This is a genomic window from Martelella sp. FLE1502 (assembly GCF_053484255.1).
The window spans coordinates 1-57,671 of sequence record NZ_JBAKFQ010000026.1 but is presented as its reverse complement, the minus strand read 5'-3'; the positions used below and the strand labels follow the sequence as shown (position 1 = coordinate 57,671).

Genomic DNA, 57,671 nt, shown 5'->3' with positions numbered 1-57,671 from the left:
GATCGCACCGTCATCGAGTGGGACAAGGACGATATCGACGCACTCAACATCCTCAAGGTCGATGTGCTGAGCCTCGGCATGCTGACCTGCCTGAAAAAATGCTTCGATCTCACCGCGCGCCATTACAACCGCCCGCTGACCATCGCCGATGTGCCGCAGGAAGATGAAGCGACCTATGACATGCTGCAAAAGGCCGATGCCATCGGCGTGTTTCAGGTGGAAAGCCGGGCGCAGATGAACTTTCTGCCCCGCATGAAACCGGCAACCTTCTACGATCTCGTCATCGAGGTCGCGATCGTGCGCCCCGGTCCGATCCAGGGCGGCATGGTGCAGCCCTATATCCGGCGACGGCTGGGGCACGAAAAGGTCACCTATCCGAAGGAGGAGTTGCGCGGCGTTCTCGAAAAGACCAAGGGCGTACCGCTGTTTCAGGAACAGGCAATGCTGATTGCCGTGGTCGCCGCCGGGTTTTCGCCGGAAGATGCCGACCGGCTGCGCCGCTCGCTCGCGAGCTTCCGCCAGATGGGCACGATTGGCGAATTCGAGACGCAGTTCGTGAACGGCATGCTGAAAAACGGCTACGAGCTCGATTTCGCCCAGCGCTGCTTCGCCCAGATCAAGGGCTTTGCCGATTACGGCTTTCCCGAAAGCCATGCGGCGGCCTTTGCCATGCTCACCTATGTCTCGGCCTGGCTGAAATGCCATTATCCGGCGGCCTTCGCCTGCGCGCTGCTGAACTCCCAGCCCATGGGCTTTTACGCCCCCGCCCAGATCGTCCGCGATGCCCGCGAGCATCAGGTCGAGGTGCGGCCGATCTCGGTCAATCACAGCGCCTGGGACTGCACGCTGGAGCGCCGCGCCGACGGCGCCTATGCGCTGCGCCTCGGCTTCCGCCAGATCAAGGGGCTGAAAAAGGAAGATGCCGTCTGGCTGGAGAACGCGCGCGGCAATGGCTATCAGACGCCGGAAGACGTGTGGCTCAGGGCCGGGCTGATGCCGGCGGTGCTGGAGCGTCTTGCCGAGGCCGATGCCTTTGCGGACGCCGGGCTGTCGCGCCGCGATGCGCTGTGGCGGGTCAAGGCGATCCGCGCGCCGAAACCGCTGCCGCTCTTTTCCGACCCGATCGACGGCGAGCATATCAGCGAACCGGATGTCATCCTGCCGACGATGAATCTCGGCGAACAGGTGGTGGAGGATTATGTCGCCACCCGCATGAGCCTGCGTGCCCACCCGATGGAGCTGCTCCGCCCGAAAATGCCCGGCCTGACACTGCATTCGGCGCTTGCGACAACGCCGCTGCGGCGCGTCAGCGTCTCAGGCCTCGTCATCACCCGCCAGCGCCCCGGCACGGCCTCCGGCGTCATCTTCCTGACGCTGGAAGACGAAACCGGCGTCTCCAACGTGGTCGTGTGGAAAAAGGTGTACGAGCGCTTCCGCCGCACAGTTATGGGCGGCCGGCTGCTGAAGGTCACCGGCAAGCTGCAGCGCGAAGGCGTGGTCGTCCATGTGATCGCCGAAACCATCGAGGATTGCTCCTGGCGGCTTGCCGAACTCGGCCACCCGATGGACGACGCCATCGGCATCACCGACCCGAAAGCCGACGACACCCCGCGCCGCCCGAAACTCCAGCCCCGCGCCCACCATCCGCGCGAACAGGCCAAGAAACTGTTCCCGAGCCGGGATTTTCATTGAGGTTTCACTCGATATCGCGGCATGAGATGCCATCGACGCAGCCATGAGAGGACGAAAAACTTGAAAACCCTTATCGCTTTCGCGGGCCTGCCCGGCACGGGCAAAAGCACCATCGCCAAGGCGCTTTCGGCCAAGACCGGCGCGGTCTATCTTCGTGTCGATGAAATCGAGACCGTGATGCTGGCGCACGATCCCGAACGGGAAATCGGATCGGAAAGCTACGAGATCCTCGCTGCCCTCGCCGTTTCCAACCTTACGCTCGGCCATGACGTCATCACCGATTGCGTGAACCCCTGGGCGCTTACGAGAGAAATGTTCGCGGGTGCTGCCGCGCGGGCCGATGCCCGCTTTCTGGGGGTCGAGGTCACCTGTTCCGATCCCGCCATGCACCGTCTGCGCGTCGAAGAACGCCCGATCGACATCCCCGGCTGGAAAAAGCCCACATGGCAGGACGTGATCGCGCGCGACTATACGGACTGGTCCATCGCCGATATCCGCATCGACACCGCCGGAAGCAGCGTCGAACAGGCCGTTTCGCAAATTATATCAAAACTTTGAGGCACTCGACCGGAAGCGAAGCCGGACAGGGAGCCTCAATACATCGACTTCCGATACCCCTCCTCCAGCGCATCATCCATCTTCTTCATCTCCTCCGGATCCTCCGGCGCTGCGTCGATCTGGTCGAGGATGATCTTCACCAGCGAGGGCATTTCGCTGCGGTCCTGGCGGCTTTCCGGGTCCCAGAGTTTGGAGCGGCGGAAGGCCTTGGCGCAGTGCAGGAAGACTTCCTCGACATGGACCGCGATTGCGGTCAGCGGCAGGCGGTCCTTGACCGCAAAAAGCGCGAGCAGATCGGGATCGCGGGTAATCACGGCCCGGCCGTTCACCCGCAGCGTATCGTCAAAGCCCGGCACCATGAAGATCAGGCCGACCGAAGGATTGGCGAGGATGTTCGACTGGGTGTCGAGCCGGTTGTTGCCCGGCCGGTCGGGGATCAGCAACGTCTTGTCGTCGAGCACATGCACAAACCCGCGCGGATCGCCGCGCGGACTGACATCCGCCCGCCCATCGGCCGCCTGGGTGCCGATACAGAGAAACGGCGAGCGCGCGATAAAATCGATCGCATGCCTGTCGAGGCGCGTCTGCGCTTTTTTCACCGCAAGGTCATGCGTTGCCGGAAACAGCGAACGCAGCTCCTGCTCGTCCGCAATCAGAAATTCCGGTTTCAATGCGCCCGCCATAGCCTCGTCCTCCATTCACATCGAGATCATGGATGACGGGCGAAGTCCGTTTTGACAAGAAAAAACCGTCCCGGCCGACGAACGGCCGGCGGGGGCGGTCGCCAGCTTTCAAGCCGCGGCGACCTTTGCCAGCGCTTCCAGGGCCTCCACGCAGGCAGCCGCCGCCTCGCGGCCCTTGTTGTGCTCGTCGTCACCCGAGCGTTCGAAGGCCTGGAAGGCGGTGTAGGTGGTGAGGATGCCGAAGGTGACGGGGATTTCGGTTTCAAGCGAGACCTGCATCAGCCCGTGGGCGGCGGCTTCCGAGATATATTCGAAATGCGCCGTCTCCCCCTTGATCACCGCGCCGATGCAGACGACGCCGGCGAATTTGCCCGTTTGAGCGAGCTTCTTAGCGACCAGCGGGATTTCGAAGGCGCCCGGCACGTCGAAGATATCGGCGTCGGCGACCGGCGCGCCGCGCTCAGAGAGTTCGGCCTTTGCGCCGTTCAGAAGGCCGGTGGTGACCTTTTCGTTGAAGCGGGAGATGACGATGGCGATGCGATGGGACACGCTGTTTCCTTTCAGTGTCAAGATGCGCCCGAACAGGCAGCCAGGGTTCAGATCGGCAGAGTGTGCCCGAACTTTTCGCGCTTGGCGGCAAGATAATTTTCGTTGTGAGGATTGGTGGCGATGATCAGCGGCAGGCGCTTTTCAACTGTCAGCCCGCAGCGGGCGAGCGCCTCGGGCTTTTGCGGATTATTGGACAGAAGCTGCAGCCTTGAAACGCCGAGACTCTTGAGAATATGGGCCGCGGTATAATATTGCCTTGCATCGGCGGGCAGGCCGAGCGCCAGATTGGCCGCGTGGGTGTCGAGCCCCTGCTCCTGCAGGCCATAGGCGCGGATCTTGTTGGCAAGTCCGATGCCCCGGCCCTCCTGCCCGCGCAGATAGACCACGACCCCGCCCTTTTCGCCGATCAGCGCCATGCTTTCGGCAAGCTGATCGCCGCAATCGCAGCGCAGCGAACCGAAGACGTCGCCGGTCAGGCATTCCGAATGCACCCGCACCAGCGGGTTCGCCGAAAGCGGCCCCTTGACCAACGCCAGATGCTCGACGCCGTCGATCCTGCTCGTGAAGGCGTGGACCTTGAACGCGCCCTGCGCGACAGGCAGGTTGGCCGACGCCACCTCGTCAACGAGGATTTCGGTGCGCATGCGGTATTCGGCAAGCTCGGCGATCGTCAGGTACGGCATGTCATGCTGTTTGGCGAACGCCATCAGGTCGTCGCGGCGGGCCATCTCGCCATCGTCGCGCATCACCTCGCAGATCACCGCAGCCGGATTGAGGCCGGCGAGCCGGGCGAGATCGACCGCGCCCTCGGTGTGGCCGTCACGGGCAAGGACCCCGCCTTCAACGGCGCGCAGCGGAAACATGTGGCCGGGCGAGACCACATCGCCGGGCTTCGCATCCGGATTGGCGGCGGCGGCAACCGTGTGGGCGCGTTCGGCCGCGGAAATGCCGGTGGTGATCCCCACCGCCGCCTCGATCGACACGGTGAACGCGGTGGTGTGGCGAGCGCGGTTGTCGGACACCATCGGCGGCAGCCCGAGACGGTCGACCTGGGCGCCCGTCAGCGTCAGGCAAATCAGCCCGCGCGCATGCTTGGCCATGAAATTGACGGCGGCGGCATCGGCGAACTCGGCGGCGACCACGACATCGCCCTCGTTTTCGCGGGCCTCGTCATCGACCAGCAGCACCATGCCGCCGGCGCGCATGGCTTCCAGCGCACGCTCCACCGGCTCCATCGAAAAATCGCGTTCCATCTTCATTGGTCTTCTCCAAGGCCCTTCACTGCATCAAATTCGGGATTGGCGTGGGTGATCGCGATATGATCGGGATTCCCCTTGGTGATCAGCACATGCTCATCGGCAAGGCCGGCATTAAGCACGGCGGCGGTAAGCGACGGTCCAGCCTCGACCAGCACTTCCAGCACGCCGCGCGCGCCCAGCATGGCGAGCGTCTCGTCAAGGCCGGCGGGATTGAGCACGGTGAAACCGCGCGCTCGGGCCGCTTCGAGATAGTCCGGCGGCACCTGCCCCCGGCGGTCCAGCACCGCCAGAAACCGGCGCTTTCCGGGAAAATCGGGCACATGGCGCACCGTGAATTCAGGATTGTCGGCCAGCACCGTGCCCGATCCGGTGAGGATCGCATCGGCCCGGCGGCGCAGCCGGTGGGCAAACACCAGCGAGGATTTCGAGGTGAATGTCTTGCGGCCGGCCGGCGGGACCATGCCGCCGGTTTCGTCCACCGCCTGCTTGACGGTGACCCAGGGCCTTCCCGTCCGGGCATGTTTGGCGAAAGGCGCGATCAGTCGCCTGGCGGCAACGCTCTGGCTACGGAGTTCCGGTTCGTCGGCGATGAAGACGACATCGAGCCCCGCCGCCTTCAGCCGCGCGCCGCCGCCGCCCTTAACCGACGGGTTGGGATCGGCCGCGCCGATGACCACGCGCCGCGCTGGCGTCGTAAGGATCGCGTCCGAACAGGGCGGGGTGCGGCCATGGTGGTTGCAGGGTTCGAGCGTGACCACCACGGTATGAATGCGACCGAAAACCCCAAGCGCGCGGGCGCTGGCGATCGCCGCCGCCTCGGCATGCGCCTCGCCGGCCTTCATGTGATAGCCTTCGGCCAGCACCGCGCCGTGCTCGTCCAGCAGCACGCAACCGACCGGCGGATTTGGGGAGGTGGCGCCGGCAAAGCGCGCGGCACCCTCAAGCGCACGCCGCAAGGCGGCATGCTCGGCTGATGATATCGTTATGTCCGGGGCTGTGATCATGCCCTTGGCCTCGTTATTGCAACAAGACGCCAGCAGGGCAAAAAGCGTAATAACAGCGTAAAATACCCTCGCAAAAGGGTAGATTCCGCGCGTCGATACGCTTCGTTCTCTTCCATCCGGACTCTAACCGTCGGCTCCGGAGTTACACCGGATCTGCTGACCCTTCTTCGTTTTGGCGAAAAAGGCGCTCGCGGGCTGATGCTTGATTTGAGCAATTACCGCCGGTGGGGAATTTCACCCCGCCCTGAGAACGTCACCGGCCCAACCGGACCGGCGAGGTAAACTTAGGGGGGCAATCTGAAAATGACAAGCCCGATTCTGTCCTCGAAGGCGGCGAAGGGCGAGACACAGTGTCAACGCGGCGTTTATGCGTCGAGTTCGAACACCGGCACGAAACCGCCAAAGATCATGCGCTTGCCATCGAACGGCATTTTCATCTCGCCCATTTCGGGGTCATCGAACATTTTCTGCCAGGCCGCGTCGCGCACCGCCTTGTCCGGCCAAACCACCCAGGAAAACACGACGACTTCGTTCTCCTCACGTTTCACCGCCATGGGAAAAGAGGTCACCTTGCCCTCCGGAACGTCATCGCCCCAGCATTCGACATAGTCGAGCGCGCCCCATTCCCGGAATTTTTTTGCCGCCTGTGCGCATAAATCCACATAGGCCTTCTTGTTTTCAGCGGGAACAGGGACCAAAAACCCGTCTACATACGCCATGAAATCCTCCGATATCTTGACTTTGTCCGTTGCGGAACATACGTTGATATCAACATAAAGGCACGGATATGCGCGAAAGTCTACCCCTGTCAGTCACCGTTGAAGTACGGGACCGGTGTATCTGCCTTCACCTCCAGCGCGCCGCGCGGGCCGTGGGCCGGTATTTCGACGAGGTGCTGCGACCGCTGGGGCTGACCAACGGTCAGTATTCGCTGCTGGTCTCGCTTAACCGGCCCGAGCCGCCGCGCGTGGCAGAGGTTGCCCATGTGCTGGCGATGGACCGCACCACGCTGACGGCCAGCATCAAGCCGCTGGAGCGCCGCGGCCTGATGACTTCGTTCCAGGACGAAAAGGACAGGCGCGTGCGCCGGTTGAAACTGACGGATGAAGGCCTCAACCTGCTTGAAAAAGCCGTGCCGATCTGGCGGCAGACCCACGACCGGATCGACAAGGTCGTGGGCGCGGATATCGACCGGCTGCGCGAAAACCTTCTGGCGATGACCTTCGCCCTGCCCGAGGCCGACGAGGAGATCAGCGATCCAGAGCCTTGAGGATGCCGCGTAGTTCCGCAAGCCCCTTCAGCCGGCCGATCGCCGGATAGCCGGGCTGGGCCCTGCGCTTCTGATCATCGAGAATGTCGAGGCCGTGATCGGGCCGGAAGGGGATGTTCCAGTCGGCGCGGCCCGCGGCCTTGCGCCGCCGCTCCTCGGCGATCGCCGCCGCCATCAGCGCCACCATATCGGTATCGCCGCCGAGATGTTCGGATTCATAGAATGAGCCTGCAATGTTGGCGCTCTCGCGATGGACATTGCGCAGGTGCAGGAAATGCACCCGGTCACCCAGCCGCCCCATCATCCCCGGCAGGTCATTGTCGGGCCGCACGCCCAGCGAACCGGAGCATAGCGTGATGCCGTTGGCGGGGCTATCGACAGCCTCCATCATCGTCCTGTAATCGGCTTCCGTCGACATCACCCGCGGCAGGCCCAGAAGACCGAAGGGCGGATCGTCGGGGTGGCAGCAAAGCCTGAGCCCAAGCTCTTCCGCAACCGGCGTCACCTCTTCCAGAAAATCGATGAAATGGGCCCTCAGCCCTTCGGCTGAGATCGTTGCATATTCGGCGAGGTGCCGGCGCACATCCTCCAGCGTGAAACTCTCGGCCGCCCCGGGAAGGCCGAAGACGATGTTCTTTGCAAGTTCAGCCTTGCGCGCTTCATCCATTTCGCCGAACCGGCGGCCGGCCTCGGCGCGCACATCCTCGGCAAAGTCCTCTTCGGCGCCGGAGCGCTGCAGGATATGGATATCGAAGGCGGCGAAATCGGCGTAGTCGAAACGCATGCAGGTCGCGCCGGTCTTCAGCCGGTAGGCAAGATCGGTGCGGGTCCAGTCCAGCACCGGCATGAAATTATAGCAGATGGTCTCGATCCCGGCCTCGGCGAGATTTGCCATGCTGATCTTGTAATTGTCGATATGGCGGCGCCAGTCGCCCTTCTGCTTCTTGATATCCTCCGAAACCGGCAGGCTTTCCACCACTTCCCATTTCAGCCCGGACGGCGCGCCGTCGCTCATCAGCGACAGCTCGGTCTGCCGCCGTTCGATTTCGGCCGGCGTCCAGACCTCGCCGGTGGGCAGATGATGCAGCGCGGTGACAACGCCTTCAACGCCAGCCTGCAGCATATCGTCGATCGATACGCGATCCAAAGGTCCAAACCAGCGCCATGTCTGCCGCATACTCTCTCTCCCGAAGCATTCTTCATCTCAATAGAGCATTTCCGATGAAAACCGGATCCCCGGAAATGCCCTATCCATTTGTTTTTACGCGTGTCCGGCCAGCAAACGGTATCCACTTTTCCTGGACGCGCTCTGGCAGCCGGTCCCGGGCGCGCAAACACCCGGATGACCACGCCACAGGCTTAGCATCGAAATGTCCTGTTGACTAGTATGGAAGTATGGTGCAACCTGAAGCCATAGGGAGGAACGCAATGCTGCCAGAGACAGTGCAAACGACAATTGCTCCGGGCGCGCCGGTCGGCGCCCAGCTGCATGGCATTCTGCGTGATCTCATCCTTCACAACGATCTGCCGCCGGGCTCCAGGCTTTCCGAATCGGAGCTTGCTGCCCGCTTTTCCGTCAGCCGCCAGCCGGTGCGCGAAGCCTTCATCAAGCTTTCGGAGGAAGGTCTGCTGGAGGTTCGTCCGCAGCGCGGCACCTTCGTACGCCGGATATCGCAGGCCGCGGTCATGGATGCGCGCTTCGTGCGCGAGGCGATCGAGGCCGATATCGTCAAGCTTCTGGCCGCAAGACCCGACGCCGGGCTGGTGGAGGAATTGCGGCTCCAGTTGCAGGAACAGCGCGAAGCGGCCCGCACCGACGCCACGCGTTTCATCAAGCTCGACGAACTGTTTCACAAGACGCTGGCCGACGCCGCCGGAAAGGCGCGCGCCTGGGCCCTGATCGAGGGGCTGAAGGTGCAGATGGACCGCGTGCGCTATCTCAGCCTGCTGCGCTTCCCGATGGTCAAGCTCACCGACCAGCATGAAGCCATCGTCAACGCGATCGGCGCAGGCGACCAGCAAGCGGCGGAGGCCGCGGCGCGCGGGCACTTGCGCGAAATCCTGAGCGACCTGCCCGCGATATTCGAGGAAAAGCCTGAGTTTTTCGAGGAGCCGGGACGCTAGGCCCCGGACATTGCCACCGGGGCAAAGCCCCGCCGTCTGAATGGGAGGACGATATGAACTACATCGCCAATATCAAAAGCATCGCGCTCGCCGGCCTTGCCGCAAGCCTGATGGCAGGCACAGCGCTTGCCGCCGACTATACGCTCAGCGTCAACACGGCGCTGGCCACCACGGACCCGCTCTACAAGGGCCTTGAGGCCTTCCGCGACAATGTTGCCGAGGCCTCCGATGGCGCGCTCGAAGTGCGCCTGTTCCCGAACTCGCAGCTTGGTCCCGACGAGGATGTGCTGGAACAGGCCCGTGCCGGCGCGCCGGTTGCGGTCGTGGTCGATGGCGGTCGCCTCGCCGTCTTCGTCAACGAATTCGGCGTGCTGGGCGCGCCCTATCTCGCCAATGGCTATGACGGCATCCGCAAGGTCGTCACCTCCGACATGTTCGACGAGTGGGCGACCACGCTTCACGACGAGGCCGGCCTTGACGTTCTGAGCTTCAACTGGTGGCAGGGCGAACGCCATCTCCTGACCAAGAAGCCGATCAACGGACCGGACGACCTTTCCGGCGTGCGTATGCGCACGCCCGGCGCGCCCGTTTGGACCGGCACGATCGAGGCCATGGGCGCAACGCCGACGCCGATGCCCTGGGGCGAGGTCTACTCCGCGATCTCCTCCAATGTCATCGATGGAGCAGAAGCCCAGCTTCCCGCCGTCGTCGGCGCAAAGCTCGACGAGGTCATCACCAACATCACGCTGACCGGCCACATCAACCTGATCACCGGCCTCATCACATCCGCCGCATGGGTGGATTCGCTGCCGGAAAACCTGCAGACGATCCTGCACGAGGAAGCGCTGAAGGCCGGCGACATCGCCTCCTACGGCACCCGCGACGCGCTGGCGAGCCTCGAACAGCAGTTGAAAGACAATGGCGTGACGGTCGAGGAAATCGACGTCACCCCGTTCAAGGAGCGGACCGCCGTGGTCTACGACAATCTCGGCTATGGCGCTCTGCGCGACAAGCTGCAGGCCATCGCCGCGCAGTAAGGCGGCCGGACCCGCTTGAGATAAAGACGGCCGCGCCCTTTCTTCGGGGCGCGGCCGGAAACAGCATTCGGCTTCCACCGCGGAAGCCCGGGAAAAACACACCGGGGAGCTGTCGCTCCTCGCGCCATATCGGGAGGGGCCACCATGCCCGGTTTCCTCGCAAAGATCGAGTATGTTGCAGGCGCGACCCTGCTTGCGGTCATCACCTTTCTTGTGTTCATCGCCGCGACCATGCGTTTCTTCGGCCATCCGTTGATCTGGTCCGTCGATCTCGCGCAGCTTCTGTTCATCTGGCTCTGTTTCATCGGCGCGACGCGGGCCATGCGCGAGCGTGGCCATCTGGGCGTCGATTTCCTGGTCCGCCCGTTCCCGCACCGCTACCGGCTGGCGCTGGAAACGGCGCTTGCAGCGCTGTTCCTGGCCTTTCTCATGCTGCTTGCCTATGAGGGCTACAAGCTCACCATGCTCAACAAGGAACGCCAGTTCGGCGACTCCGGCCTCTCCTATGCCTGGGTGACGATTGCCGTGCCTGCCGGCTGCGTGATGCTGTCGATCTCGATCCTCGGCAATCTCTGGCAGGCCTGGCGCAATGTAAAGGACGGGATGCTGATCTTCACCCGCACGACAGTCCCCGAGCAGCCGGTGGTCCATACCGGTCCGGCGGAGTAAGCCCATGGCCCTGATCGGTATCGTGTTCTTCGCCCTGATGCTGCTTGGCGCGCCCATCGCCTTCGCGATCGGCATTTCGGGCTTCACCTTCTTTTTGACCTCCGACATCATGCCGGTTTCGATCGGCGTGCAGAAAATCGCGACCGTTTCGCAAAGCTTTCCGCTGCTGGCCGTGCCGTTTTTCGTGCTCGCAGGACATCTGATGAACGAAAGCGGCATCACCGACCGGCTGTTCACCTTCTCCAAGGTCGCCGTCGGCTGGATGGCGGGCGGTCTCGCGCAGGTCTCGATCATCCTGTCGACGCTGATGGGCGGCGTATCCGGCTCGGCCGTCGCCGACGCCGCCATGGAAGCGCGCGTGCTCGGGCCGCAAATGATCTCGAACGGCTATTCGAAGGGCTATTCCTCCGCCGTGATCGCGATGTCCTCGCTGATCACCGCGACCATTCCGCCGTCGATCGGCCTGATCCTCTATGGTTATGTCGGCCAGGTCTCGATCGGCCGGCTGTTCATGGCGGGCATCGTGCCTGGCGTGCTGATGATGGCGTTCCTGATGGTCGCCGCCTGGCTCGTCGCCCGCAAGCGCAACTACGTCATGAGCGACATGAGGAAGCCGACCGCCGGCGAACTCGGCCGCGCCGCCTGGGGCGCCAAATGGGCGTTGCTGTTTCCCGTGCTACTGATCGGCTCGATCCGCGGCGGTCTGTTCACGCCATCGGAAGTCGGCGCGTTTGCGGTGGTCTACGCCATCCTCGTCGGCGTCTTCGCCCACCGTGTGATGACCTTTGAAACGATCAAGCGGGCCTTCGGCCATGCGCTGTCGGATATCGGCCTGATCATGCTGATCATCCTGATGTCGGGCATGATCGGGTTCGCGATCATCTTCCTTCAGGTGCCGCAGAGCGTCGCCGGATTCATGCTGGAGAGCCTCGCCAATCCGGTTCTGATCGTCACCGTCATCCTGATCGGCCTGTTCATCGCCGGCCTGTTCTTCGAAAGCACGATCCTGGTGCTGCTACTGACGCCGATCCTCGTTCCGGTTGTGGTCAAGGCGGGGGTCGACCCGGTGCATTTCGGCATCCTGATGATGACCATCGTCACCTTCGGCGGCATGACGCCGCCGGTCGGCGTCGCGATGTTCACGGTCTGCAGCCTGCTGGACACCAAGATCGAGGACTATGTGAAGGAATCCTGGCCGTTCATCGCCGCCATCATGGCGCTGGTGGCGCTGCTTCTGTTCGTGCCGGGCATCGTGCTGTTTCTGCCGAACCTGATGTACGGGTAGCAGCGTCACGCAGGCTTTCATCTCGCGACCCACGCCGGCCAAGGAGCCGTGTTATCAACCGCCGGCTGCGAAAACACTCGCTGCCGAGCTGCTGGGTCCATCCCGCCGCGTAATCGTCCGACGAAAGCGCCGCGCATGCTCGACGCGGCTTACCGTCCGGGCCCAAATGACAACTTGGAGATAGTTGAACTCGCCCCCCTGTTCGGTTTAGTGCAGCACCACCGAAACACACCGAAAAAGCGAACAACGGCATGACGCCGCAGGGGATATTGTTGGATGGACAAATCGGGTGATCCCGGCCTGTTTGGCCGCTGGTTCCGCGGGCTTTCTCTCAGGGCCTGGCTGATCGTCGGGTTCATGATGGCGCTGCTGCCGGTCGCGGCCCTTTCCGCCTTCTGGTATCTGGACTATCGCGATCAACTGCGCGAACCCTTTCGGCAGGTCCTTCACACCCAGCACAAGGTATCGCTGGCGCTGGAGCGGATCCAAGGCAACCTCTGGGACATCTCCACCGACGTCAATGATTTCGCGCAGACCGGCGACGAAAGCTACCGCGATCGTTTCGAGGCGGCCGAGCGCGATATCGCCGCCAATCTGCGCGATCTGGAAATGATAACCGATGACTACCCCTCGTTCGAGCCTGTGCTCGAAGGCGTGAGCCAGCAATGGGCGCTGTTGCTGCAGGCCGCTTCAGACGTTGCCCCTCTGCCCGGCGGCGCCGATCAGCGCCTGATGCGGTTCGAAAGCGTCATCGGCGAAACCGGCAAGCGCGTGGAAAGCATTGCCGAGAGCATGCGCCTGCTGAACGAGGAGAGCCACCGACAAGCGCTCGAAACAATGGAGCGGCTCGACCGCTTTGCCGCGATTGCGGGCGTTCTGGCGCTGGTGTTTTCCGGGATCGGCATATTCATCATCGACCAGGCGCTGATCCGCAGCACCGACAAACTGGTGGAAGGCGCGATGCTGGTGGCCGGCGGCACGCGCAACCGCGAAATCGAGGTGCAGGTCCCGCCGGAACTCGCCTCGGTCGCAAACGCCTTCAACACCATGCTCAAGCAGATCAACCGGCAGGAAGATGCCCTGGCCGCGGCCGCGCGCGCTGATGGCCTGACCGGCCTTTACAACCGCCGCGAGTTCGACCGCGCGATCGACGAGGCTATCGCCGTATCGAAAGAGAGCGGCGAGCCGTTCTCCCTGCTGATGATCGACGTCGACCATTTCAAGCAGTTCAACGACACCTATGGACACCTGGCGGGGGATGACGCGCTCCGGCAGGTTGCGGATACGATCGAACTGACGGCGCGCGAGAATGACCGGGCCTACCGCTATGGCGGCGAGGAATTCGCGATGATCCTGCCGGGCCTTCGAACCTACGAGGCGACGGCGATCGCGGAGCGCCTGTGCGACACCATCGCCGGGCAGACGTTCATCCTCCCCGACGGACAGAAGCAGACGCTGACGGTCAGCATCGGCATATCCGTCTTCAGCCCGCGGGTTTCGCCGCCCAATATCATCGAGCTCGCCGACCGCGCACTCTATGCCGCCAAGGTGGAGGGCCGCAATCAGGTGAAGGTCACCGGTTGAACGGCAATGCCGGTTTCGGGCGAAACTCAGCCCTGCGCCACCGCCTCGATTGTGTCCATCCCGCCGACGACGGGTGCGAAATCGCTCCACACGCCCCGCGCCCCCGCGCGCCAGGCCTCCATCTCCTCCGGCTCAAGGAAAGTGGCGCCATTGGCCTCGGCAAGCGCCACGGACTGCGCCTCGTCCTCAACGATCAGCCGGTTGAAATAGAGCGTGGCCTCCGCCGAGATCGCGCTGAGCACGGCCTGTGTTTCGGGGTCGAGACTGTTCCAGAAGCCGGCGGAAAAATAGAGCACGCCGGCGGCGCGGATATGGCGGGTTTCGGTCATGAACGGCACCACCTCGTAGAGCTTGAACCCGGCATAGGCTGATTTCGTCAGGTCCATGGCATCCGCTACCCCGGTGGCGAGCGCGTTATAGGTTTCGGTGATCGGGATGCCGACCGGCGTCGCGCCATAGGCGCTCCACAGGCGCGTGTGGAGCGGGGTGTTGATGACGCGGATGGTCTTGCCTTCCATCTCTCCGGGCCGCGTGACCGGCTCCTTGGCCAGCAGGTTGCGGGCCCCGTAATCGATGAAACCGCCGACGATGAACTGCTCTTGCGCGAGCCGGGCCGAGAGATCGTCGCCGACAGGGCCGGTGACGACGTCGCGAAGATGGGCGGCATCGCGAAACAGGAAAGGCAGGTCGAGCAGCTGTAGTTGCGGCGTCCAGGCCGAAAGCGCCGAAACGGTGGAGAGGCTCGCCTGCACGGATCCAAGCCGGATATTCTCCGCCACCTGCTTTTCGCCGCCAAGCGCGCCATTGGTCACGATCCGGAAGCGGAACCGGCCCGGAAGCCGCCGTTCGACCGCATCGGCGAAGAAGCGCCAGACCATGGTTTCCGGCTTGTCCTCGCCGAGGAGCGAGGCGATGACGACATCGCGCGCGGCAGCGCTGGCGGTTCGCAGATAGGCGGGGGCGGCAAGCATTGCGGCGGCGGCGGCGCCTGTTTTCAGGAGATGGCGACGGTTGAGCGTAGTCATGACAGACAAACCTTTCATACGGGAACGGCAAAGAGGGTGAGGACGCACAGGGCTGCGAGAAGCGCCAGAAGAAAGGGGTGCATCGCCCTGAACAGGCTTTCCGGCGAAAGGCCGGTGACGCCGCCGACCACGAAGGCAAGCATGCCAACCGGCGGGGTGAGCCCGCCGATCATCAGGTTGACGACGAGGATCACGCCAAAGCGGATCGGATCGATCCCGGCGGCAACGGCAACCGGCAGCAGGACGGGACCAAGCAGCAGGATCGCCGCCCCGATATCCATCACCAGGCCCGTAATCAGCAGGATCACATTGGCGAGCAGGAGCACAGCAACGGCGCTACCGCCGAACAGGCCGGCGACCTGGCGCACCAGACCGGCGATATCGTCGATCGCGAGCAGGAAGGCGACGGGCGCCGCCGTCCCGATCAGGAGACCGATCGCCGCCGCCTCTGCCGCCGACTGGCGGAAGGCGGCGACAATGCTGGAACCGGAGCGGCGGGACGTGGCCGCCAGGATCAGCGTGTAAAGGGCGGCAAGACCCGCCGCCTCGGTGGTCGTGACAATGCCCAGGCGAATGCCGAACACCACGATCAGGCCGAGGCCGAAGGCCGGTAGAGCCGCGATCCCGGCGCGCCTGCGCGTTTCGGACGAAGCCGGCGGCGCGCCGCTCGCGGCCCCCATCGCAAGCTTTATGGCGACGGCGAGAAAGGCCGCCATCACCAGGCCGGCGAACAGCCCGCCGACAAGCAGCGCGCCGACGGAAAGATTGGTCGCCGTCGCCAGGATGAGAAAGGCAATCGACGGCGGGATGACGTTGTCGAGAACCGAGGATGCTGCAACAAGCGCCCCGGCGCGGGCGGGCGGATAGCCATGGCGCACCAGTTCGGGATGGAAGGTCGAGGCGGCAAAGGCCGCATTGGCGACGGAGGAACCGGACGCGCCGGAAAACAGAACCCCGGTCAAAAGCGTCGTCTGCGCCAGCCCACCGCGATAATGGCCGACCAACGAAGCCGCGAACTGCACGAGCCTGCCGGCCGCGCCCGAAAGCTTCAGAAACGCGCCGGCAAGCAGAAAGAACGGAATCGCCAGCAGCAGGAATTTCGACATGCCGGCCACCGTATTGGCGATGATCGCCTGCTCCGTCTGCAACGCCCCGAAGGTGATCGCGCCATAGGATGACGCCAGAAACACATGGGCAAGCGGCGCGCCGGCCATGAGGCCGAGCGCCGCGGCAAGCGCGAGCGGCAGGCTGGCTGGCAGGGCGAAATCGATCGCGAACCGGCCGACCGCCCAGTAAACAAACCCGCCGAGCGCGAAGCCGATCAGCAGCCGAGCGCCGCTCGACCGCTGCAGTCGGCGCAAGCAGAGCAGCGCGAGCAGTCCCAGCCCACCCGCTGCGGGAAAGGCGAAGCGGACCCATTCCGGCACACCGAGGGTCGGCGACATTCCGCCAAGCAAGGCAATCGCGTCACGGCCGCCGAGGCACAGGATCAGTCCCGCGACGACGCTGAAGCCATCGGCCACGACAGCGAGCAGGCCGGATGCCCGATCGGGCAGCAGCCGTGCAAGACCATCGAGCCGCATCGACAGCGGGCCCGAAAGGGTAAGCGGCAGGCCGGCCGAGATCAGCGCGATATTCAGCCACACGCCCAGATCCTCCATGCCGACGACGCCGGTGTGGAAGACATAGCGCAGCACGACGCCCGCCACGACAAGGGCGAGCATCGCCATCAGGGTGACGGCGGCGAGCATGCCGAGCGCCGTTTCCAGCGCGTCCGCAAACCGTCCGGCGGTGCTGCGGATCGCCTTCATGCGCATGGTATCGGAAAGCAAGGCTTCATGATGCGATCCCCAGGATGTTGCAATCACGGAGACCGGCGGAGAAGAGAAAGGTTATGGCAGAGCGGCCAGATTTTCCGTTCCTACGCCGGTATGACCCGGATCAGGTTCAAGGGTCCGGCTCACCGCCGTCTCAGCATCGCAGGATGCACCCCTCGGAATAGTCAGGTTTTGTCCGGCTTTTGGGCTACTGTCAATGGCATGCCGCAAGGCATGGCCGGAAGCCCGATGCCGGTTATATTGGAATGGCCGTTTTCACTTCAGCCTTTGCAGCAGAGCCATGGACGGTTCGCCCGTGACATTCAGCCCGTTCTGCCGCTGATAGGCCGTGATCGCCGCGCGGGTCTGGTCGCCGAACACGCCGTCGATAGTGCCGGCATCGTAGCCCGCCGCTGAAAGCCGCGACTGCAATTCCTTGCGCTGGTCGGCGCTGAAGCCGTAATTGTCGTCGGGAAAGCTGCCCCTGAGCGGGCCGGCGCCCGCGATCCGGTCGGCGAGATATCCCACGCCCAGCGCATAATTGGTGGAATTGTTGTAGCGCTTGATGACGTTGAAATTGTGCCCCACGACGAAGACCGGACCGCCCGCCTGCGGTTGTATCCTGGTGCCATCGACGGCGGCGCCCGGCGATCCCTCCTCGCCGCCCCAGGACTGGCCTTTCCGCCAGCCCGAGCGGGCAAAATAGTTCGCGGTGCTCGCAAGCGCATCGGTCGGATCGGCGTCCCAGATATCGCGCCGCCCGTCGCCGTTGAAATCGACGGCGTAGCCGAGATAGGAGGTCGGGATGAACTGGGTATGGCCCATGGCGCCGGCCCAGCTTCCGGTCATCCGCTCGGGCGTGATATCGCCGTTCTGCAGGATCCGCATCGCCCCGACCAACTGGCTTTCGAAGAAAGCGCCGCGCCGCCCCTCGACGGCGAGCGTCGAGAGCGACGAGACCACCGGAATGCTGCCGCGCCGCTCGCCATACATGCTCTCCAGTCCCCAGATGGCGACAATCACATTGGCGTCGACGCCATAGGTCGCCTCGATCCGCTCCAGAACATCGCGGTAGCGGGCATAATTGGCGCGCCCCTTGGCGACCCGCTCATCGGAGCCGGCAATGGCCAGATAGTCTTCCAGCGTGCGCTTGAATTCGGTCTGGTTGCGGTCCTGCTCGATGACCCCCGGCGTGTATCCGGCATTTGCGAACGCCGCCGCCAGCGTGTCGTTGGAAATCCCGCGCGCGGCCGCGCGGCTCTTGAACCCGGCCACCCACGCGTTCCACTCAGAATTGGCCACCGGCCGCATCGCCGGATCGGCGACGGAGGAAAAACTGCCCACCGAGCTGTTCGTGCACGCTGAAAGCGTCGCGGCAATTACCCCAAGAGAAAACACGCGTCGCGTCAGATACATACAGATAACCCCGCTCCATTCGTGCGCAAACCTAGCGCATCGGCCTCCTGACCGAAAGAGCATGCGCTTGCGTCGATTTTATGGAGATGCCGAAAGCACAGCGACGAAAGGTTTTCTCCGCTGTGCAACAGGGGCTGGCAAGGCGCTAGTCGTCGTCCGTATCGTAATACTTGTCGCCGTAGTGGGCGGCATAGCCATAGCCATAGCCATAATTGTAGCCATACCGCTTGAAACCGTTTGGATCGATCTGGTTCAGGACCAGTCCCTCAACCTTGCCCTCCTCGAACGAACGAACCGCTTCTTCGACTTGGTGATGGTGGGTCGAATCCCATTTGACGACAAAGAGGATGGCATCCACGAACTGGCTTACTACGCGGGCATCCGGGACGATCAAAACCGGCGGCGCGTCGATGATGACGAAATCATATTTGCTCCGAGCTTCGCGGAGAAGCTCGTCCATCTTCCGGGAGGAAAGAACGTCGGCCGCATTTCTCGACGAACGCTCTCCAAACAGCACATCGATATCGAGTTCGTCGTGGTGATAAACGGTTTCCTCAAGCGACTTTTTACCCGAAAGCACGGAAATCAGGCCGGCCGTATTTTTGGAATTCCCGAAATACCAATGGAAAGTCAGCCGACGCAGATCGCCCTCGATCAGAAGGACCCTCTTCCCCATACTGGCAAAATTAAGCGCGAGACCGATACTGCTCGATGTCTTGCCTTCGCCGGGTATGGAGGAGGTCATGAGAATTGCTTGCGGCGGATTATCGAGATGGGCAAGCAGAACCGATGTTCTGAGATTGCGCACCGCCTCGGCGTACGGCGACGTCGGGTGACTTTGAAGATAGTGAAAGAAATCGTTCCGATGTTTTGCCGGCACGAGAGGCAGCATGCCGACCACCGGCAGACCCGTCAGTTGCTCAAGCTCCTGTGATGTCCGGAAGGTCTTGTGCCGCATTTCGAGCAGCAGGCTGAGCGCGCAACCAAAAACGAGGCCCAGAAGCCCGGAAAGAAGAACGATCCGACTTTTAGACGGCGCGCTTGGGCTCTCAGGCACGACGGCATAAGAAAGGATCACGCTGTCTGCCTGCTGCACGCCCTGCTGCGCGGAGGTTTCCTTGAGGCGCGCCAGGAAATATTCGTAAAGCGTGCGATTGGCTTCCGCCTCTCGGGTCAGTTGCTCCAACTCGAGATAGGCCGCGCTTTCCGTCTGAACTCTCTGCTCAAGAGACGCTTCCGCAGTTTCCAGCGAGGCTAGCTGGCTTTTAATCTCTGCAGCATCCCTGCGTCGCTCAGCAAGCAAGGTTTCCATTCGCGCATTGAAGCGCGATGCAGCGCTTCTGCTGCGGGAGGCGTTTGCCGCAAGGTCAATGAGCGTGGGGTCACCGAGAAGAGCGGCTTTCTCCTCATAGGTGGTGGCCTGTTCAAGCGCGGCGAAAAAATCGTCCGAGGCTGCTACCCTTTGGCGCGTCTCGGCGATGCGGTCGCGGATCGACTTCAGTTGGCGCTCCAGCCCGCTCAGCACCTCGGGCGTGGTCAGCGGCGTATCGGTCTTGAACTGTTTTACGGCGTTTTCGGATTTTTCGAGCGCAAGCTTCAGTTCGGCAACGCGCTCGCTAAGCCAGTCGATCGCATCGACCGTGGCGCCGCGTTTGACGTCGATCTGCCGCTGGACATATTGCTCGGCGATCGTATCGGCAATCAGCGCCGCCTTGCGAGGATCTTCCGAGCTCACGGTAATTCTGAAGGTGGTGGTGTCTGGAACCACGGTTGCCGTAAAACTGTCCAGCAACGCATTCACCACCCGGTCGCGTGTCCAATCCGGATCGACGGCTTCGTCTTCCGGCTCATCCTCCATCGGCAGCAGGCTCTTAATGTAGGCGATCAGTTGCGAAACCACCGTCGGCTCCCTCAGAGACCGGTTGAACTCCGGATCTGACGTCAGATCCAGACTATCAACGACCTTTCCGAGTAGTATTCGCGACCTGATAACTTCGATTTCGGATTTGAGAGCGACATCGTCTGTTCCAAGCTGCGCCAGAACGCTCGGCAGATCGATAACTGTCTCCGCCTGGCTGCTTACCATCAGGACTGAAGATGCCCGATAGATCGGAGTCGTCATTTTAAAGGCGTAGTAGCCCCCCGCCAGGACAAATACGACAAAAATCAGCCCTATCAGTAACTTACGCCTCCAGAAAACGAAGAATATTTTCTGAAGATCGATTTCATCATTTTCAGTATTGATTTTGCTATTCTGCATGTCGCTCAAAAACTCAGGCCGTTTCTATAAATCGTGTTGGTCCTGCCGTCAGGCGATCCCGTTTTCTTTTCACGCGGTTCGTCCTGAGTGAGCCGTCCGGGCGATAGACCAAGCGGTCCAGCCAGTCAAGTTGTCGGCGGTTGGGGCCGTGCATGCTGAACATGTGCTACTGGGTGCGAGCGACACTGTCGGACAGATGAAAGTCTTCATTGCAAACACGGCCTCTCCCTCGGCACATAGCCCTTGGCCTTCTTTTTTTCAGCCTGATAAATGGTCTGACGGTCAGGAAATGGCTCTCCGCGAAACTGATCGAAATCTGAATCGCATCGAAAACAACCGCATAATCAGCAACGCCCCCGACATGGGAGCGAGTAAAAGGATCGTAATACCGGGTGTGCAAGTTTCGTCACAAACGTTTCCCTCCAAAGCCGGAATTCATAGTCACCGAAATTCCGGAGAAGCGCAAGTTGCATGCCGCTTGCCATCTTCAGGTTTGCGCAATCCAGAAGAAATCCCGCACTTGTTTCCCGCCGGCGCCAGGATCAGGCAAAAGCTGTGCGACAAAGACCTCCTGTCAGGCCGGTGGAATCATCCGTCTTCTCTATGCGACAGTATCCTGGGATGGAACGACCAATCGAAATGAAACTCATGACCGACATGAACGCGCAGGCAGGCCGCCAACCGTGCGCCGAAGCGGTAGGTCAAGACAAACAGGCCGGCAAAAAAGACGAGCGCAAGCGCTGCCGCCACTGAATTATTCCAGAACAACACGCCGACAACGGCTGGTGCGGTGAACATGGGCGCCAGGATCACCGTGGTCATCGGATTGCTGATATGCCGCGCCTTGCGCCCGAGCACGCCGATCTCCAGCGTGCGCATGACCAATTGGTGAAAATGCAACCGATCCGGCTGATCGGCCGGCCGGCCGGCGATGCGGCGGCGGAATATGGCAAGCAGCGTGTCGGCGATCGGCCAGAAAAAGATCAGCAGCAGCGCCCAGGGGCTGAGATCGGGAACGAGGTTCAACATCACAAACGCAAGCCATGCCAGAATGTGGCCGACGCCATAAGCGCCGGCATCTCCCAGGAATATCTTGCCCAACGGGAAGTTGAACAGCAGAAATCCAAGCAGAGCGCCAATCACGATGGCGCACCAGGCGCTCACGTCAAACAGACCGTTCTGCCCAGCAATCACCGCCAGAGAAGTCGCGACGACAACGGCGATCAGACTGGAAAGACCATTGACGCCATCGACCAGATTGAACGCGTGGCAAATGCCCGCTCCCGCGAATATGGTCACAGCGACCGCAAATGGCGCGAAGACGACAAACGCGCCAACCAGCGGAATGTCCGCTCTCGGAATCCAGAGTTTGAACAGCAAAATCGCAAGCAAGGAAGAGATAGCAGCAGCAATCAGCCGGTCGCGCGGCGATAGGCGAAAGCCAAAATCCTCGGCCAGACCGGCAAAGAAAACGGGCACCAGCGAAGGAAGCAACAACTGGAGATCATGTCCGGACGCATCTGGTATGAGCATGCCGAAAGACACCAGGGCGATCAGGAAAGCCACTCCGCCAAATCTTGGCGTCGACATCCGATGAGCGCACTGGACAGCCGCGGTGTCCTTGCGACGGTCGGAAAACCGGCGGTGAAGCTTTTGCGTCGCCACGATCAAGCCACATACCAGGGCTGAAACGGTGAACGCGAACAGTAGCGCTTGAAAAAAATACCCACTCATGGAAGGTGGAACCCCTGAACGAAACTATGGCTGACCAAGCCATTCAAAACCAATCAAGCGACTAAAATACTATATGCTGCATGAAGATGCGCATTAGTCCAAAGCGAAAATAACAACTAGAAAATGTAAATACATCAAAAATAAAACTTAACCTAACATAGGCTGGCCGGCAAATTATCACAAATGGGCACCTCGTCAACTGGGAACAAGGGTGATTTATTAGACAAGAAAATGCAGGACCGGATATGAGTTGCAGTTTTACATGCATTCAACCCAAAAATGTACTTGGCGGCGACATCCACGTGTAACTGGAACACGCAGAGGCTAAATCAGGAATGTCACTGAAACGGGCTCTCGTCTGCGCCTACGGCACCCACGGTGACGTCGAACCGGCTCTGGCGCTGGCAATTGGCTTACAATCAGCCGGCTTCGAGGTTCTGTTTGCCTCCTCCTCCCGGTTTGAAGCGTTTGCGAACAATGCCGGGGTCGCGTTTTTCCCTATGTCCGACGCCTCGCTTGCCACGCTCGAAACGCCGGATGGAAAAGCTGTCCTGGAGAGCGGATCCGGGCCGTTCCGGCGCATCGCAGCCGGCATCCGTTTAGCAAGGCTGTCCGGCCCTATCAACGACGCGCTGATGCACGAAACGTGGACAGCCGCAGCCGATTTCTCGCCGGATATCATCGTCTTTAACGCCAAACTGTTTGCGGCCCCCCACGTGGCCGAAAAACTCAAGATTCCTGCATTTCTGGCCGCGCTCCAGCCGATGATCGTCCCCACAAACGCCTTCCCCGCCATGGGCCTGCCGAAACTGCCGCTGCCTGGCTACAATCGGCTCACCTATGCGCTCGCTGGCAAGTCCATTGGCGTTTTTCGCAGTCGCACGAACCGATTCCGTCAAAACGTTCTCGGTCTGCCGCCAGTGCGAAGCGGAAGCGCCGTGCTGTTTCCACCGGACGGCGGAACTGCAGGCGTGCTGCACGCCTACAGCCCCGCAGTCCTGCAGCGCCCGCCGGATTGGCCGGAAAGCGCCCATGTCACGGGTTATTGGCGGCTGGATAAAAGCCGGGATTATTCGCCGCCGCAGGAACTTGCCGCCTTTCTCGATCGCGGCCCGCCACCGGTTTTTGTGGGCTTCGGAAGCATGCCAAGCGCCGATCCGAAGGCACTCGCGAAGGTGGTGATTAAAGCCTTGCGCAAGGCCGGTCAGCGCGGCGTCATAGCAAAGGGTTGGGCCGGACTGGAGATCGAGGGCGACGAAGATATCATCGTCATACCGCCCGTCCCCTATGATTGGCTGTTCCCGCGCCTGGCGGCTGTTGTCCATCACGGCGGCGCTGGCACAACGGCGGAAGGCTTCCACGCCGGCGTACCTTGCCTCATCTGCCCGTTTTTTGGCGACCAGCGGGGTTGGGCCAAGCTGAGCGTAACACTTGGCGTCGGCGCAGCCCCGCTGCCGCGCCGACGCCTGACGGAGGACCGCCTGGCGGCGGGCATAACAGAGGCGGTTTCAAACGCCCAACTGCGCGAAAATGCCATAACCCTGGCGACGCGCCTGCGCCGGGAAAACGGTGTCAAGACCGCCGTGGAGGTCATAACGCAGACATTGTTCGGATGGCAGTCAGGGCAACCGGACTAAAGGACTGCCTTACAAGACCAACACGGTGACAGGACCACGCGGACGACGATCGCAGATCGACCGCCGTTTAAGAGCGCAAAGGCCGACGCGCCCACCCGATAAAGGCCGGATTGGCAAAATCGCTATCGGTCTCCTGCCCGGTCTTGCCGTACACAAAGATTGTGTTATCCGCACACTCGGTTATGCCTCCGGCGGCGCGCAGGATGGCATCGCCGGCGGCGGTATCCCATTCCATGGTGCGACCGAAACGCGGATAAACGTCGGCAGCCCCCTCCGCGAGAAGACAGAATTTCAACGACGAGCCCACGGTGGTAAAGTCCGACACGCCGATTTTACGCATGAACTCCTCAGTTTCCGGAGTGTTGTGTGAAATGCTGGCCACTGCAATCATCACCTCTCCCCTCGGGCGACACCTGATCGCTTCGGAACGCATAACGGCGCCATCAACCACGAACAATTTCTCAGCGCCATTAGCCGTGGTCCGATAGGCCACCCCCTTGGCCGGGGCATAAACGATACCCGCAACCGGCACGCCGCTTTCAATGAGCGCGATGTTGACCGTGAAGTCTTCTCGTCGCCTTATGAACTCCTTGGTCCCGTCAAGCGGATCAACAAGAAAGAATGCGTTTCCAGTGACATCGGGAACTCTCCCGGCCGCAACGCTTTCCTCGGCGATCACCGGAATATCGGGAAAAGACCGGGCGAGGTGGGCAAGAATGATCGCCTCGGCCTGCTCATCGGCCGCCGTCACCGGCGAGTGATCCGCCTTGTAGGTCACGTCTATGCCGTTCTTGTAGATCGCCATGATCGCCCTGCCCGCTTCAAGCGCCGCATCAAGAAAGACCTGCTGCATATCGGCCATGGCGCTTACTCCCCCTTTTCCCGGCTCGCGAGGAAATCCTCGATCCGGCTCGCCAGCTCAAATGGCTCATGGCCGACGGTGTGGAGATGAAGCTCGGCGTTTTCCGGCGGCTCATAGGGCGAGGAAATGCCTGTGAAATTGGCGAGCTCGCCGGCCTGCGCCTTTTTGTAGAGGCCCTTGGGGTCACGCTCGGCGCAGACCTCGATCGGGGTATCGATGAAAATCTCGATGAACTCGCCGTCTTCCATCATCTCTCGCGCCAGCCGCCGTTCGGAGCGGAAGGGCGAGATAAACGACACCAGCACGATCAGCCCGGCATCGGCCATGAGCCGGGCCACCTCGGCCACTCGGCGGATATTCTCGACCCGGTCTTCCGCGGTGAAACCGAGATCGCGGTTGAGCCCATGACGGATATTGTCGCCATCCAGCAGATAGGTGTGCTTGCCCTTGGCATGGAGGATCTTTTCCAGCGCGTTGGCGACCGTCGACTTGCCCGACGCCGAAAGCCCGGTGAACCACAGCACCGCCGGCCTCTGCGCCTTCAGGTCGGCATGCGCCTTCTTGTTGACCTCGACCGCCTGCCAGTGGACATTCTGCGCCCGGCGCAGCGCGAAGTCGATCATGCCGGCACCGACGGTCTTGTTGGATATCCGGTCGATGATCACGAAATTACCGGTGGTGCGGTTGTCCGCATAGGCATCGAACACGATCGGCGCCTGGGTCGAGATGTTGCACACCCCGACCTCGTTCATGTGGAGCGACTTGGCCGCCTCATGGGCGAAGCTGTTGACGTTCACCTGATATTTGAGGGCGGTGATCGTCGCCGGCGTCTGGTCGGCCTCGGTGCGCAGAATATAGGAACGGCCCGGGATCATCGCATCCGCATCGAACCAGATGATCTTCGCCTGAAACTGATCGGCAACGTTCGGCCGCTCACCGGGCACCACAAGGATATTGCCGCGCGAGACCTCGATCTCGTCCTCCAGGGCGAGCGTGACCGCCTGCCCCGCCTCGGCGCTGTCGAGATCGCCGTCCATGGTGACGATCTGGCGGATCGTCGAGCTCTTCCCGGACTTGGCGACCGTAACCCGATCTCCCACAGCCACCCGGCCGGATGCGATCTGCCCGGCAAACCCGCGGAAATTGAGGTTGGGACGCGTCACGAGCTGCACCGGCATCCGGAACGGCTTGTCCGCGAGATCGGATTCGACAGGCACCGTCTCGAGATGGTCCAGAAGGGCCGGCCCCGTGTACCACGGCATGTTCACTGACGGCAGGGTAACGTTGTCGCCGTAGCGCGCCGAGATCGGGATCGGCACGATCGTCTCGAAGCCGAGATCTTTTGCGAATTCCAGATAGTCGGCGACGATCCGGTCATAGACCTCCTGGGAATAGTCCATGAGGTCGATCTTGTTGATCGCGACCACGATATGGCGAATGCCGAGCAGCGAGGCGATGAAGGAGTGCCTTCGGGTCTGCGGCAGAATGCCCTGACGGCTGTCCACCAGCACGATGGCAAGATCGGCGGTCGAGGCGCCGGTCGCCATGTTGCGGGTATATTCCTCGTGGCCGGGCGTATCGGCGACGATGAACTTGCGCTTGGCGGTCGCGAAGAAACGATAGGCCACATCGATGGTGATGCCCTGTTCGCGCTCGGATTCCAGCCCGTCGACCAGAAGCGCGAAGTCGATATCCTCGCCGGTGGTGCCGTGGCGGGCGCTGTCGCGTTCGAGCGAGGCAAGCTGGTCCTCGAAGATCAGCTTGGTGTCGTAGAGCAAGCGGCCGATCAGGGTCGACTTGCCGTCATCGACGGAGCCGCAGGTCAGAAAGCGCAACAGGGATTTCTGTTCCTGATCGGCCAGATAGGCGATCATGTCGCCGGAAACATCCTCGACCATCAGAAATACCCCTCGCGCTTTTTCTTCTCCATCGACCCGGCTTCGTCCTTGTCGATCATGCGACCCTGGCGCTCCGAGGTTCTGGCCGTCAGCATCTCGCGCACGATCGCCTGCAGGTCGCTGGCATCGGATTCGACCGCGCCCGTGAGCGGATAGCAGCCGAGCGTGCGGAAACGCACCATCTTCTCGGTCACGGTTTCATCCGGGCCGATCGGCATGCGCGCGTCATCGACCATGATCAGCGCGCCGTCACGTTCGACAACGGGACGTTTCGCCGCAAAATAGAGCGGCACGATCGGGATATTCTCCTTCATGATATACTGCCAGATGTCGAGCTCGGTCCAGTTCGACAGCGGAAAGACGCGGATCGATTCGCCCTTGCCGACGCGGGTATTGTAGGTCTTCCACATTTCCGGGCGCTGGTTCTTCGGATCCCAGGCATGCTGCGCATTGCGGAACGAGAATATCCGTTCCTTGGCCCGCGATTTCTCCTCGTCGCGCCGCGCACCGCCGAAAGCGGCATCGAAGCCGTATTTGTCGAGCGCCTGCCTCAGCCCCACCGTCTTCCAGAGATGGGTATGGGTATTGGAACCATGATCGAAAGGGTTGATGCCTTCCTCGACCGCTTCCGGGTTGACGTGAACGAGCAGGTCAATGCCGAGATCATCGGCCATCTTCTGCCGGAAATCGTACATCGCCTGGAACTTCCAGGTGGTGTCGACATGGAGAAACGGAAAGGGCGGCTTGGCCGGATAGAACGCCTTCATCGCCAGATGCATCATCACCGACGAATCCTTGCCGATCGAATACAGCATCACCGGTCTGGAGAAACTTGCCGCGACCTCGCGGAAGATATGAATCGATTCCGCCTCCAGTCTCTGCAAATGGGTAAGGGCCATTGAATTTTCCCAAGCGTACTGAACGAAGCCGTTCACGTTGAAGGTGGCCTATGGGTAAAGGTTCGGCGGTGGAAGTAAATGTCAATCCGTCCAATGATTCCGGGGTTATTGGAAAAAAATCCTACGAACAGCCCCCCTCACGCTCAGCAAGATAAAGGCACTATGCGGGAATGGCGAACTTTGCGCTATACTCTTGCGAAAAGGCTAGAACCGACAAACCCACACGGATGAGCAAATCCGAAAAAACGTAACAATTAGGACAATCCGCCAGGCGCGGCGCGATTAGAGTGATGCACTGAGTGAATCATCAAAGGAGGAGGCTGATGGGGATTTCCGCCAGGGGGCTGCTGATCGCCCTCGCCGTTTGCGTTGCGACTGCGGCCCAAGCCGAACCGGTGACCCTGAAACTGGCCGTTGGCGTGCAGGATGCGACGGTTTGGGCAAAGCAGGCCCAGACCTACGCGCAAAAGGTTGAGGAGCTTTCCGACGGCCAGGTTAAGATCGAGCTATTTTATGCCGGACAGCTTGGCTCTATGGGCGACACGCTCACCAGCGCCCGAGCGGCAGGATTGACATGTGGTCCGGGTCGCTGCCGGTGCTTTCGAGCATCGTGCCCGAGTTCGATACGCTGATGCTCCCCTTCCTGTTCGACGATGATGAACAGGTCGTATGCGTGGTCCCCAAGCTGACGGAACCCGCCCGGGAGGCGGTGGGCCGGAAATTTCACCTTCTTACTTTTGCCCCCGTGGAACATCAGGGCATGGTCGGGACCGTGCCGCTGGTATCGCCGGACCTGCTCAAGGGAAAGAAAGTGCGCTCTGCGCCTTCCAAATCGTCGATCAATTTCTTCCAGTCGATCGGCGCCACACCCATGCCCCTTCCGGCCGAAGACACGCCTTCTGCGGCAAGTACGCATCTGGTGGATGCCGTCAACTTCGGGCTGACCTATGCGATGGCCTCGGGATTGACGCAGACCCTGCCTGTCTTCACCCGGGCGGACGTGCTCTTCAGCCTCGGCGCCGTCATCGTGTCTCCGCGAAGCTGGGCGAAGCTTGATGACCAGCAGAAAGCCGCCTTGACCGATGCCCTGACAGTGATGGACTTCGGCGCGAAACTGCAGGAAATTGATGCCTTCGAAAAGACGATGGCGGAAAGACTGGAGCAAGCCGGCGGCACAGTCGTCAGCCTGACTCCCGACCAGCAGCAGCTTTGGGAAGATGCCGCGCGCGCCACCTGGGATAAATCCCTGAGCGAGCTTAAAGGCGATGCCAAAGGGTTTTTCGGGACCATCCAGAAAGCAAAAGCGGATTGTGGCTCATAATGCCTGAAACCAGAAACAGGAAGGCGCGCCGAAAACTGCGCGCCCTTTCGTTTCTTTAAAAGAAAACGCTGATGATCCGCATAGTCCAACACGTTCTGAATGCCGTATCGACCATCGAGAAAGCCATCGTCGTCCTGACCTTCTCCGCCGTTCTGGCCTCCCTGTCGATGGATATCATTGGACGCGAAGTATTTGCGCATGGCGTGTTCGGGGCATCCAAATTTGCGGTGTACGCGCTGATCCTGTGCGCCATGGCGGGTTTCGGACTGGCGACCGCCAGCGGCGCGCATCTCAGGCCCCGGTTTCTTGATTTCGTCACGCGGGGCCGCGCCGAAGCGACCGCGCGCCGCGCCGGCCGGGTGGCGTCAGCGGCCATCCTTCTGTTTCTGGCGTGGGGCGCCGTCGATATGATCTCCTTTTCCCGCATGATCGGGGAGCGCGATCTCACCCTGGGCTGGCTGGTCTGGCCGGTGCAGATAATCCTGCCCGTGGCGTTTGTGCTCTCCGCCTTGCGCCATCTGATCTATGCGGCCTTTCCTGAACTGAGCCCAGCAGAAGAGGAGCAGATGGAATGATGGCCCTGCTTCTTCTCGGGGTCGCGATCCTGCTTCTGATCCTTCGCGTCGAACTGGTGCTGATCCTGATGTTCGTGGCTGGCGCCGCCCAGCTCATCTGGGGCGGCGGCGCCCTCGAATATTTCCTTCAGGACATGTGGGCGACGATGGACCGCGAGCTGCTGCTGTCCGTGCCCCTGTTCATCCTGGTCGGCGCGGTGATGGGCCGCGGCAGCATCGCCGAACGACTGGTGGCGGTCATGTCCGCCCTCACCCGCCCCATTCCCGGCGGCCTGGCGGTGGCCACGATCCTGTCATGCGCAGTGTTTTCGGCGATTTCCGGTTCCTCCATCGTCACAATGCTGGCGGTGGGCTCGGTGCTTTATCCGGCGCTCACCGCGAATGGATACTCAAGGTCCTTCGCAATCGGGGCGCTTTGCGCCGGGGGAACGTTGGGCATCATCATCCCGCCCTCCCTGCCGATGATTCTCTACGGCGTGGTCACCGACACCAATATCTCGGATCTATTCCTGGCCGGGATCGGCCCCGGCCTGCTGCTGACCGGCGTGTTTTCGGCCTATGCCATGGCGCGCAACTGGTCCGTGCCACGCCAGCGGTTCAGCATGAGCGATCTGGGCGAGGCCATTTTCCGCGGTATCCCTGCCCTGCTGATGCCGATCATTCTGCTCGGCGGGATTTACAGCGGCTACTATTCCCCCACCGAAGCAGCCGCCGTGGCGCTTCTTTATGCGCTTGTCGTCGAGGTGCTGTTCTTCCGCGAACTGAAATCCCGTGACTATGTCGAGATATGCGTGAAGTCGGCGAAACTGGTGGGCGCGCTTTTCCCGCTGATCGCCGTCGCCGTTTCCCTCAACCTGCTCTTGGCCGAACATCGCATCCCGAACCAGATCATAGCCTTCATGACGGAGCATGTGCACAACGAGACTGCGTTCCTGCTGCTGACCAATGTCATGCTCCTGCTGATCGGCTGCTTCATGGATACGGCGTCGGCCATCGCGATCACCGCACCGTTGTTGAAGCCGCTGGCCGAGGCCTATGGCGTCGGCAGCACGCATCTGGGCGTGATCATCGTCCTGAACCTCGAAATCGGCATTCTCACGCCGCCGCTCGGGCTGAACCTGATCGTGGCGATGACGGCCTTCAAGGAAAATTTTGGCTTCGTCTGCCGCGCTGCCATACCTTTCGTGCTTTTGATGATCCTGTGCCTTCTGCTGGTGACCTTCCAGCCATGGATAGCGATGGCGCTGGTCGGTTCGCGGTAAGTCGTTTCCCTCCAGCCGGGCTGTCGCTGCCCAAGGATTATCATTTACGGGATTGTACGGATTGTATCTATTGTTACATTCTCCCTCCAGCAAGCATCGAGGGAGTACGATCATGGCAGAGAGTGTTGCCCGGCTTTTCGAGGAATTCAGCGACTCGCACCAGTTTCTGAAAGAGATGACCGCCGAACAGAAACAGCAACTCGTGACGATGGCCTCGGTGAGAACACTCGCGAATCGTCAGGTGATCGCCACGCTCGACGCGCCCACGGACGGGATCTATTTCATCGTGCGCGGCAGTATCAGGCTTGAGAACATCGGCGAAAACGGAGACCGGTTTCTCTCCGGTGATCTGCTGGCGGGCGACGTTTTCGGGTTCCTTTCCGTGATCGATGGCCAGACGCCGGACCATTTCGCCTCCTCGCACGGCGAGAGCACGACCGTCTTCATTCCGGCCGGTCAGTTCCGGAATTTCATCTACTCCGATATCGGTCTGACCAAGCTCATGCTTGAGATCGTCTGCCGACGGCTGCGCATGGCGCTGATAACCCTCAACCGCTTCGCGCCCGGCAGCCTGACTGCCCGGGTCGTACGCTGTCTGTTGACCTATGTCGACCAGCGCGGCTTCCGGTCGAAAAAGCCGGAGCGAACACAGATCGCGGTCAACCAGTACGATATCGCGGCCATGCTCTCCGTTTCCCGGCAAAGCGTCCATCGCGTGCTCAAGGAGCTCGAAGCGAGCGGCATACTGTCGATCGGCTACAATTCCATCGAAATCCGCGACCTTCAGAAATTGAGGGCCCTGCAGTAGGACTGCAAGGCACATCGCGGAAACGCTTTCCAGCGCGCCGCCTCAGATCGCAGCCCGGAAGGCCGCCAGTTTCTCGGCAATACGGGACTGAAATTCCGGATTGGAGAGCGGGATTTCCTGTTCCAGCGCCAAAAACGCGTCGATCAGCGCGGTAGCGACGATGACGCCATCGGCCACGCTTGCCACGCCCGCGGCCATTTCCGGCGTCTTGACGCCGAAGCCGACCATGACGGGGAGTCGGACCTGCCGGCGGCAGCGTTCAACGGCTTCGGCAATCGCGTCCTGCGAGGCCGAGGGGCCGCCGGTGGGGCCAACTACCGGTATGCAGTAGAGAAAACCGCCAAGCCCCGGATGGTCCGCGGCAAAATCCTTGGCCTCCAGCGTCGGCGCTGCCAGCGGGATCATGTAGAGCCCATGGCGGGCGAGCGCCTTCAACAGATCGCCGGCCTCGCGCAGCGGCAGGTCGGCGGCGATGATGCCGTCGATCCCGGCCTCGGCTGCCTTTTCAGCGAACCGTTCGTAGCCGAGCGCGATGATCGGGTTGGCATAGCCCATCAGCACCAGCGGCGTCGTGTCGTCCTCCTTGCGGAAAGCGGTGCAAAGCTCGAAGGTCTTCGAAAGATTGCCGCCGGCCGCCATCGCGCGCCGGTTCGCCTTCTGGATCGTCGCCCCGTCCAGGATCGGGTCGCTGAATGGGTAGCCGATCTCGATCAGGTCGATGCCCGCCTCCACGAATGTCTTCAGCCGGGCAAGGCTCTCCTCGAAGGTCGGGTCACCGCCGACTGTGAAGGTCGCGAACGCCGTCCGCTTTTCCTTCCTGAGACGGGCGAACATGGCATCGATGCGGTTTTCGCGTTTGTCGGTCTTGCGCGCCATATCAGTCGTCCTGCCAGAGAATATCGATATCCTTGTCGCCCGAAGACGGCGCCATCACCACGACCGCTTCATGCGGCTCCATGGTGCGCGCCGCATGCTCGGCGGCGGCGAGCGCGTGGCCCGCCTCCAGGCAGAGGAGCACGCCCTCGGTCTCGGCAAGCCGCCGCACGGCGGCGCGGGCCTCGCCGTCGGTCACCGAGACGGTCTCGACGCGGCGGCGATGGACGAGATCGGCAAGCTGCGGCGCGGAGCCCGGATAGGCAAGCCCCGGCGCGATCGAAGCGGCCGGCAATATCTGCCCTTCCGCGTCGGAGAGAACCAGCGTCTCCGCTCCGTGGAAAATGCCGCGCTGGCCGTGCGAGAGCCGTGCGGCGTGGAGCGCGCCCGGCCCGCCCGTGCCCGCCGCTTCCACCGCGATCAACCTGATCGAGAGGTCGTTCACGAAGGAGGAGAACAGGCCGATAGTCGAGGAACCGCCGCCGACGGCGGAAAACACCGCCGCCGGGAAGATGCCGCCCTCGATCAGTTGGAGACGGGTTTCCTTGCCGATAACCGACTGGAAGGCCGCAACCATCTCCGGATAGGGATGCGGGCCGATCGGCGCGCCGGCGAGATAGGCATCGGTGTCAGAATGGCCCATCCAGTGGCGGATCGCGGCGCTGGTGGCCGCGCTCAGCGCCCGGTCGGCATCGTCGACGATTTCGAGCTTCGCCCCGAATAGACGCATCTTCTTTACCGCCGCGGGCTGCCGGGCAGCATCGCGCGTGCCCATATAGATGGTGCAGCCCATGCCGAAACGGGCGGCGGTGGCGGCAGCCGCAATGCCGTTCTGACCGGAGCCGGTGTCGGTGACGACAGCGGAAAGCCCCATGCGCTTTGCCAGCAGGCACTGGCCGACGGCCGAATTGGCGTAATTGCCGCCGTTGAAGGTCAGGTCGTCGCGCTTGAGCACGATCCGCGCGCCGCCGGGACGCACCGGAAAGGCCGGGATATCGAACAGCGGCGTCGGCCGGCCGACGAAGCGGTTGAGCAGGAAGGCCAGTTCCGTGTGAAAGGCGGGATCGGACCAGGCCTCGCGATACGCCGCCTCCAGCCTGTCGAGCACCGGGAGCAGGACGGGGGCGACGAACTGGCCGCCGAACGTGCCGTAGCGGCCGGGCCGCGCCTCCCGCTTTTGCATGCGCGCCATGTCAGCCTCTTTCCTTTCCGGCGCGGCGCACGAGCACGGCGGCGAGAATGATGGTTCCGGTGATGATGTCCTGCAGGAAGGTGGAGACGCCGAGAATGGTGAGCCCGTTGCCGATGACGGCGATGATCGCAGCCCCCACCAGCGTGCCCGGCACATTGGCCTCGCCCTCGCGAAACGCGGTCATGCCCAGAAACACGGCGGCATAGGCCGACAGCAGATAGCCGCCGCCACCCGTCGGCCCGGCCGAGCCGATGCGCGCGGTGAGCAGAATGCCGACCAGCGCGGAAAACACGGCGGAAACGACAAAGGCGAACATGGTGTTGGAAACGATCCGCACGCCCGCAAGCCTTGCAGCCTCGCGATTACCGCCGATCGCGTAGAGCCGCCGCCCGATCTCGAACTTGTCGAGGATCAACCAGGCCAGGATCGCGATCCCGATCAGCCACCAGGTCAGCGTCGGCAGGCCAAGGGTGCGTCCGCGACCGATATCGCGGAAGGCAGCGGGGATGTCGCCGAACAGCGTCGCGCCCTCACTCAGCCAGAAGGTGATGCCGCCAACGATGGTGCCAACCGCGAGCGTGGCGATAAAGGACAGAACCTCGAAGCGGGCGACCACGAAGCCGGAGACCATGCCGAACACGGAGGCCGCCGCCAGCACGATAACGCAGGCAAGCGACGCCGGGACGCCGGCCTTGAAGAGCACCACCACGAGAATCCCGCCGAAGGACACGATCGAGGCAGTCGAAAGGTCGAACTCGCCGACCGCCATGACCACGGTCGCGCCGATGGCGACAATGGCGAGCAGGGTCATCTGCTGGGTGATGTTGATAAGGTTGTTCGCCGAGCCGAAGGCGTTGGGAGACGCGATGGAAAAGGCGATAATGATGACGACAAGCGCGGCAAGCGTGCCGTAACGTCTGACAAGGCCGGTCATGCAGCGGGGTCTTTCCGTGATTGATGTTGAAAGGCGGCGTCGATGATGCGCTCGGGCGTGAGCGCCGCGCCGGCAAGTTCCGCGGTCACCTCGCCCCCGGCCATCACGAGCACGCGGGCGGAAAGCGCCAGCAACTCGTCCATGTCCGAGGTTGTCATCAGCACCGCCGCGCCCTCATCGGCGAAACGGCGGGCGACCGCGTGGATTTCCGCCTTGGCGCCGACATCGACGCCGCGCGTCGGCTCGTCCAGGATGAGGAGCCGGATCGGACGCCCGAACCATCGGCCGAAGAGAAGCTTCTGCTGATTGCCGCCCGACAGCGTCAGCGGCTTGGCGAAGGGCGATCCCATCTTGACCGACAGCGCCTCGCGCACCTCCTGCGTGCGGCGCCTCAGCGCGGCAACGCTGGTCCATGGCAGACCGGATGATGCCCGCACCGAGGCCAGATTGGCAATGGCGAGGTTTTCGGCGATCGTACGGTTCACGATCAGCCCCTCATGGCGGCGGTCCTCCGGCACATAGGCCCCGCCGCGCTTGATCCGGTCGTCGATGCGTCCGGGGCGAAGCGGTTTGTCCTCAAGGCTGATTGCGCCCGCGCCGTGCGAAGTCGCGCCCCAGATGATCTTCATCAGCGACGAGCGCCCCGCGCCGACAAGCCCGTAAAGGCCGAGAATTTCTCCGGCCCGGATGTCGAAGGAAACGCGCGAGCCGTGCGTGCCGAAAGGCAGATCGCGAACCTTCAGCACTGTCGGCGCATCCACCGTCATCGGCCCCGGCGTCAACCGCACTTCCTCGCGGCCGGACATCAGGCGCACGAGACCGGCGCGGTCGATATCGCCGATGGCCCCTGCCCCGGCGGTCGCGCCGTTTCTGAGCACCGTGAAACGGTCGCAGATTTCCATCACCTCATCCAGCCGGTGCGAGATGAAGACGACGGCGACGCCGCGTTCGGCAAGCCGCGCCACGGCGCGGTAGAGCCTGCGCGCCTCGCCGTCGGACAGCGAGGCCGTGGGCTCGTCCATCACGACGAGGCGCGCGGGTTCGCCGATCAGCGCGCGAATGATCTCGACAAGCTGTTTCTGCCCGGTCGTCAACCGCGCTGCCGGCACGTCCAGCGGCAGGTCGGGCGCGATATCGCGCGCGGTTTCGGCAATCTCGGCGGCCATCTTTTTGCGGTCGATGAACAGGCCGCGTTTGGGATAGCGCCTGCCCACAAAGGCATTTTCCACCGCGTTGAAATGCGGCACCAGGCTCAGTTCCTGATGAATGAAGCGAAAGCCGAGCGCCTCGGCATGGCGGACATTCTCGATCTCGACCGGCTTGCCGTCGATCCGTATCTCGCCCGCATCCGGCGCGATCAGGCCGGAGAGCGTCTTGATCAGCGTCGATTTGCCGGCGCCGTTTTCGCCCAGCAGCCCGTGCACCGAGCCCGCCTCGACCGCAAGGTCGGCGCCGGCAAGCGCGCGCGCGCCGCTGAAGCGCTTTTCAAGCCCTTTGATGCTCAGCAACATGTTGATCATCCTGCGAAAGGTGAAAGGCGGAGCCGCCGCTGCCGGCGACCCCGGTTTCGAAACGGCCCGTCAGGGGCAGGTCACGCCAAGGGTTTCCGGCGTGATCATCACGGCGGGCACATAAATCTCATCGCTTTCGGCAGCGCCGCCGGCGAGGATCTTCTCAAGCTCTTCAGCGCCAACCGCCGCCATGCCGGGGAAGTCCTGACGGAAGGTGGCCTTGAAATGGGTGCAGGACTTGATCATGTCGACCGCCTGCTCATTGCCGTCAATGCCCATGATGATCAGCTTGGACTCCGGCAGCTCCGATTCCGTCGCCAGTTCCGCGCCGATGCCCGGATCGTCGAAGGCGGCCCAGACGCCGTCGATCTGGTCGCCATATTGCCGCAGGATGTTTTCCATGGCGATGCGACCGTCATCGACCGGGCCCGGCACCTTGACGAAGTGATCGGCGATCACCTTGATATCCGGATATTTTTCCAGCGTGGCGTCGAGACCGAGCTCGCGCTGATGCACGCCCGGATGGGCGGAGTGGTAGAACTTGACGATATTGCCCTTGCCGTCCAGCGCCTTGAAAAGCGCCTCGGAAAGCTGGGTGCCGAGCTCGAAATTGTTGGAGGTGACGTTGACGTCGACATCGTCATGCTTCGAGCCGTCGAGCGAGATCACCGGAATGCCGGCCTCGGCAGCCATGGCCACCTGATCGCCGACTTGGCCCGGATCGGTCGAGATCAGCACGATGGCGTCGGCCTTGGCATTGACCGTGTCTTCCATGCGCGAGGCGAGCTGGCCGAAATCGTTGCGGGTGTCGATGATGGTGACATCCCAGCCGCGCTTCTCGCCTTCCGCCTTGAAGCTCTGCGCCATCTCGTTGGTCGGGATCGAGCTGATATAGGGGGTGAGAATGGTGACGTCCGTCGCGAATGCGGCGGTGGTGCCGGCAAGTGACAGCGTCAGCGCCGCAAGGGTTGTTCTGATCAGTCTCATGGTCTGTTCCTCTCGTTTCTTTGCTGCATGTGTGACCCGTTAGCGGAGCGGGTCGCCCGTATCGATGATTCCGATGGGTTTGAGTGCGTCTATGGCCTTGGTGTAGGCCTCGAACATGCGATCATAACGGCGCGCGCGCTTCGGGTCTGGCTCGAAGACGGTCTGAACCGAGGTCATCGCTGGCACCGCCTCGGCAATGGTCGGGAACGCGCCAACGCCGACGGCGGCCATGATGCCCGCGCCAAGGCAGCCGACATCATTATAGGAAAACCGGTGGAGGGCCACGCCGAGACAATCGGCGCGGATCTGGCTCCACAGATCCGACCGCGCCCCGCCGCCGCCGTAAAGCAGCCAGTCGGGGCGATAACCCGCAGCCTCCGTCAATGAATTGAAAAGCTGCCGGGCCGAAAGCGCCACGCCTTCCAGCACCGCCAGCGCGAATTCCGGTCCGCTCGTGCGGCTGTCGAGGCCGATGAAGGAGCCACGGATATCGGCGTTCCACAATGGAGCGCGCTCGCCTTCCAGATGCGGCAGGAACAGGATCGGCCGGCAGTCACGATCGGCTTTTGCGGCCAGTTCGGCGACGTCTCCGGGTTCCATGCCGACAGTACGGCTCCACCATCTGAGCGAATCCGCGCCGCTCTGGGTCGGGCCGGCATTGACGACCAGATCATCGACCGTTGCGAAGGTCACGACGCCCGGCGCGCCGATGCGCTTAGACCCGGCCAGCGCCAGAATTTCGCTGGTGCCGCTGACATACATGCCCTGGCCTGCGCGGAACACGCCGCAGCCGAACAGATTGCCCCAGGCATCCATGGTGCCGACGATCACGGGCACGCGGCGGGCATGGCTGCCAAGCTGCATTTCGCCGGCGATGTCGGTGAAGAAACCGAGCGGCGGCAGCCGTTCGGCAGCGCCCTCGACGCGGGCGATCAGCGGATCGATATAGGTAAGGTCGAGACCGACATGGCCAAAGGACGCGATCGGATCGGCAACCGCCCTCCCCGTCAGCCGCAGCAGGCAGTAGTCCTTGGGCGACAGCACGTAGCGGGTCTTTTCCCAAAGGTCGGAATGATGCTTTTGAAACCACATCATCTTGGCGAGCGCATGGCTCGCGCCGATCGGCATTTCCGCGCCCCACCAGGCCTTCTTGTCCTCAGCCGAAATTGTCCGGTCCAGCGCCTCGGCCTCGCGCGCGGCGCGCACGTCCTGCCAGACGATGGCGGGCGCCAGCGGTTCGCCGGCCGCATCCACGAACACATCGGTATTGACCTGGCTGCAAAGCCCGACGGCCACCACGCGGTCGGGATCGCGACCGACGAGAAGCCCGTCAATCGCATCACGCACGCCATCGAGCCAGTGCTGCGGGTCCTGCTCGACAATGCCTGGGCCGGGCCGTTCCGTCGGATAGTTCCGGCTCCAGTGATCGACAACCGCGCCGCCGAGCGTGAACAGCCCGGCCTTGACGGCGGTAGAGCCGATATCGAAGCCGATCACATAGGAATCGTCACGCATCGAGCCCGCTCCTCAGGTCACGCAGCAGCATTCGCAGCGCATCGCCGCCGGCAAGCCCCGCGCGCAGCACCTGCGACCCGACGATCACGCCATCCGCGCCAAGTTCCATCGCCTGTCGCGCCTGCCGGCCGCCCGAAATGCCAAAGCCGAGAAGGATTGGCCGCGTCGCGCCCCCCGCGCGCAATTGCTTGATGCGATCCGCATTGCCGGGATCGAGCGTTTCGCGCGGTCCGGTCGCGCCCGCATGGGCCTGCAGCATGATGTAGAAGCCGGCCTCACGCGCGCGCTCGATGGCCTTTTCATTAAGAGGCAGTGACAGAAACGGCGAGAGCGCCACGCCGTTCTCGGCGGCGGACCGCTCCAGCCTTGCCGCAAGCGGATCGCCATGGTCCGCGACCACCAGGAGGCTGTCGAGCCCGCGCCACAGATCGCTGTCGACAAGACCCGGATGGGCCGGATCGGCATAGGTCATCAAAAGGGCGCGCGGCGGATCCCGAAATTTCGCCAACCGCTCCAGCACGGCATCGAGGTCCGTCCGCCAGCGGCCGCGATCGGCGCGCTGCATCGACTGGCGCACATCCGGGCCGTCGAGGAATGGATCGGGCGAGGCCATGCCGATCTCGATCACATCAACGCCCTCGCCGGCATAGATGTCCAGAAAATCGGGGGAAACCTGCGCGTCCCCGAGCGGGAAGTAGCAGCTCAAAAGCGGCCTTTCCGGCAGGGCGCGACCGCGCACCCTGGTTTCCTCAATCTCTGTTCCGGCACTCATCACCAATCTGCCTTCCTGCGCATTTTCCGATCTGCCGCCTCCGGGTCATTGCAGGGGAAGATGCGGCAATGTCATGCGATTGTCATCCCGCGCGCGGGGTTTCAAGCGCACCGGAGAGCGATTTATGCAGGATGTGGATAAGGCAGCGGCTTCAGTGCGGGCTCTTGCTGTCCTCGGACGGCAGCGCGTCGAACAGGGCGCGATAGGCGGAGGAGAAGCGGCCGAGATGGCGCATGCCGACGCGCCGGGCGGCCTCGCCGGCCGACAGCCCGTCCTCGACGATCAACCGCCGGGCTTCCTCCATGCGAATTCGGGTCAACATTTCATAGGGCGTCTTCTGGTAATGGCGCTGGAAGCCTTCATAGAGGGCCCGTTCTGAAACGCCGATCTCCCAGGCGACAGCAGACATCGACAGCCGTTCGCCGAAGCGGGCGTGAAACAGGTCCATCACCCGTTTCACATGGCGCGGCGTGGCGCTGAGGCGATCAGGCACGACGGACTGGCCGTTCAGATAGGGAATATTGCCTAAAATCAGGTCGATGATGCGATCGGTGATCGCCTCGCGATGCGGATCGTCCTCGTCGCCGCCCTCGGAAAGATCGGCCGCCAGCACCTGAAACGCCTCCAGGAGACGCCTTCCGTGGACGGTTTGCAGATCGATCAGCGGGTCGAACACCGGTGCCTCAGCCTTAGCGCGATGGGTGAGCCGCGCGATCCGCTGTTCCAGTCGGCAGCGGTCGATTTGAAGCATCCACTGGCGGGTGGCGGCCTGCCAGCGCGACCGGAACCGCGGCCCGGGCGACAGGAGCAGCGCCTGACCGGGGGCGGAGCTGATCTCCTCCTTGCCGAAATCGATCCGCACCCCGCCGCTCAGCGGCATTTCCAGCATGTAAAATTCTTCGAAGCCGGGGGCACTGACCTCGATCTCGGCGCCGTATTCGAGGCGGTTGAAGGCCCCGCAGGCCGTCTTCACGGCATGGTGGCGGAAGCCGACCTCGCGGCCGGCATAGACCTCGAGGCGATGATCGCAGAACGACCGGGTCATGTAGTATTCGGCTTCGAGCGGGTCGCTCGCCCGATAGCTCACCGTGTTCTCGAAGTCCAAAACCGTCCCCTCCAGGACATGCGGCCCCCTGCCGCGACAGACGATCATATTGATACAATGCGTGGCATCAAGTCCACCGTGGCGGATGCGGAACACGGCCGCGCTGTCGTCCGGGGCCCAGGGCGGAGAACGCTTCCTCTGTGGGGAACAGAAGGGAAGGTCATGCCGCCCTGGATGCCGGCACAAGGCCGGCATGACGGAGGTGGAGACCCTGCCCTTAAGCGGCAAGCCGTGTCAGATAGGCATCCGCCTCTTCGGGAACCGCGAACCACGGGAAGAAATCGCGCGGATCGTTGAAGCCGTTGGCGATGCGCTTCGCCAGCTCCGGATAGGCCTGGGCCGAGCCCATGATGTTGAGCACATGCGGCGGCGGCGGGGCGAGCAGCGCGTTGGTCCAGCCGACCACGAACTGCGCGTAGGCCCAATAAGCCTCGAAGGTGGCGACCATGAAGGCCTCGTCGAAGGCCTTGTCGCCATGGGCGAGGATGGCGTCGAGATAGCATTTCGCCGCCTTGGAGGCGTTGTTCGATCCCTGCCCGGTGATCGGGTCGTTGAGGCAGACCGCATCGGCCATACCGAGAACGATCGCGCCTGACGGCAGACGCCCGACCGGCTTGCGCACCGTGGGCGGAAACGCGCCGGCGAGAATGCCGTTGTCGTCGGTGAGCGCGATATCCGTGTTGCGCTCGGCTTCCCATGGCAGGAAGGTGTCGAGAATCCATTTCGACTTCGCCAGATGATCCTCCGGCGACACCACGCCCTTCCAGCAATCCATCGGTCCGCCGGGAATGCCCTCGAACACCATGATGTCGCACGGGCCGGTCGTGGTCAGCGCCGGGAAGGTGAAGTATTCGCCGACCGTGGGGATGAGATTGAAGCTCACCGCCGAGTGATCCGGGCGCGGGGCCATGCCGGTGACATAGGTCAGCGCCAGCGCGCGCTGCGGCCGGTCATAGGGCGAGCGTTCGGCGTCGCGTTCGAACATCTTGGCGATGTCGCCCTTGCCGGCGGCGACGATCACCAGATCGCTTTCCTTCGCATAGGTCTCGAGATCGTCGAGGCTTGCGTCATGGATGACCATGTCGCCGCCGAGGCGGGTGAATTCCTTCATCCAGCGCGGGATCTTGACCCGCTGGTCGACGCTCTGGGCGTAGCTGTCGAGCTTGCCGTTCCAGTCGATCGCCTTGACGCCCGGCGCATCCGGCGCGGGGACGGTGAAGTTGATGGAATCGACCGTCGGACATTCGGCCTCCCAGAAATTGATGCCGAGATCGCGCTCGTTCTGGAGTGCGGCATCAAACATGCACTGGCTGGAAAGGACCTTGCCCTTTTCAATTTCCTCGCCGGTGCGGTTCTGGACGATGCGCACCGCGTGGCCGGCCTTCAGAAGGCCGATGCCGAGCTGGAGGCCTGACTGGCCGCCGCCGACAATGGTGAAATGTTTCGTCATGTCATTCCCCTTTTCGTGGATTGTTTGTTGTTGCGGTGTCAAAGCGTTTCCAGGAAAAGTGGATACCGGTTTTCCGTCCGGAAACGCGTGAAGAAAGGCTGAGAGCGCGTTTCGATCTGATCCAATCAGATCGAAACGCGCTCTAGTCCATCAGCAGCGGGATCGCCGGTTCGGCCTGTTCCGGCCCCATCGCTGTGTAGCCGCCGTCGACGCGGATATCCGTGCCGGTGATGAAGCTCGCGCTGTCGGAAAGCAGGAAGGCGACCGCCTCGCCGACCTCATCCGGGCTGCCGGTGCGCCCGAGCAGATGGAAGGGCTTGGCGACGCTATCGGCCTTGGCGCGGGTGTCGTGCGTCAACTCCTGCATGATGTTCGACCATGTCCAGCCGGGCGAGACCGCGTTGACGCGAATGCCCTCGGGCGCAAGATCCATCGCCTGGTTGCGCGTCAGTTGCAGGATCGCGGCCTTGGAGACCGGATAGACCCAGCGACCGGTCTGAGCGACGCGTGCGGAAATCGAACCGAAATTGACGATCGCGCCCTTGTTTTTCGCGAGATGCTCGCGCGCGGCCTGCATCAGCATCACCGAGCCGACAATGTTGACGTCGAGGGCTGCGAGCCAGTCGGCGCGGCTGGTTTCCGCACCCTCGTCCAGATAGGTACAGGCGACGTTGACGAGATAGTCGAGCCGACCGGTTTCCTCGACAGTCTTTGCCACCAAGGCGGCGATGTCCCCGTCCTTGGTGATATCGGTGGCGATGAAGCGCGCGCCGGTGGCCGCCGCCGCCTTTTCGCCGGCCTCGGCGTTGATATCCGCGATCACGACGTTGATGCCGTAGCCCGCGAGCACCGTTGCGATGCCCTGGCCGATCAGCGTTGCGCCGCCGGAAATGATGGCCGTCTTTCCGTTCAGACCTTTCATGATGGCTTCCCCTTTATTGTTGCAAGAGATTTCGAAAAATCAGGCCGGCGATGCCGCCAGGCAGGTCGTCAGAAAAGCGCCGTCGCCATAAAGCAGCGGCGGGGCCTCGCCTTCGGCGCAGCGCGTCGCGGCAACCCTGCCGATCAGGATCATGTGGGTGCCGAAGGTAACGGTTTCGGCGAGCCGGCAATCGAAGCTGACGGCGGCATCGGCCAGCACCGGCGCGCCGGTTTCCGCAACACCCCAGTCGCCGACCGAAAACCGGTCCTCGCGTTGATGGCCGGTGCGCCCGGCAAAGGTTTCGGCAACCGCTTGCTGGGCGGTCGCCAGCACGTTGACGGCGAAGACGCCGCGCTGTTCGACCACCGCCGCGATCGAGGTCTCGCGATTGACGCAGGCCACCAGCGAAGGCGGATCGGTCGACAGCGAGCAGACCGCCGTCGCGGTGATCCCGCAGCGCCGCCCTTCGGCATCCAGCGATGTGATGATGGTCACGCCGCCGGCAAGACGTCGCATGCCGGCCCGGAAGAGTCCGCTTCCCATATTTTCGTTCCCGCGATTGCGAATGGATTTCCCATTCATTTTATGTTTAAATTAATCATCCGCCGAACTTGACGAACCGCAATCCGGATTGCGCAACGCCTTGTCCGTTTTCGGCAGACGTGCCTTGTTTTCGATTGGGAAGCCCCCGATGATCGCTGCGCATGCCACACCTTTGAAGCATCATGGTCTCGTCGATACGAAGAGCGTCGACGAGGCGCGCGACGCGATCGGCCGCATCTTCTGTCCCCATTTCCTGACCGTGCATGACAGGCGCGCCGGCGGTTTCCACGCCGTCCACAACGCCGTCGAGCAGCCGGGCTACTCGGTCAATTTCGTCGCCTACGGGGCCGAGGTTGAAATCGATCCGGGAGAACTTTCCGATTTCTTTCTGCTGCAGCTTCCAGTCGCCGGCGCCGCCCATGTGCGTTGCGGCACGCGCGTGACCGAGGCCGAAGCCGGCCGGCGCGCCTCGCTGCTGTCGCCGACGCTCGCCTCGCGCATGGTCTGGCGCGAGAATTGCGAAAAGCTGATCGTGCTGATGCGCCGCCGCGTGGTCGAGGACTTCTTCGAGACGCTAACCCATCGTGCGGCGACGCCGCTCGAATTCGAGCCAACGGTCGATCTGACGACCCCGGTGGGCGCCAGCGTCATGTCCCACGCCCGGCTGCTGTTTGAGGCCGCGGAAGGCGGGGCGGCGCTGCCGGATTCCTACCGCGTCATGCTGCGCGACGGGCTGCTGTCGCTGCTCCTCACCGGGCTGGAGAACAACCGCTCCGAAATGCTGCACGCCCCCGCCGCCGCGGCGGGTCCGCTATCGGTGCAGAAGGCCGACGAGTTCATCCAGTCGCGCGCCGCCGGTACGATCGCGATGGCGGATATCGCCGCCGCCGCCGGCCTGCCGCTGCGCACCCTGCAGGATGCCTATCGCAAGGCCCGCGGCCACACCCTTTCCGACGCCGTGCAGAAGGCCCGGCTGCAGAAATTGCGCGAACTGCTTCTCAAACCCGGTCCCGGGCTTTCCGTCGCCGACGCCGTGCTGGCCTCCGGCTTCGGCCATCTCGGCCGCGCCGCCTCGGCCTACCGCGCAACCTACGGCGAAAGCCCCTCCGAAACGCTGCGGCGGACGCGATCGGCCTGAGCACCGTCCCGGCCAAAGCTTGAGCGTTCCAGCAGCCAGTCGGCAAGCGCTCTGGCGGCGCGACGATCCATGCCGTGCTGGGACAGCGCCAGATAATAGACGGAAGCATGGTCGATCCGGATATCGGACAGGCGCACCAAGTCTCCGCGCGCGAGATAGGGCTCGATCAGCGCTTCCCGGCAGAGCGCGACGCCGAGCCCGCTCAGCGCCGCATCGCAGATCAGCGCCGAGCCGGAGAAGAACAGCCGACGCCCCTCGCCGTCGGCCTTCCCCTCCATGCCGGCGGCAGAAAGCCAAGTGCGCCACATCCGCATGTCCTCGTCATGCAAAAGCGTGGCCCGGGCGATGTCGGCTTCGGTTCTGATGTTGTGGCGCGCCTGGTATGACGGCGCACAGACGGGAACCGCCGCTCCGGCTATGATCGGCTCTGCGCCCTCGGGAATATGTCCGTCCAGCGAAAAGCCGATCATGAGGTCGGGTTCCGGGCTCACCGGCTGGTCGGAGATATGCTCCTGAACATAGACGGAAACATCCGGGTGCTCCGCCATGAAGGCTTCGATTTCGGGCAGCAGCCAGTTGGGAATGACGAAACGCAGCGCGGCCACCGAGACCGGCAGCTTCTCGCGCATGGTCAGCCGGTCGATCTCGTGGCGGATCGCGCCGAAGCTCTCGTTGATGACCTGCGCCAGGCTGTCGCCCGCCTCCGTCAGCGCCGTTTGCCGCCCATCGCGGCGCATCAGGCGGATGCCGGCCCAGTCCTCGATCTGCTTCAGTTGATGGCTGACGGCGGAATGCGAGACGTTCAGAACCCGCGCCGTCGCCGTCACCGATCCGCTCTGGTGGAAGGCTTCCAGCGTCTTCAGCGCCCTCAGCGGCGGCAAGCGGTCCTGTGCCATGTGGACTTCTCCCGATTCAGGCAAAGTTATGTTAGATTTATAGACGAGAAGGGGAAATTTTGTACTTTTTTTGTCGAATTTCTCACCGTAGCCTGTCGTTGATCCGTTTTTCAGCTCTGCCGTTTTCGAAGGCATGGCAAACCGGCCGGAGGCACCGAGGATGACCAAAGCGACAACGGGCGACCGCGCGACACTCCGGCTGGCGATGGCGCAGATGTGCTCGTCCAACACCCATGCGCGCAATATCGAGATTGTCACGGGACTTGCAGCCGAGGCCCATGCGGCGGGCGCGGAACTTCTGGCGCTTCCGGAGGCGTCCGGCATGGTCAACAAGGATGTGGCGTCCGCCCGCCTTTCCGTCACCGACGAGGCGCGCGATCCGTTTGTCGCCGCCTGCCGTGAACTCGCGGCTAAATACGGGCTGTGGATTCACACCGGCTCGACGCCGCTTGCGGGCGCGGATGGCGGCCGTTTCTCCAACACCAGCCACCTGATCGACGACAGCGGCGCGATCGTCTCGCGCTACGACAAGATCCATCTTTTTGACGTCGACCTGCCGGGCGAGGTTTCGCGCCGCGAATCCGACCGCTATGCGCCGGGCGGAGAGGCCGTGCTCGCCGAAACACCATGGGGACCGTTCGGCATGTCGGTCTGCTATGATGTGCGCTTTCCGCATCTCTACCGCGATTATGCCCATGCCGGCGCGACGATCCTTTTCATCCCGTCGGCCTTTGCAATGTCGACGGGCGAGGCGCACTGGCCGACGCTGCTGCGCGCCCGCGCCATTGAGAACGGCTGCTATGTCGTGGCAGCGGCCCAGTGCGGCCACCACGATGACGGGCGCGAGACCTGGGGACAGTCGATGATTGTTGATCCGTGGGGCACGGTCGTGGAAGACATGGGCAAGCGCATCGGGCTTGCGGTCGCCGATCTCGACCTTTCGAAGGTCGAGGCGACCCGTCGATCCATCCCGTCGCTCGCAAACGAGCGCGACTACAGGTTTGAACCGGCGGCGATGCGCCGGGGGCGGCAGACCGCCTGAAGCATCGCGACAGCATCGTTAGCAAAATGGCGGGCAAACGGCGCGCCGGAACAAACGAATTTCAGAGGGATCGCACATCATGTTGAAACGCAGAACGCTACTGACGACCGCCATGCTTGCCCTGGGCGCGGGCGTATCGCCGCTTGCCACGGCGCCAGCCTTCGCGCAGGAGGACGCGCGACCGGATTTCGCCTTCGCCGTCGACAATCTGTGGTCGACGCTCGACCCGGTGATCGGCCTTTCGACCACCGGCGGCCGGGTCTACGGCAATGTCTTCGACACGCTGGTGAAGCGGAACTATTTCGAGGACCCTGAAGGCAACACCATCATCCCCGGTCTCGCCACGAGCTGGGAGCAGGTGACGCCCACCACCTGGCGGCTGCACCTGCGCGAAGGGGTGACTTTCCAGAACGGCGATCCGATGACCGCCGAGGACGTCGCCTTCTCGCTGTCCGAGGAGCGCCTGTGGGGCGACGAGCCGCTGGCGCCGCGCGGCAAGAATTATGCCCGCGGTCTCGTCGGCGTCACCGTCGTCGATGACTATACGGTAGACCTCGAGACCGCGTTTCCCGATCCGACCTTCATCAACCGCCTGACGACGCCGATCGGCTACGTTCTGCCGAAGGACTATTATGAAAGCATCGGCACCGAGGCCTTCGGACAGAAGCCGATCGGAACCGGTCCTTACATGATCACGGATTTCGACCCGTCCGACCATGCCGTGGCCGTCGCCTATGACGATTACTGGGACGGCGCCCCGCCGCTCAAAAGCGTGACCTGGAAGATCGTGCCCGAGTTTTCGACCCGCTATGCCGGCCTCGTCTCGGGCGATTACGACCTGATCATGAGCGTTCCGATCGACCAGATGGAATCGGTGGAAGCAACCGACGGCATTCATCTGGTCGTCGATCAGATCGGCAATTATCCGATGTTCGCCTTCAACACGCTCACCATCGAGGGTATGGACGACAATCCGCTGGTGGACGCTAACCTGCGCAAGGCAATGGTGATGGCGATCGACCGCGACGCCATTACCGAGGCACTCTGGAACGGCATGACGTTCACGCCGACGCCGTTCAACTTCCCGGAATACGGCCCCTATTTCGATCCCGACCGCAAGGCGACCTACGGTTATGATCCCGAACGCGCGGCCGAGCTCCTCGAAGAAAGCGATTATGACGGCGAGACGCTGACCTGGAACATCGTGCGCGGCTTCTATCCGAACTACGAGGCGGCGGCCGAATACATGGTCGAGATGTGGCGCGACATGGGCATCAATGTCGAGCTCAACATCGTCGACAATTTCTCGCTCGCCTATCAGCGCCCGTTCCACATGCTCAACATGTCGATGTCATCCGAGTTCACCGGCGACCCCTACCGTCCTCTGTGGCTGGACTGGGGACCGTCTTCGAGCCGTGTCACCGCCGCCCACCGCACCTGGACCCCGACCGAGGCTTTCCTGGAGGATGGCGAACGGTTCGAGCGGGCACAGACCTTCGAGGACAAGAATGCCGCCTATCTCGATCTCGTGAAGGACTGGGAAGACGTCACGCCCGGCATGTATCTGTGGCGCAACGTCCAGACCTTTGCGATGAGCGACAAATATGAGTGGGATCCGGGCAGCTCGCAGCTGACGATCTTCACCAGCGACTTCCTGACGATCGAACCCTAGGAAACGCCGGTGGCTGACAGTCAGACCGACCTGCTTGAAATCCGCGGCCTGACGATAGCGCTGCCGGAAGGCGCGGACCGCGACCATGCGGTCCGTGGCCTCGACCTTTCGATCCGGCCGGGCGAATGCGTCTGTCTCGTCGGCGAGAGCGGTTCGGGCAAGTCGATCACCGCGCAGGCCCTGCTCGACATGCTGCCGCGCGGGCTGAAGAAGACCGAAGGCGAGATCGTGTTCGAGGGCGCGCCGCTTCCCGTCGGCGACCGGTCGGCGATGCGCCGCATCAGGGGCGACCGGATCGGCCTGATCTTTCAGGAGCCGGCGGCCACGCTCGATCCGGTGATGACGGTCGGAAAGCAGATCGAGGAACTGCTGCAGGTCCACGGCATGGGGTCGGCGCGGGCGCGCCGAACCCGCGCCCTGGAGATGATCACGGCCGTGCGGCTTGCCGATCCCGAGCGCATCCACAAATCCTATCCCCACCAGCTTTCCGGCGGACAGGCCCAGCGGATCGCGATCGCCATGGCGCTGGCGCTGAAGCCGGCGCTCTTGATCGCCGACGAGCCGACAACCGCGCTCGATGTGACGACGCAGGCGGAAATCCTGGCGCTGATCCGCGACCTGCAGCATGAATTCAGGGCCGGCCTGCTGTTCATCACCCACGACCTTTCGGTCGTCGCCGACATCGCCGACCGGGTGATGGTGATGCGCGAGGGCGAGGTCGTGGAGACCGGCACCCGCGATGAAATCTTCGAAAAGCCCAGCCATCCCTACACGATCCGCCTGCTGGAAAGCCTGCCGCGGCCGGGCGCCAAGTCCTCGGGGCCGGACGAGCCGGTGGTGCTGGAGGCGCGCGATATCGCCATCACCTATCATCAGCGCGACGGCGTTTTCGGCAACCGCGCCATAGAGGCCGTGCGCGGGGTATCGCTCACCCTGAAGCGCGGCGAGACCCACGGCCTTGTCGGCCAGAGCGGATCGGGCAAATCCTCGCTGGTGCGCGGCATTCTCCAGCTCGAGCCGCTCTCCGGCGGAACCGTGATTCTCGACGGCACGGATATCGCCGCGAACGGCATGACGCGGGCCATGCGCAAACGCATCCAGCTTGTGCAACAGGACCCGTTCAGCGCGCTCAACCCGCGCCAGAAGGCCGGGTGGAGCGTTGCCGAGGGCGCGCTGATCCACGGCGCGACCCGGCAGCAGGCAGCCGAACGCGCCCGCGCGATGCTTGCGCTGGTCGGCCTGCCGGAACAGGCCTTCGACCGTTTCCCGCATGAATTTTCCGGCGGCCAGCGCCAGCGGCTCTGCATTGCCCGCGCGCTGGTGGTGGAGCCGGAAATTCTTGTGGCCGACGAGGCGATCTCGGCCCTCGACGTTTCGATCCAGGCGCAAATCCTGGCGCTGTTCGCCTCGTTGCAAAAGAAACTCGGTTTCGCCATGCTGTTCGTGACCCACGACCTGCGCGTCGCCGCCTCGATCTGCGACGCCGTGACGGTGATGTATCACGGCGAAGTGGTGGAACAGGGACCGGCCTCGACGGTGCTGGTAATGCCGGCCCATGACTACACGCGAACGCTGCTCGACGCGGTTCCAGACCGCGCCGGACGCGCGACATCGTCGCTTTCGCACGCCGCACGCGTCACTGCCACGGGAGGCGATCCCTCATGACCCGGGTCATACTGTTCCGCATTCTGCGCTCGCTGGCGACGCTGCTGATCGCGGTGACGATCGTGTTCTTCTTCATCCGCCTGTCGGGCGACCCGGCGCAGGCGCTCGCCCCGCCGGATGCGCCGCCCGAGGTGGTGGAGGCCTATCGCGTCAAGCTGGGGCTCGACAAGCCGTTGCCGGTGCAATATGTCAACTACGTTCTCGGCCTGTTTCAGGGCGATTTCGGCTATTCGATCCACACCGGAAAATCCTCGCTGACGCTGTTTCTCGAACGGCTTCCGGCAACGCTGATGCTGGGCGGAACCGCGCTTGCCATCGCGGTGATCTTCGGCATTTCGATCGGCGCGATCGCCGCGCTCAATCGCAACAGCTTCATCGACCGGCTGGTGATGGGCTTTTCCGTCTTTGCCTTCGCGATGCCGAACTTCTTCTTCGGCCTCGTGGTGATCCTGACCGGCGCGCTGGTCTTCGGCGTGTTCTTCGGCGCGGCGGCCAACGGCCAGATTTCGCTGCTTCTGTTGCTGCCGCCGGCGGCAACCTTGGGGCTTGCCTCAATGGGCGCCTTCGCCCGCTTTACCCGATCCTCGCTGCTGGAGACGATCAACCAGCCCTTCATGATGGCGCTCGAGGCGCGCGGCGTGCCGGCGTCGCGGCGGCTGTGGCGGCATGCCGCGCCCAATGCCGCCATACCGATCGTCACCATGCTCGGCCTCAGCCTCGGCAGTCTCGTTGCCGGTGCGGTGGTGACGGAGCAGGTCTTCGCATGGCCGGGCGTCGGGCAATTGCTGGTGCGCTCGGTCGCCACCCGCGATATCGCCGTGGTGCAGTTCCTGGTGCTGGCCGTCACCTTCTCCATGACCTTCGCCAACCTCGCGGTGGATATCCTCTATTCGTTTCTCGATCCCCGAATCCGGAGGGCTGCGTCATGAGGACCTTCCGCGATATGCCGCTTGCGGTGCGCATCGCCATCGGCTTCGTCATCCTGTTCGTGCTGTTCGCCCTGTTCGGCGGCTTCCTGACGCCCTACGATTTCCGCCAGACCTCACTGCTCGACCGGTTCGAGCCGCCGGTCTTTCTCGGCGGCACGTGGGACCATGTGCTTGGCACCGACGGGCGCGGCCGCGACCTGCTGGCCCGCCTTGCCATGGGCGCGAAGGTGACGCTTCTGGTCGCGATCTTCGGCACGCTGATCGGCGCGGTGTTCGGATCACTTCTGGGTCTGATCGCGGGCGGGCGGCGCGGCAAGGCGGATACGCTGATCATGATGGCGGTCGATGTCCAGGCCTCGGTCCCGATCATCATCATCGCGCTCTTCGTGCTGGCGCTGTTCAAGAGCAGCCTGCTGCTGATTGTGATCATGGTCGGCTTCAGCGGCTGGGAAAATTACGCGCGCCTGGTGCGCGCCTCCACGCTTTCCGTGCGCGAACGCGGCTATGTCACCGCCGAACGCGTGCTGGGCGCGTCCTCAGCGCGGATCTATCTGCGCTACATCCTGCCCAATATCTTCAATGTCATCCTGGTGCAGTTCACCATCAACCTGCCGCTTACGGTGCTGCTGGAGACGGCGCTGAGCTTTCTCGGCCTCGGCGTGCAGCCGCCGATGACCAGCCTCGGCCAGATCATGAGCGACGGCCGCGACCGGCTCCTGACCTCGTGGTGGCTCACCATGTTCCCCGGCGCCATCATCTTTTTCCTGGCGCTGTCGGTATCCGTCGTCGGCGACTGGCTGCGCGACCAGCTTGATCCGACGCTGCGCAATGCCGGTCGTCGTGGAACCTGATCCGCTTCTTCCCTTCCGACAACAGAATGAAAGTGACCACCATGCTGATTGACGCGCTCACCACGGGCCGGGGCCTTCCCGCCATCGAACCGAAGCTGTGGGACAATGCGCGCCTGAGCGGCGTCTATCGTTCCGAGCATCCGCACAGCTACTGGAGCAACGGCCTGTTTCCCGCCGGCTTCCGCCTGACGCTGACCATGCGCTTTGCCGAGAATTTCCTCGCCTATGAGGGCGTCAACGACACCAATCCCGACAAGCTTTACATCAACAAGTTCGATGCGACGCTCGACGACAAGCCCGCACCGATTACGGGCAATGCCCGCTATAACGAAGTGCGGATCCGACAGCTCAGCGACCGCGAATTCCAGGTGCTGGAACAGCTCGACGGCGACGTGATCATCGGCCAGTACTGGTGCTTTTCCGAGGACGCGTCGACCCTCATGCGCTGGGGCGTCGGCAAGGCCCCCGATGGCGGATCGAAGGCCTTCTTCGAGACCTTCGGCCGCGTCGCAGACTGACGTCCGCCGATCCAGGCCGTAGCCCGACCTGAATAGGATAGGCCTTTTCCTCTGCTATCTTCGTGAACGCGCCTGGCCTCAGCGTCCTGGCACGGGCGGACGCGGCTGGGTGATTTTTGTAACTGGATCTGATGCTTGCCGAAAAGCCTGCGGCAAACTGAGCTATTCGGCCAACAACAAAGACTGCGGCCCCTACACCGCTGACGTAGCCATTCATAAGAGCGCAACGAGCGCAGGGGCCGCAGCCGAGCGCTCGTTTCACGGGCGAACCGTCCGATTTTTCACCCGATGCCTCCCTTGCCAAAAGAAAAGGCCCGATAGAGCCGCCCACCGCTGCGCAGCATGTGGCGGGCAGAGCAGTATTCACATTACACACGGAATGCACTTGTATTTTTATTTTAACAAATGTATTCAGTGATTGGCCGTTGGGCGTTTTACCCCTCCGCCAGGAGGGTCGCCCGTAAGAGCGGCGAACACGATCGGGAGGAAAATCGATGAAGAAACTCACCGCTTTGCTGGCGGGACTGGCTATTGCTATGCCGCTGGCCGCTGCTGCGCAGGACGCAGCCGGAACCGCCACGAAGGACAGCTACCGCTTTCTTATCGTGCCGAAGGTCGTCCATCCGTGGTTCGACAAGGTCAATGACGGCGCCCAGATGGCCGCCGAAGCGCTGAAGGCGCAGACCGGCGCGGATATCGAGATCGTCTACTCAGCACCGCAGACAGCGGACGTCGTCCAGCAGGTCCAGATCGTCGAAAGCGCGATCTCGACGCGACCCGACGGCATCGCAATCGATCTGCTCGACCCCTCGGGCAATCGCGGCTCGCTCGAAGCGGCCCAGGGCCAGGACATTCCGCTGGTCATCTTCGACTCGATCCCGCCGGAAGGCATGGCGATCCCCTATATCGGCTCGGATTTCTGCGAACAGGCCAAGATCGCTTCACGACGGCTGGTCGAGGTGCTCGGCGGCGAAGGCGAAGTCGCGATCATGATGGGCGTGCCGACGGCGCCAAACCATTCGATCCGCGCCGAGTGCCACCGCGAGGTCTTCGCCGAGCATGAAGGCATCGAGGTTGTTGCCGAAGGCATCGACAATGACAGCATCGAGACGGCGCAGCAGCAGGCCGCCGCCATCATGCAGGCCCATCCGAACCTGAAGGGCTGGGTTGCCTCCGACGCCGCCGGTCCGATCGGTATCGGCCAGGCGATCATCGAAGCCGGAAAGCAGGACCAGGTCACGCTCGTCGGCCTCGATAACCTGCCGGAAATGCTGGACATGATCCGTTCGGGCGTCGCCGACAGCTCGTCCGCCTCGCAGCCCGAGCTTCAGGGCTACTGGTCGGTCATGCTGCTCTGGGCCCAGGCCACCGGCGCGCCGGTTCCGCAGTATCTCGATACCGGCAATGCGTTCCTGACCAAGGACAATGTGGACGGCTGAGCCGTTTGCCGCGGCCGGTCTTGCGCCGGCCGCATTCTCCGGGCCGCAGATGCGGCCCGCGTTCCTTTCAATGCCACGCGATGGATTGATCGGAAACATGCTCAGGAGGACACATGACCTACCTCAAGGCACGCGGCCTTGGCAGGGTTTTTCCCGGCGTGACCGCGCTTGACGACGTCGATCTCGATATCGAACTGGGCCGCACCCACATTCTGGCGGGCGAAAACGGCGCAGGAAAATCCACGCTGGTGAAGATCCTGACCGGCTCAGACCGGGCGACCACCGGCACGATCGAAATCGATGGCAAGGATCCCGTCAATCACCCGGAACTCTTTCGCAATATTGCCTATGTGCCGCAGGAACTGTCGCTGTTCGCTGATGTCAGCGTGGCGGAAAACCTGTTTATGCCCTTCGATCGCACCGGCCACGGCCCGTTCGTGAACCGGCGGCGGATGGAGGCCGAGGCGCAGACCTATCTCGACCGGTTCGGCATCGACGCAAGACCGTCCGATCTCGTGCGCCACATATCGGTGCCCGACCAGCAGCTTCTGCAGATCGCCCGCGCCTCGACCAACAAGGACATGAAGGTCCTGATCCTGGACGAGCCGACCTCGGCTCTGACGGCCCGCGAAGTGGCGCGGATTTTCAAGGTGATCCGCGGATTTCTCGACAGCGACCACGCGATCGTCTTCATCTCGCACAAGATGGAAGAGGTCTTCGAGATCGGCGACGACTACACCGTTCTGCGCAATGGCCGGAACGTGGATGCGGGACGGATCGCCGATATCGACGAGACCGCGTTGATCCGCGCCATGTCCGGCCGCGAGGTGGCGATTGACGAGCACTTCCGGCCAAACTGCCCCGTCAGCGACACGATCATGACCGTCGAACACCTGTCGGGTCACATGTTCGACGACATCAGCTTCAGCCTGAAACGCGGCGAGATTCTCGGCTTTGCCGGGCTGGTGGGCGCGGGCCGCTCGGAACTGATGCAGACCATCTTCGGCTTTCGCAAGGCCTTATCCGGAAAGGTTGAGGTCGAAGGCCGCAAGTGGCGGTTGAATGACACGGCGGCCTCGGTCAATGCCGGCATGCTTTACCTGTCGGAGGAGCGCAAGCATCACGGCATTTTCCCGCTGCTGTCGCTGCGCGAGAATATCGGCATCTCCGCGTTGTCGCTGACGTCCGGCGCGGCCGGCATTGATTTCGGCAAGGAAAGCAAGCTCGTGCGCCGGGTGATCGACGATTACGACATCCAGGCCTCAAGCCCAAGCCAGCGGATTTCCAACCTTTCCGGCGGCAACCAGCAGAAGGCGATCATCGGCCGGGCGATGGCGACGACGCCGCGCGTCCTGATCTTCGACGAGCCGACAAAGGGCATCGACATCCGCACCAAGGCGGAGATCTACCGGATCATGAAGGAGCTCGCCGAAGACGGCGTCGGCATCATCCTGATCTCCTCGGAGATGACGGAACTCAGGCGCTGCGCAAGCCGGATCATCACCATGCATGGCGGCCGCATCACCGGCGATTTCGATGCCGCCGCCACCGATACCGAAACACTGGTTGGCGCGATCTTCGCGACCGGCGCCGGGTCTGAGGCACAGACCCCGAACGAGGCAGAGGCTTCCCATGTCAACTGACAAGACCACTCAATCCCGCGCGCCGTCGGCGCTTGCAATCCTGGTCCGCAATCCGCTCGCCGGCGTCTTCGTGGCGCTCGTCGTCATCTTCGCCGTTTCGGCTTTGATATCGCCCTACTTCCTGTCGGGCTACAACATGTCGGTGATCGCGCGCGGTCTGGCCTTTGTCGGGCTGGTAACCATCGCCCAGTCGTCGCTGATGATCCTGGGCGAGCTGGACCTTTCGCTTGGCACCATCGGCGGCCTGTGCGGCGTGGTCTCGGGCATGCTGATGGTACAGGCCGGCCTCCCCTGGGGCATGGCCCTGGTTCTGGCGCTGGCGCTGGGGATGGCGCTCGGCTTCCTGAACGGCTTCCTGGTCACGACGCTCGGCCTGCATTCGCTGGTGCTGACGATCGGTACGGCCGGCATTTACGGCGGCGCGATTCTGGTCCTGACCAAGGGCGTCGCCATCACCGGCATTCCGCAGGGCATCCAGTTCCTCGGCCGGGGCGATGTCTTCGGTCTTCCCGTCCCCTTCCTCATCATGCTGGTTGTGCTGGTCATCGCGCTGTTTCTGACGATGAAGACGTCGATGGGCCGCTACATGTACGCGATCGGCAACAATGCGGCGGCAGCCCGCATGCTCGGCATTCGCGTGGACCGAATCCGGATTCTGGTCTTCACCTTCGCCGGCATGCTGTCCGCGCTTGCCGGACTCCTTATGGTGGCGCGGCTTGGAACCGCCCAGCCCTCGATCGGGCAGACCTGGGTGCTTGCCCCGATCGCCGCGGCGGTGATCGGCGGGGTGGCGACCACGGGCGGCGTCGGCTCGCCGCTCGGCGCGATCTTCGGCGCCTGCATCATCGCCATCATCGAGAACATCATCGTGCTCTTCGGCGTCTCGCCCTATTGGCAGGGTGTCGTGTCCGGCGCCATCGTGGTAATCGCGATCTCGTTTGACGCGATCTCCCGCCGCTATCTTCGCCGCGACGGCGCATGAACTGACAAAGTGGAATTCAAATGACCAAGACCAAGAAACTCATCAACGCGCCCGAAGATATCATCCCGCAGCTGATCTCGGGCATGGTCGCGGCGCATCCCGACATGCTGATGCGCGAAGGCGGCACGGGCCGTGCCATTGTCGCCGTGGATGGTCCGCGCGACGGCAAGGTGGGCATCGTCGTCGGCGGCGGCTCAGGACACGAGCCCGCCTTTGCCGGCTATGTCGGGCGCGGCCTTGCCGATGCGGCCGCGGTCGGCAACATCTTCGCCTCCCCCTCGCCCGAACAGATCCTCGATGCGGCCCGCGCGGCCGATGGCGGCGCGGGCGTGGTTTTCCTTTATGGCAACTATACCGGCGACGTGATGAACTTCACAATGGCCGCGGAGGAGCTTGAAGCCTCCGGCACGCAGGTGCGCCAGGTGCAGGTGGCGGACGATGTCGCCTCCTCCCCGAAGGATCGGCGCGCGGAACGGCGCGGCATTGCCGGCGACTTCTTCGTCTTCAAGATCGCGGGCGCGGCGGCCGATCTCGGCGAACCGCTCGCCCGGGTCGAGGCGCTGGCCCAAAAGGCCAATGACGCAACGCTCTCCATGGGCGTGGCGCTCGGCGCCTGCTCCCTGCCCCAGACCGGCAAGCCGAATTTCGAGATCGGCGACGACGAGATGGAAATCGGCATGGGCCTTCACGGCGAGCCGGGCGTGCGCCGCGAAAAGCTGGCCCCGGCCGATACGGTGACAGACGAACTGATGGAGACCATCCTCGGCGAAATGGCCCCCGCCAAGGGGGATCGCGTTGCCGTGCTGGTCAACGGGCTCGGCTCGACCTCGCTGGTCGAGCTCTACATCATATTCGACCGGCTCAAGCATATCCTGGACGACAGGGGCATCGAGATCCATCATTCGTGGGTTGGCGAATATGCAACCTCGTTGGAAATGGCGGGCGCGTCCATCACTCTCATGAAGCTGGACGACGAGCTGACGCGGCTTCTCGACCATCCCTGCCGCACGCCGGCCCTGACCGTCGGCGCCATCGAGGGCGCGGCCGCCAGCAGCGCCCGCTCGGCCAGAAAGACGGCGCAAGCCGGCGACAGGGCCGTCACCTCGAAAACCGCGACCAATCTGAAGCGTGAGGGCGCCATCACGCCCGCCATCTTCCGCGCTATGATGCAGCGGGCGGGCGACGAGATCATCGCCGAGCGCGACTGGCTGTCGGAACTCGACGGCGTCATCGGCGACGGCGATCACGGCGTGACCATGGAAATCGGCTGGAAGGCCGTTCAGGGCGCGCTCGCCAATGCCGAGGAAGACGAGACCATCGAGGGAAGCTGCAAGCGCATGGCCAAAGCCTTCCTCGACGCCGTCGGCGCCTCCTCCGGTCCCCTTTACGCGACAGCCTTCCTGCGCGCGGGTGCGGCGGTCAGCGACCGGCTGAACCTCGATGCCGAGGCGCTTTCGGCCTGGCTTGCCGCAGCGCTTCAGGGCGTGCGCGACCGGGGCCGCGCCGAGCCGGGCGACAAGACGATGATCGATGCCTGGGTGCCGGCAGTGGAGCGCGCGCAGCAGGCCGCCGCCAATGGAACGGAGCTCGATGTCATCGACGCCGCGCGGGACGGCGCGGAAGCCGGCATGAAGGCGACGGCGGATCTTGAATCCCGCCGCGGCCGTTCGGCCAAGCTCGGCGCGCGCTCAAAGGGCCATATCGATCCGGGCGCGGCATCCACATGGGTCACGCTACGGGCCATGGCCGCCGCTCTGGCAGAGGCCCGCGCGAGCGCATAAAGACTTTGTTCTTCAGGTTGATGACAAACGTCTCCCATATTCCGGGTCATCCTCGGGCTTGACCCGAGGATCCAGGCCGCCCG

Annotated in this window: 51 protein-coding genes and 2 riboswitches (1 of these 53 running past the window's edge); of the genes, 25 read left to right on the top strand and 26 right to left on the bottom strand. The window is 63.0% G+C overall.

The features are described from left to right. Positions 1-1,692: the 3' portion of an error-prone DNA polymerase gene (locus tag V6767_RS18495; protein WP_448474803.1), read on the top strand. 1,632 nt of this gene lie to the left of the window's left edge; the window shows 1,692 of its 3,324 coding nt (coding positions 1,633-3,324); the start codon falls outside the window, past its left edge; it ends in the stop codon at positions 1,690-1,692. A 60-nt stretch (positions 1,693-1,752) separates the two neighbouring features. Beyond that, a complete protein-coding gene (locus tag V6767_RS18490; RefSeq protein ID WP_448474802.1) occupies positions 1,753-2,250 on the top strand; it encodes an AAA family ATPase in 498 nt (165 codons plus the stop codon). A 35-nt stretch (positions 2,251-2,285) separates the two neighbouring features. Here the strand turns inward: V6767_RS18490 and V6767_RS18485 are convergent, their stop codons facing one another. From V6767_RS18485 to V6767_RS18465, 5 genes are all read right to left on the bottom strand, one after another. Continuing rightward, complete coding sequence (locus V6767_RS18485; protein ID WP_448474801.1) at positions 2,286-2,933, bottom strand: pyridoxamine 5'-phosphate oxidase family protein; 648 nt, start codon at positions 2,931-2,933, stop codon at positions 2,286-2,288. A gap of 108 nt (positions 2,934-3,041) precedes the next feature. After that, positions 3,042-3,482 (bottom strand): 6,7-dimethyl-8-ribityllumazine synthase, encoded by a 441-nt coding sequence (gene ribH, locus V6767_RS18480; RefSeq protein ID WP_448474800.1) that lies wholly within the window; start codon positions 3,480-3,482, stop codon positions 3,042-3,044. Positions 3,483-3,529: 47 nt separating this feature from the next. Beyond that, a complete protein-coding gene (ribB, locus tag V6767_RS18475) occupies positions 3,530-4,741 on the bottom strand; it encodes a 3,4-dihydroxy-2-butanone-4-phosphate synthase (protein WP_448474799.1) in 1,212 nt (403 codons plus the stop codon). Beyond that, positions 4,738-5,745 (bottom strand): bifunctional diaminohydroxyphosphoribosylaminopyrimidine deaminase/5-amino-6-(5-phosphoribosylamino)uracil reductase RibD, encoded by a 1,008-nt coding sequence (gene ribD / locus V6767_RS18470; RefSeq protein ID WP_448474798.1) that lies wholly within the window; start codon positions 5,743-5,745, stop codon positions 4,738-4,740. Before ribD ends, ribB begins: the two co-directional genes overlap by 4 nt. Before the next feature lie 100 nt (positions 5,746-5,845). Beyond that, a riboswitch (FMN riboswitch) is annotated at positions 5,846-6,001 on the bottom strand. 109 nt (positions 6,002-6,110) lie between these two features. Continuing rightward, positions 6,111-6,464, bottom strand: a complete 354-nt coding sequence (locus tag V6767_RS18465; protein WP_448426907.1) for a DUF1428 domain-containing protein — start codon at positions 6,462-6,464, stop codon at positions 6,111-6,113. A gap of 68 nt (positions 6,465-6,532) precedes the next feature. Between V6767_RS18465 and V6767_RS18460 the strand changes: the two genes are divergently transcribed. Then, positions 6,533-7,015, top strand: coding sequence for a MarR family winged helix-turn-helix transcriptional regulator (locus V6767_RS18460; RefSeq protein WP_448474797.1), 483 nt, complete (start codon positions 6,533-6,535; stop codon positions 7,013-7,015). On the opposite strand, the gene uxuA is transcribed toward V6767_RS18460, so the two are convergent. After that, complete coding sequence (gene uxuA, locus V6767_RS18455) at positions 6,996-8,192, bottom strand: mannonate dehydratase (RefSeq protein WP_448474796.1); 1,197 nt, start codon at positions 8,190-8,192, stop codon at positions 6,996-6,998. The genes V6767_RS18460 and uxuA overlap by 20 nt on opposite strands. A gap of 251 nt (positions 8,193-8,443) precedes the next feature. On the opposite strand from uxuA, the gene V6767_RS18450 reads away from it, so the two are divergent. From V6767_RS18450 to V6767_RS18430, 5 genes are all read left to right on the top strand, one after another. After that, positions 8,444-9,139 carry a GntR family transcriptional regulator gene (locus V6767_RS18450; RefSeq protein ID WP_448474795.1) on the top strand — a complete coding sequence of 232 codons (696 nt, stop codon included), beginning with the start codon at positions 8,444-8,446 and terminating at the stop codon, positions 9,137-9,139. 53 nt (positions 9,140-9,192) lie between these two features. Continuing rightward, the gene (locus V6767_RS18445; protein ID WP_448474794.1) at positions 9,193-10,176 is read left to right on the top strand and encodes a C4-dicarboxylate TRAP transporter substrate-binding protein; all 984 of its coding nucleotides are present in this window, start codon (positions 9,193-9,195) and stop codon (positions 10,174-10,176) included. A 144-nt stretch (positions 10,177-10,320) separates the two neighbouring features. After that, positions 10,321-10,845: a TRAP transporter small permease gene (locus V6767_RS18440; protein WP_448474793.1), complete on the top strand. Its 525-nt coding sequence runs from the start codon at positions 10,321-10,323 to the stop codon at positions 10,843-10,845. A 4-nt stretch (positions 10,846-10,849) separates the two neighbouring features. Beyond that, positions 10,850-12,130: a TRAP transporter large permease gene (locus V6767_RS18435; RefSeq protein WP_018064516.1), complete on the top strand. Its 1,281-nt coding sequence runs from the start codon at positions 10,850-10,852 to the stop codon at positions 12,128-12,130. A gap of 276 nt (positions 12,131-12,406) precedes the next feature. Continuing rightward, entirely contained in the window at positions 12,407-13,714 is a 1,308-nt protein-coding gene (locus tag V6767_RS18430; RefSeq protein WP_448474792.1) for a diguanylate cyclase, read from the top strand. 26 nt (positions 13,715-13,740) lie between these two features. Here the strand turns inward: V6767_RS18430 and V6767_RS18425 are convergent, their stop codons facing one another. The 5 genes from V6767_RS18425 to V6767_RS18405 form a co-directional block, all read right to left on the bottom strand. Next, a complete protein-coding gene (locus V6767_RS18425) occupies positions 13,741-14,739 on the bottom strand; it encodes a TRAP transporter substrate-binding protein (protein ID WP_448474791.1) in 999 nt (332 codons plus the stop codon). Positions 14,740-14,753: 14 nt separating this feature from the next. Continuing rightward, positions 14,754-16,550: a TRAP transporter large permease gene (locus V6767_RS18420; RefSeq protein WP_448474814.1), complete on the bottom strand. Its 1,797-nt coding sequence runs from the start codon at positions 16,548-16,550 to the stop codon at positions 14,754-14,756. A 90-nt stretch (positions 16,551-16,640) separates the two neighbouring features. Then, positions 16,641-16,743, bottom strand: a riboswitch (TPP riboswitch). Between the two features lie 89 nt (positions 16,744-16,832). Then, entirely contained in the window at positions 16,833-17,900 is a 1,068-nt protein-coding gene (locus V6767_RS18415) for a lytic murein transglycosylase (protein WP_448474790.1), read from the bottom strand. Between the two features lie 217 nt (positions 17,901-18,117). Beyond that, entirely contained in the window at positions 18,118-20,232 is a 2,115-nt protein-coding gene (locus V6767_RS18410) for a GumC family protein (protein WP_448474789.1), read from the bottom strand. Positions 20,233-20,820: 588 nt separating this feature from the next. Further along, positions 20,821-21,966, bottom strand: coding sequence for a glycosyltransferase family 4 protein (locus tag V6767_RS18405; protein ID WP_448474788.1), 1,146 nt, complete (start codon positions 21,964-21,966; stop codon positions 20,821-20,823). Between the two features lie 335 nt (positions 21,967-22,301). Here V6767_RS18405 and V6767_RS18400 point away from each other — a divergent pair, with 335 nt between their 5' ends. After that, positions 22,302-23,603 carry a glycosyltransferase gene (locus V6767_RS18400; RefSeq protein ID WP_448474787.1) on the top strand — a complete coding sequence of 434 codons (1,302 nt, stop codon included), beginning with the start codon at positions 22,302-22,304 and terminating at the stop codon, positions 23,601-23,603. A gap of 67 nt (positions 23,604-23,670) precedes the next feature. Here the strand turns inward: V6767_RS18400 and cysQ are convergent, their stop codons facing one another. The 3 genes from cysQ to cysD are packed head-to-tail and all read right to left on the bottom strand — an operon-like array spanning position 23,671 to position 27,298. Further along, positions 23,671-24,456 (bottom strand): 3'(2'),5'-bisphosphate nucleotidase CysQ, encoded by a 786-nt coding sequence (gene cysQ, locus V6767_RS18395; protein WP_448474813.1) that lies wholly within the window; start codon positions 24,454-24,456, stop codon positions 23,671-23,673. Positions 24,457-24,470: 14 nt separating this feature from the next. Continuing rightward, positions 24,471-26,363: a bifunctional sulfate adenylyltransferase/adenylyl-sulfate kinase NodQ gene (gene nodQ, locus V6767_RS18390; RefSeq protein ID WP_448474786.1), complete on the bottom strand. Its 1,893-nt coding sequence runs from the start codon at positions 26,361-26,363 to the stop codon at positions 24,471-24,473. Continuing rightward, positions 26,363-27,298 (bottom strand): sulfate adenylyltransferase subunit CysD, encoded by a 936-nt coding sequence (cysD, locus tag V6767_RS18385; RefSeq protein ID WP_448474785.1) that lies wholly within the window; start codon positions 27,296-27,298, stop codon positions 26,363-26,365. The genes nodQ and cysD overlap by 1 nt, the downstream gene beginning before the upstream one ends. Before the next feature lie 287 nt (positions 27,299-27,585). Between cysD and V6767_RS18380 the strand changes: the two genes are divergently transcribed. From V6767_RS18380 to V6767_RS18360, 5 genes are all read left to right on the top strand, one after another. Next, positions 27,586-27,894 (top strand): hypothetical protein, encoded by a 309-nt coding sequence (locus V6767_RS18380; protein WP_448474784.1) that lies wholly within the window; start codon positions 27,586-27,588, stop codon positions 27,892-27,894. After that, entirely contained in the window at positions 27,837-28,583 is a 747-nt protein-coding gene (locus V6767_RS18375; RefSeq protein ID WP_448474783.1) for a TRAP transporter substrate-binding protein, read from the top strand. Before V6767_RS18380 ends, V6767_RS18375 begins: the two co-directional genes overlap by 58 nt. Positions 28,584-28,654: 71 nt before the next feature. Next, positions 28,655-29,158: a TRAP transporter small permease gene (locus V6767_RS18370; RefSeq protein ID WP_448474782.1), complete on the top strand. Its 504-nt coding sequence runs from the start codon at positions 28,655-28,657 to the stop codon at positions 29,156-29,158. After that, positions 29,155-30,420, top strand: a complete 1,266-nt coding sequence (locus V6767_RS18365) for a TRAP transporter large permease (protein WP_448474781.1) — start codon at positions 29,155-29,157, stop codon at positions 30,418-30,420. The genes V6767_RS18370 and V6767_RS18365 overlap by 4 nt, the downstream gene beginning before the upstream one ends. A 112-nt stretch (positions 30,421-30,532) precedes the next feature. Next, positions 30,533-31,228 carry a Crp/Fnr family transcriptional regulator gene (locus V6767_RS18360; protein WP_448474780.1) on the top strand — a complete coding sequence of 232 codons (696 nt, stop codon included), beginning with the start codon at positions 30,533-30,535 and terminating at the stop codon, positions 31,226-31,228. Positions 31,229-31,270: 42 nt separating this feature from the next. Here V6767_RS18360 and trpA read toward each other — a convergent pair whose 3' ends face one another. The 11 genes from trpA to V6767_RS18305 form a co-directional block, all read right to left on the bottom strand. After that, positions 31,271-32,104: a tryptophan synthase subunit alpha gene (gene trpA / locus V6767_RS18355; protein WP_448474779.1), complete on the bottom strand. Its 834-nt coding sequence runs from the start codon at positions 32,102-32,104 to the stop codon at positions 31,271-31,273. A 1-nt stretch (position 32,105) separates the two neighbouring features. Then, positions 32,106-33,293 carry a tryptophan synthase subunit beta gene (gene trpB / locus V6767_RS18350; protein WP_448474778.1) on the bottom strand — a complete coding sequence of 396 codons (1,188 nt, stop codon included), beginning with the start codon at positions 33,291-33,293 and terminating at the stop codon, positions 32,106-32,108. A gap of 1 nt (position 33,294) precedes the next feature. Next, entirely contained in the window at positions 33,295-34,227 is a 933-nt protein-coding gene (locus V6767_RS18345; RefSeq protein WP_448474777.1) for an ABC transporter permease, read from the bottom strand. Beyond that, positions 34,224-35,738 carry a sugar ABC transporter ATP-binding protein gene (locus V6767_RS18340; protein ID WP_448474776.1) on the bottom strand — a complete coding sequence of 505 codons (1,515 nt, stop codon included), beginning with the start codon at positions 35,736-35,738 and terminating at the stop codon, positions 34,224-34,226. Before V6767_RS18340 ends, V6767_RS18345 begins: the two co-directional genes overlap by 4 nt. Before the next feature lie 69 nt (positions 35,739-35,807). Next, on the bottom strand, positions 35,808-36,725 hold the full coding sequence (locus tag V6767_RS18335) for a sugar ABC transporter substrate-binding protein (protein WP_448474775.1): 918 nt from the start codon (positions 36,723-36,725) through the stop codon (positions 35,808-35,810). A 39-nt stretch (positions 36,726-36,764) separates the two neighbouring features. After that, positions 36,765-38,240 (bottom strand): xylulokinase, encoded by a 1,476-nt coding sequence (locus V6767_RS18330; RefSeq protein WP_448474774.1) that lies wholly within the window; start codon positions 38,238-38,240, stop codon positions 36,765-36,767. Next, positions 38,233-39,012: a tryptophan synthase subunit alpha gene (locus V6767_RS18325; RefSeq protein ID WP_448474773.1), complete on the bottom strand. Its 780-nt coding sequence runs from the start codon at positions 39,010-39,012 to the stop codon at positions 38,233-38,235. The genes V6767_RS18330 and V6767_RS18325 overlap by 8 nt, the downstream gene beginning before the upstream one ends. 151 nt (positions 39,013-39,163) lie before the next feature. Further along, positions 39,164-40,117, bottom strand: a complete 954-nt coding sequence (locus tag V6767_RS18320) for an AraC family transcriptional regulator (protein ID WP_448474772.1) — start codon at positions 40,115-40,117, stop codon at positions 39,164-39,166. 217 nt (positions 40,118-40,334) lie between these two features. Next, positions 40,335-41,567 carry a styrene monooxygenase/indole monooxygenase family protein gene (locus tag V6767_RS18315; protein WP_448470398.1) on the bottom strand — a complete coding sequence of 411 codons (1,233 nt, stop codon included), beginning with the start codon at positions 41,565-41,567 and terminating at the stop codon, positions 40,335-40,337. A 142-nt stretch (positions 41,568-41,709) separates the two neighbouring features. Then, positions 41,710-42,489: an SDR family oxidoreductase gene (locus V6767_RS18310; protein ID WP_448474771.1), complete on the bottom strand. Its 780-nt coding sequence runs from the start codon at positions 42,487-42,489 to the stop codon at positions 41,710-41,712. 39 nt (positions 42,490-42,528) lie between these two features. After that, a complete protein-coding gene (locus tag V6767_RS18305) occupies positions 42,529-43,032 on the bottom strand; it encodes a flavin reductase family protein (RefSeq protein WP_448474770.1) in 504 nt (167 codons plus the stop codon). Between the two features lie 148 nt (positions 43,033-43,180). Here V6767_RS18305 and V6767_RS18300 point away from each other — a divergent pair, with 148 nt between their 5' ends. Next, positions 43,181-44,170: an AraC family transcriptional regulator gene (locus tag V6767_RS18300; RefSeq protein ID WP_448474769.1), complete on the top strand. Its 990-nt coding sequence runs from the start codon at positions 43,181-43,183 to the stop codon at positions 44,168-44,170. On the opposite strand, the gene V6767_RS18295 is transcribed toward V6767_RS18300, so the two are convergent. Beyond that, positions 44,122-45,066, bottom strand: a complete 945-nt coding sequence (locus V6767_RS18295) for a LysR substrate-binding domain-containing protein (protein ID WP_448474768.1) — start codon at positions 45,064-45,066, stop codon at positions 44,122-44,124. The two genes, V6767_RS18300 and V6767_RS18295, sit on opposite strands and share 49 nt — an antisense overlap. Positions 45,067-45,226: 160 nt before the next feature. Here V6767_RS18295 and V6767_RS18290 point away from each other — a divergent pair, with 160 nt between their 5' ends. The 10 genes from V6767_RS18290 (at position 45,227) to dhaL (ending at position 57,588) form a co-directional block, all read left to right on the top strand. After that, positions 45,227-46,108: a carbon-nitrogen hydrolase family protein gene (locus tag V6767_RS18290; RefSeq protein WP_448474767.1), complete on the top strand. Its 882-nt coding sequence runs from the start codon at positions 45,227-45,229 to the stop codon at positions 46,106-46,108. A gap of 79 nt (positions 46,109-46,187) precedes the next feature. Further along, positions 46,188-47,780: an ABC transporter substrate-binding protein gene (locus V6767_RS18285; protein WP_448474766.1), complete on the top strand. Its 1,593-nt coding sequence runs from the start codon at positions 46,188-46,190 to the stop codon at positions 47,778-47,780. Between the two features lie 9 nt (positions 47,781-47,789). Further along, on the top strand, positions 47,790-49,445 hold the full coding sequence (locus tag V6767_RS18280) for a dipeptide ABC transporter ATP-binding protein (RefSeq protein WP_448474765.1): 1,656 nt from the start codon (positions 47,790-47,792) through the stop codon (positions 49,443-49,445). Further along, positions 49,442-50,374, top strand: coding sequence for an ABC transporter permease (locus tag V6767_RS18275; protein ID WP_448474764.1), 933 nt, complete (start codon positions 49,442-49,444; stop codon positions 50,372-50,374). Before V6767_RS18280 ends, V6767_RS18275 begins: the two co-directional genes overlap by 4 nt. Continuing rightward, complete coding sequence (locus V6767_RS18270) at positions 50,371-51,225, top strand: ABC transporter permease (protein WP_448474763.1); 855 nt, start codon at positions 50,371-50,373, stop codon at positions 51,223-51,225. The genes V6767_RS18275 and V6767_RS18270 overlap by 4 nt, the downstream gene beginning before the upstream one ends. Before the next feature lie 26 nt (positions 51,226-51,251). Then, positions 51,252-51,743 carry a hypothetical protein gene (locus V6767_RS18265; protein WP_448474762.1) on the top strand — a complete coding sequence of 164 codons (492 nt, stop codon included), beginning with the start codon at positions 51,252-51,254 and terminating at the stop codon, positions 51,741-51,743. Positions 51,744-52,237: 494 nt separating this feature from the next. Next, the gene (locus V6767_RS18260) at positions 52,238-53,182 is read left to right on the top strand and encodes a substrate-binding domain-containing protein (protein ID WP_448474761.1); all 945 of its coding nucleotides are present in this window, start codon (positions 52,238-52,240) and stop codon (positions 53,180-53,182) included. A gap of 113 nt (positions 53,183-53,295) precedes the next feature. Further along, positions 53,296-54,825, top strand: coding sequence for a sugar ABC transporter ATP-binding protein (locus V6767_RS18255; RefSeq protein ID WP_448474760.1), 1,530 nt, complete (start codon positions 53,296-53,298; stop codon positions 54,823-54,825). After that, positions 54,815-55,807, top strand: coding sequence for an ABC transporter permease (locus V6767_RS18250; protein WP_448474759.1), 993 nt, complete (start codon positions 54,815-54,817; stop codon positions 55,805-55,807). The genes V6767_RS18255 and V6767_RS18250 overlap by 11 nt, the downstream gene beginning before the upstream one ends. A 20-nt stretch (positions 55,808-55,827) precedes the next feature. Beyond that, the gene (gene dhaL / locus V6767_RS18245) at positions 55,828-57,588 is read left to right on the top strand and encodes a dihydroxyacetone kinase subunit DhaL (protein ID WP_448474758.1); all 1,761 of its coding nucleotides are present in this window, start codon (positions 55,828-55,830) and stop codon (positions 57,586-57,588) included. Positions 57,589-57,671 lie beyond the last annotated feature (83 nt).

Excerpts from the sequence above, each read along its gene's own strand:
- V6767_RS18485 (WP_448474801.1), bottom strand. The coding sequence starts at position 2,933 with ATGGCGGGCGCATTGAAACCGGAATTTCTGATTGCGGACGAGCAGGAG.
- ribB (WP_448474799.1), bottom strand. The coding sequence starts at position 4,741 with ATGAAGATGGAACGCGATTTTTCGATGGAGCCGGTGGAGCGTGCGCTG.
- ribD (WP_448474798.1), bottom strand. The coding sequence starts at position 5,745 with ATGATCACAGCCCCGGACATAACGATATCATCAGCCGAGCATGCCGCC.
- V6767_RS18465 (WP_448426907.1), bottom strand. The coding sequence starts at position 6,464 with ATGGCGTATGTAGACGGGTTTTTGGTCCCTGTTCCCGCTGAAAACAAG.
- V6767_RS18460 (WP_448474797.1), top strand. The coding sequence starts at position 6,533 with ATGCGCGAAAGTCTACCCCTGTCAGTCACCGTTGAAGTACGGGACCGG.
- uxuA (WP_448474796.1), bottom strand. The coding sequence starts at position 8,192 with ATGCGGCAGACATGGCGCTGGTTTGGACCTTTGGATCGCGTATCGATC.
- V6767_RS18450 (WP_448474795.1), top strand. The coding sequence starts at position 8,444 with ATGCTGCCAGAGACAGTGCAAACGACAATTGCTCCGGGCGCGCCGGTC.
- V6767_RS18445 (WP_448474794.1), top strand. The coding sequence starts at position 9,193 with ATGAACTACATCGCCAATATCAAAAGCATCGCGCTCGCCGGCCTTGCC.
- V6767_RS18440 (WP_448474793.1), top strand. The coding sequence starts at position 10,321 with ATGCCCGGTTTCCTCGCAAAGATCGAGTATGTTGCAGGCGCGACCCTG.
- V6767_RS18435 (WP_018064516.1), top strand. The coding sequence starts at position 10,850 with ATGGCCCTGATCGGTATCGTGTTCTTCGCCCTGATGCTGCTTGGCGCG.
- V6767_RS18430 (WP_448474792.1), top strand. The coding sequence starts at position 12,407 with ATGGACAAATCGGGTGATCCCGGCCTGTTTGGCCGCTGGTTCCGCGGG.
- V6767_RS18425 (WP_448474791.1), bottom strand. The coding sequence starts at position 14,739 with ATGACTACGCTCAACCGTCGCCATCTCCTGAAAACAGGCGCCGCCGCC.
- V6767_RS18420 (WP_448474814.1), bottom strand. The coding sequence starts at position 16,550 with ATGAAGGCGATCCGCAGCACCGCCGGACGGTTTGCGGACGCGCTGGAA.
- V6767_RS18410 (WP_448474789.1), bottom strand. The coding sequence starts at position 20,232 with ATGCAGAATAGCAAAATCAATACTGAAAATGATGAAATCGATCTTCAG.
- V6767_RS18405 (WP_448474788.1), bottom strand. The coding sequence starts at position 21,966 with ATGAGTGGGTATTTTTTTCAAGCGCTACTGTTCGCGTTCACCGTTTCA.
- V6767_RS18400 (WP_448474787.1), top strand. The coding sequence starts at position 22,302 with ATGTCACTGAAACGGGCTCTCGTCTGCGCCTACGGCACCCACGGTGAC.
- cysQ (WP_448474813.1), bottom strand. The coding sequence starts at position 24,456 with ATGCAGCAGGTCTTTCTTGATGCGGCGCTTGAAGCGGGCAGGGCGATC.
- nodQ (WP_448474786.1), bottom strand. The coding sequence starts at position 26,363 with ATGGTCGAGGATGTTTCCGGCGACATGATCGCCTATCTGGCCGATCAG.
- V6767_RS18380 (WP_448474784.1), top strand. The coding sequence starts at position 27,586 with ATGGGGATTTCCGCCAGGGGGCTGCTGATCGCCCTCGCCGTTTGCGTT.
- V6767_RS18375 (WP_448474783.1), top strand. The coding sequence starts at position 27,837 with ATGTGGTCCGGGTCGCTGCCGGTGCTTTCGAGCATCGTGCCCGAGTTC.
- V6767_RS18370 (WP_448474782.1), top strand. The coding sequence starts at position 28,655 with ATGATCCGCATAGTCCAACACGTTCTGAATGCCGTATCGACCATCGAG.
- V6767_RS18365 (WP_448474781.1), top strand. The coding sequence starts at position 29,155 with ATGATGGCCCTGCTTCTTCTCGGGGTCGCGATCCTGCTTCTGATCCTT.
- V6767_RS18360 (WP_448474780.1), top strand. The coding sequence starts at position 30,533 with ATGGCAGAGAGTGTTGCCCGGCTTTTCGAGGAATTCAGCGACTCGCAC.
- trpA (WP_448474779.1), bottom strand. The coding sequence starts at position 32,104 with ATGGCGCGCAAGACCGACAAACGCGAAAACCGCATCGATGCCATGTTC.
- trpB (WP_448474778.1), bottom strand. The coding sequence starts at position 33,293 with ATGGCGCGCATGCAAAAGCGGGAGGCGCGGCCCGGCCGCTACGGCACG.
- V6767_RS18345 (WP_448474777.1), bottom strand. The coding sequence starts at position 34,227 with ATGACCGGCCTTGTCAGACGTTACGGCACGCTTGCCGCGCTTGTCGTC.
- V6767_RS18340 (WP_448474776.1), bottom strand. The coding sequence starts at position 35,738 with ATGTTGCTGAGCATCAAAGGGCTTGAAAAGCGCTTCAGCGGCGCGCGC.
- V6767_RS18335 (WP_448474775.1), bottom strand. The coding sequence starts at position 36,725 with ATGAGACTGATCAGAACAACCCTTGCGGCGCTGACGCTGTCACTTGCC.
- V6767_RS18330 (WP_448474774.1), bottom strand. The coding sequence starts at position 38,240 with ATGCGTGACGATTCCTATGTGATCGGCTTCGATATCGGCTCTACCGCC.
- V6767_RS18325 (WP_448474773.1), bottom strand. The coding sequence starts at position 39,012 with ATGAGTGCCGGAACAGAGATTGAGGAAACCAGGGTGCGCGGTCGCGCC.
- V6767_RS18315 (WP_448470398.1), bottom strand. The coding sequence starts at position 41,567 with ATGACGAAACATTTCACCATTGTCGGCGGCGGCCAGTCAGGCCTCCAG.
- V6767_RS18310 (WP_448474771.1), bottom strand. The coding sequence starts at position 42,489 with ATGAAAGGTCTGAACGGAAAGACGGCCATCATTTCCGGCGGCGCAACG.
- V6767_RS18305 (WP_448474770.1), bottom strand. The coding sequence starts at position 43,032 with ATGGGAAGCGGACTCTTCCGGGCCGGCATGCGACGTCTTGCCGGCGGC.
- V6767_RS18300 (WP_448474769.1), top strand. The coding sequence starts at position 43,181 with ATGATCGCTGCGCATGCCACACCTTTGAAGCATCATGGTCTCGTCGAT.
- V6767_RS18295 (WP_448474768.1), bottom strand. The coding sequence starts at position 45,066 with ATGGCACAGGACCGCTTGCCGCCGCTGAGGGCGCTGAAGACGCTGGAA.
- V6767_RS18290 (WP_448474767.1), top strand. The coding sequence starts at position 45,227 with ATGACCAAAGCGACAACGGGCGACCGCGCGACACTCCGGCTGGCGATG.
- V6767_RS18285 (WP_448474766.1), top strand. The coding sequence starts at position 46,188 with ATGTTGAAACGCAGAACGCTACTGACGACCGCCATGCTTGCCCTGGGC.
- V6767_RS18275 (WP_448474764.1), top strand. The coding sequence starts at position 49,442 with ATGACCCGGGTCATACTGTTCCGCATTCTGCGCTCGCTGGCGACGCTG.
- V6767_RS18270 (WP_448474763.1), top strand. The coding sequence starts at position 50,371 with ATGAGGACCTTCCGCGATATGCCGCTTGCGGTGCGCATCGCCATCGGC.
- V6767_RS18265 (WP_448474762.1), top strand. The coding sequence starts at position 51,252 with ATGAAAGTGACCACCATGCTGATTGACGCGCTCACCACGGGCCGGGGC.
- V6767_RS18260 (WP_448474761.1), top strand. The coding sequence starts at position 52,238 with ATGAAGAAACTCACCGCTTTGCTGGCGGGACTGGCTATTGCTATGCCG.
- V6767_RS18255 (WP_448474760.1), top strand. The coding sequence starts at position 53,296 with ATGACCTACCTCAAGGCACGCGGCCTTGGCAGGGTTTTTCCCGGCGTG.
- V6767_RS18250 (WP_448474759.1), top strand. The coding sequence starts at position 54,815 with ATGTCAACTGACAAGACCACTCAATCCCGCGCGCCGTCGGCGCTTGCA.
- dhaL (WP_448474758.1), top strand. The coding sequence starts at position 55,828 with ATGACCAAGACCAAGAAACTCATCAACGCGCCCGAAGATATCATCCCG.